This window comes from Novispirillum itersonii subsp. itersonii ATCC 12639 (genome assembly GCF_000381985.1).
Lineage (GTDB): Bacteria > Pseudomonadota > Alphaproteobacteria > Rhodospirillales > Rhodospirillaceae > Novispirillum > Novispirillum itersonii.
This window is the reverse complement of the sequence record NZ_KB907344.1, coordinates 1-55,910: the sequence shown is the minus strand read 5'-3', so window position 1 is coordinate 55,910 and position 55,910 is coordinate 1. Positions and strand designations below refer to the sequence as shown.

The window sequence follows — 55,910 nt, the reverse complement described above, 5'->3', positions numbered from 1 at the left end:
TGCCATGCCCGGTCAAAGCGTCGGGCCGTGTCTGCCCGGTGGTTGCTGCGGGCGGCAAAGACCGGCGGGGGGCGGTCAGGCTCCGGATTCAGGGCGTCTGCGGCCCAGCCGGGCTCTGCAAACAGCATGCGGTATGACCAGTCTACCTGCTCGGCGTTGCAGGCGTGGGTATCCCCGGCATTGATGGTCACGACGCTGCCGGGGCCGACCAGTTCCCGTTCCCGCCGGTTGAGATAGCTGGAAATGCCGCTGTCGATGATCCCGGCGGACAGTTCATCATGTGAATGGGGGCGAAAGCAGACCGGCGCCCCCCGCACCTGCCGGAGTTCAAGGGCGGGTAGAATGGTGCTGCGCTGCAGATGGGTTTCAGGCATGACCGGCTCCAGATCCGGGGGGGAGTGTGTCATGGCAGGGCCTGCCCCTGCAAGGCGGCGGACAGTCCGCGGATGACCTCCGGCAGAAGGGGCAGGACGCTGGCAGCCAGAATGCCAGCCATCAGCCGGTTGAAGGCCCGCTGCCGCCGGGGCTCTGCCAGCAGACGGCGGATCAGATGCCCCAGCGCCGCCCAGCTGCCGACACCGAGAAAACACATGGCAAAAGACAGCAGGCAGAACAGCAGAAGTGCCGGGACCGGACCGGCAAAAGAATCACGGCCGGACACGAACAGCCCGATCCCGGACATCGCCCACAGCCAGGCCTTGGGGTTAAGGATCTGCACCAGCGCCCCGTCGGTCAGACGTGGAGGGTGGCTGTCGGCTGTTGCCGTGCCGGTTTCGCCGACCGGGGCGGTCGCAAGCCCCCAGGCCATCCACAGCAGAAACAGTGCCCCGGCAAGGGACATGACGTGATGGGCCAGCGGCAGCAGACGGGCTGCTTCGGCCAGCGCCAGACCGGCCACGGCGACCACCAGCACGTAGCCAACCGTTGCCCCGGTGACATGGGGCAGGGTCCGCCACAGGCCGAACCGGGCACCGGAGGCGGTGGCAATGACATTGACCGGGCCCGGGGTGATGGACCCGACCAGAGCGAAGGTCAGCATCGACGCAATGACGGACAACATGGCTCTGCCCCTGTCTGACGATGGAATGGGGGCGGAACTGTAGGCAATGGGTCCGGTGCTGTATTGAATGAAAGCGCGGGCGTTATGGGGCCGGCACGGCAGTAAAGTCCGGCGCTGACAGATCGTTCTGTTCGTCGGGGGTATAAGGCATGGTCCGGGCCCCCATCTCCACCACCCAGTCAACAAAGGCACGGACTTTTGGCTGATCGGCGATGGATTCCGGGGCGACCACGTAATACGCGTAATCCGCCGGGCGGCTGATGTTGAACAGCGCCACCAGCCGCCCGTCGCGCAGATGGTCCCCGATCAGCCCGGTGCGGCCGAGGGCGACGCCCAGCCCGTCAACGCAGGCTTTCACCAGCATTCCGCCTTCGTCGAAATGCAGGCCGCGTTCGGTATCCACATCGCCCAGCCCGAACAGCCCGAGCCAGTTTTTCCAGCGGGTCCATGTCTCGGTATCGCGCATGCCCCGGCCATGCAGCAGGGTATGGTGGCGCAGATCGCCCCAGTCACTCAGGCGCGGGCCATTGCTCAGCAGGGTCGGGGCTGCCACCGGCAGCACGTGTTCGGTCATCACCCGGTGGGTGCGCAGGCCGGGGTAAACCCCCTGACCGTAACGGATGCCGACATCAATCTCATCGGCAATGAAGTCCACCCGCCGCACGGTGGCAGTGACGCGGATGTCGATCTCGGGGTAGCGACGGCGGAAATGCCCCAGCCGGGGCACCAGCCATTGCCGCCCGAAGCTGGGGATGGTGGTGATATGCAGCGGGCCGCGCAGCTCGCTGCCGCACAGCCGGTCACTGGCCCGGGCCAGCTGGTCAAACCCTTTGGTCAGCTCCGGCAGGTAAGACCGCCCCTGTGCCGTCAGGCGCAACCCCCGGGGCAGGCGGTCGAACAGGATTACCCCAAGAAACTCTTCCAGCCCTTTGACCTGATGGCTGATAGCCGTTGAGGTGACATGCAGTTCCTCTCCGGCACGGGCGAAGCTGCCAAGGCGGGCCGCAGCTTCAAAGGCGCGCAGGGCATTCAGGGGGGGAAGGCGACGGATCATCGGGCGTATTCCTCTCTCGCCGGGCCCATCGTCTCAGCGGGGGCGGGGTCGGCGCGGTGGCCCACTTTAAGGGGTGTGCCCGGACAGGGAAAGCCACTTCGGAACGCATCCGGGATCGACCCCAAGTTTTTCTTGGGGTCGCCATCAGAAAGCTTCGTTTGCTGAAGTCAGGGTGAGGGGAGAGTATGGGTTAAATGATCAGTGATGCAATGGAGTTCTAATCATGAAGAATAATGTATGTTTTGTCTGCGAAGATGTTTTAATGGATGAAAAAATATCAAAAAAGAAAGTATATATTATAAATTTTTACAAAAAAATTATGAGTTTTTTTTGGGGAAGTGGCTATTTTTCCCACTGTAAAACCTATGATGATCTCATTCAGATGGATGATCATTTGCTGCGGGATATTGGTCTGCATCGGGAAACCCTGCGGGACAGTCTCCGTCAGCGGGAGTGATCAGGCATGAGGAAACCGTGGCCGGAGTGCGGCTGTCTTTTGGGCCATCCGGGCCGGTACCGGGTGGCCCGATGCTTTCTGGGGCCGCGCCGGGTGGTCAGCCTGCGCCGGGGCCGGAGCAAAAGCGGTTTTGCGCCGGGTGTAACGGGCAACCGTATAGTCGCTGAGGATCACTTCCTGAGTGACAAAGGCATGGGCGCAATCCTGACAGCGTCGGTAGCGGTACCCGGTTGCGCCATCCCGTCGGTAAACGGCTGATCCGCCGCCGCAGATCGGGCAGGACAGGGCATCTTTGATCATGTCAGTCATCAGGCTGGGTCCCGTGTTGCCGGTGTTCTCCGGCACTGTAGCGTGGCCTGTCTGCGGTGAGCGAGGCTGGAGGATTACCGTCAAGCCGGAGGGCGGCAGGGTGTCGGAAATTCTTCTAATATTTTGTTTTTATTGATTTTTTTGATAATTCCAGATCTGGAAAGTACTTTCCAGATCTGGAATTGGCTGTGTTTCGTTTTTGTGAGGATCGCTCTAGAAAAAGTGAGACGATGCAGGGGGTAAAGCTCTGCGGATCGCAGTTTTTTCTTAAGAGCGGGGGCTTTTTATTGTGTCTGTATCGATCTATGACCTGAATGCTGCGATTGCCGATCACCGCGCTGATCCGCATGCGCATCCTGAGCTCCTGCAGCTGCGGCAGGCTGTGACCTCTGCCGGGCTGACCTTCGACCCGGCGGACGGAACCCAGCTGCACACCGCCCTTGAGCAGACGGTTGATGTTGCGGTCGATGCTGCTGTGGTGACCCATATGATCGACCCTGCGGCGCATGCTGAACTGAAGCAGGTGCGGCAGGTCGTCTCTGCGACCGGTATGGTGTTTGATGCCGGTCAGTCCACCCAGCTGCATTCCGCCATTGATCTGATGATCGACACCAACCTGATTGCCGGGGTTGCTGTTCATAAGGCAGACCCGTTTGCTCACCCTGAGCAGAAACAGGTCCGTACCGTCATCACCGATGCCGGTATGGTCTATGATCCGGCAGATCCTGCACAGCTGTCGGCGGCGATCACCCATAAGGTGGTCTCCCATGCGCCGCCGGACGCCAGCGAGACCGTCAAGGGTGTGACCCGCTTTGCCACGGTTGAAGAGGCCCGCAGCGGAGAACTGAACACGGTTGCGGTGCATCCTGCCGGCCTCAATGCGGCTCTGGCTGTCAAGGCCCCGTTGCTGTCCCCGGCACTGACCGGGACCCCGACGGCCCCGACTCCGGCGGTGGGGGATGCCTCATCCCGGATTGCGACCACCGCTTTCATCAAGGGGGCGATGCAGGGGCTCGAGGGGCAGATCGCCGGTCTTGTCCCGGTCAGCGCCTTTACCGGCACCAACCAGTCTCTGACCCAGAACGGGTATCAGAAGCTGCCCGGTGGTCTGATTTTGCAGTGGGGCCAGCTCTGGGAAGATACGCTCGTCTTGCCGCCGGGCAGCGCGGTGACCCGCAGCCTTGTGTTCCCGATCGGGTTTTCGTCCGCGTGTTTGCAGGTCATCTGCTGTTCCACCCTTGATCATGTGATGGTTGCCGCCACCAACCTGACCAAGACCGGCTTTACGGCCTCCTTCTCGACCGACACCACGATGAACATGAACCTCAGCACGCGCTATCTGGCGATCGGGTTCTGACGCTGCCGCGCTGCGGTCCTCTCTGACACAGCCGTTACACCGAATTCCGGGGCATTCCGCCCCAGAACAGGCGTTTGCATGCCTGCATTTTGCATAAACAGGAGATATTTCATGTCCGTGACCTGTTCTTCCCCCGACCTGATCGCGCTTCAGGCCAATGTTGATGTCGCCCTGCAGGCGGCGGTGACTGGCCATGAGGCCAATCCGTTCGCCCACCCGGAACAGAAGCAGGTGCGTCAGGTGATCACCTCCACCGGTGCGGTCTATGATCCGGCCACCGGCCCGCAGCTGCGGACCGCGATTGACGCCATTGTCGGTTGCGCCGTCTCTGCCCATCAGGCTGACGGTTCTGCCCACCCGGAGCTGCCGCAGGTCCGCAAGGTGATCACTGATGCCGGTCTGACCTATAACCCTGCGGATACCGGGCAGCTGTCGCAGGCGATTTCGGCGATTGTCGAAGCGGTGGAGCCGCCGGATGCGACTGAAACCGTCAAGGGTGTCGTCCGTCTGGCGAACAATGCCGAAGCGCAGGCCGGGGCACTGTATACCGTGGCTGTGCATCCGGCAGGCCTGAAGGCCACCGTCGATGCCCTGATCAACGGGGCTCCGGCATCGCTGAATACGCTGGGCGAGCTGGCTGCGGCGATTGGCTATGATGCCAATTATGCTGTGACGGTTGCCGGTCAGATGGCCCTGAAGGCCCCGCTGGCGTCCCCTGTTCTGACCGGGACCCCGACTGCCCCGACCCCGGCGGCGGGCGATAACTCCGGCACCCTTGCCACCACCGCTTTCGTGAAGGGATCGGTGGATACCGCGGTGTCCGGTCTGGTGAACGGTGCGCCGACGGCCCTGAACACGCTGGGCGAACTGGCGGCGGCGCTTGGCAACGATGCCAACTATGCCGTGACGGTTGCCGGTCAGATGGCCCTGAAGGCCCCGCTGGCATCGCCGGAACTGACCGGGACCCCGACCGCCCCGACCCCGGTGGCGGGCGATAACTCCACCAAGATTGCCACCACCGCTTTCGTGAAGGGGTCCGTCGATACGGCGGTCTCCGGCCTGATCAACGGTGCCCCGGGGGCGCTGGATACCCTGAACGAGCTGGCGGCGGCGCTGGGCAATGATGCCAACTTTGCGGCCAGCGTCGCCAATATGCTGGCCCAGAAGGCCCCGCTGGCGTCCCCGGCGCTGACCGGGACCCCGACCGCCCCGACCCCGGCGGCGGGCGATAACTCCTCCGCTCTGGCCACCACGGCCTTTGTGAAGGGCGCTGTGGATGGTCTGGGGCAGACCGTGATGATGCCGGTCGGGATGGAATGCTGGTACCCCGGCACCACCGCCCCGGCAGGCTGGCTGGTCGAAAACGGGGCGCTGGTGTCGCGCGCCGACTACCCCATGCTGTGGGCCTTTGTGCAGGCGTCGGGCATGATGGTGTCCGATGCCAGCTGGCAGAGCGGGACCGCTAACCGGTCGAAGTTCTCCAGCGGTGATGGGACCACCACGTTCCGTCTGCCGGATCTGATCACGGATGGCCTGTTCATCCGGGCGCAGTCTCCGGGGGATGGCAATTTTGGGCGGCGTCAGGAAGATGATCTGAAGAGCCATACTCACGCTTACCACACCCAGATTGGCAGCTATGGTGCCGGTGGGGGTGTGCAGGAGCTGTTCAACAATCTTGGGACCGTGCAGACCGTTATGTCGACCGGCGGCAATGAAACCCGTCCGAAAAACGCCGGGCGTCTGCCGATCATCAAGGCGCACTGATCCCTGTTCCTGTCCCAATCCCTGTGCCGCACCCCGCCGGATCCGTCCGGCGGGGTGTTGTGCGTCCATGCTTTTGCTGTGGGTATGGGCATTTGTGCCCTTCCGCCGGAGGCGCAGGTTGCCTAGATTATCCGGGACAACAGACTGACCGCGCGGGCCGGGGCATCACACCGCCGCCGCCAACCAGAGGGACCGGGAATGAGCCTTGCCATCGCCATCCAGATGGATCCGATCGAAACGGTGAATATCAATGGGGACTCCACCTTCGCCCTGGCGGAGGAAGCGCAGGCCCGGGGGCATCGTCTGTGGCACTATCTGCCCAAGCATCTGACCTTCAACGAGGGTGTGTTGACCGCCCGCGCCCGCGCCCTGACCGTGCGGCGCGAGCAGGGCAACCACTACACCCTCGGGGAGTGGGAAACCCTGCCGCTGGCCGATGTCGATGTGGTGCTGCTGCGGCAGGACCCGCCGTTTGACATGGCCTATATCACCAACACCCACCTGCTGGAGACCGTCCACCCGCAGACGCTGGTGGTCAACGACCCGGCTGAGGTGCGCAATGCCCCGGAAAAGCTGTTTGTCACCCGCTTCAAGGGGTTGATGCCGCCGACCCTGATCTCGTCGGATATGGATGCGATCAAGGCCTTCCGCGAACAGCATCAGGATATCATCGTCAAGCCGCTGTATGGGAACGGCGGGCTGGGGGTGTTCCACCTGAAGCCGGGCGATGAGAATCTGGGCGCCCTGCTGGAGCTGTTCGAGCAACGTTCCCGCGAGCCGGTGATGGTGCAACGCTATCTGCCGGAGGTGCGGCAGGGGGACAAGCGCATCATTCTGGTTGATGGCGAGCCGGTCGGGGCGATCAACCGCATTCCGGCGGACGGTGAGGCGCGGTCGAACATGCATGTCGGCGGCAAGCCGGTGCAGTCCAGCCTGACCGACCGGGAAAAGGAAATCTGCGCCATTATCGGGCCGGAGCTGAAAAAGCGGGGCCTGCTGTTCGTCGGCATCGACGTTATCGGCGGCTGGCTGACCGAAATCAATGTCACCAGCCCGACCGGCATTCAGGAAATCGGCCGCTTCGACGGGGTCAATCTGGCGGCAAAAATCTGGGATGCCATCGAGGACAAGGTGGCGGCCAAGGCCGGATAAGATCCGTCTTTCTGAGAGTGTGGAGCTTTACGCCCGAAGGCCTGGCCTTCGGGCGTTTTTTATTTGTAATATCAATGAATTGGTTTGATTTTATGGCTGTCGTGACTTTCCCCTGAGGTTGTGTGTGTGTTATGTTTCGTGCGAAGCTGGGGTGGGATTTTGGGAAAGGATGATGGGAATGCGATTGGTCAGGATAGCGGTCGTTCTGGGGGGGATGATGGCCCTTGGGGGGTGCCAGACCCTGAAGGATGTCAACTATGTGCAGGCCAGCAAAGCCGCCGATGCAGGGCACCCTGAGGACGCGTTTGAGAGTTTTAAATCCCTCGCCGAAGCGGACGGATATGATGGGCAGGCGTCCTCCCAATACCGGGTGGGGCAGATGTATCTGAACGGGGAGGGCACGGCGCGGAAACCGGAGGCGGCCCTGCGGATGTTCGAGCGTGCTGCGGCCAGCCCAGATCGTTCGTGGCGGCGGATGGCCAACTACCAGATCGGCATGATGTATCTGGAAGGGGTGAAGGACGGTGTTGACCGCAACCGCGGTGAGGCTGCCATCTATTTCCAGCGGTCAGCCCGTGACGGGTACGATCTGGCCCAAAAACGGCTTGAAAAACTGGCGGCTTATCCTGAAGTGGTCGTTATCCTGCATCCCGAAGAGTTTCTAAACTCGGGGAACAATCCCGCGCCGGGTAAATATGAGCAGGCGGTGGCGTATCTGAAGGCAGGCGACGATGCCAGCGCTTTCCCGATCCTCCTCTGGTATGCCCGCGAGGGGCATGGTCCATCGCAGGCGATGGTGGGGGTGATTTATGCCCAAGGGAAGGTGGTGCCCCAGAATTTGAAGTACTTTATGGCCTGGACATTGCTCGCTGCGTTTAGCGACGATGTTGAGTCCCAACTTTTCATGGCGGAAAGCTATCTGGCTGGAAAATACGTCCCGTTTGATGAAGAGCAAGCCAGATTATTGTTCTGGAGGGCCTCGGAAAATGGTCGGCCGGATGGGAGGGCAATGTTGGGCTATCTGATGATTTTTCCGAAGGAGAAAGGGCGTCAGCCTGATATTCAGGCCGGCCTTGACTTTATCCGCCAGTCGGTTGCTAAGGGATCCCCAAAAGGCATGAGGATGCTGGGGGACGCATACACTCAAGGGGGGTGGGGTCTCGCGAAAGACCCTGTTCAGGGGCGCGCCTATTATGAAAAGGCGGCGGCCAAGGGAGATGTCGAGGCGCGGGAGGCTCTGGCCCGGAATGGAGCATCGCCAGCCAAGGGAGCGACTGTCGCTGCAGCGCCAGGGTCTTCCTCTGTAACTGGGGCCGCAGAGCCTCCGGTCGCTGCCGGAGGATCTGTTCCGGCGAAGCCTACGGCGGTAGAGCTGTTTGCCCGGCTGTCTCCGTCAGTGTTCCGGCTGTTGGCTCTTGAGGCGAAGGGGAGTGGCGCGGCATCAGGATCGGCGGTTGCGGTGACTGAACGGTTGGCTGCCACCAACTGCCATGTTCTGGAGGGGCTGGATGTATACGGAGCAAAGCTCGATGGTGATATCGTGATGTTCCAGCGAAGCCACAGCAACCGTGCCAAGGATATCTGCATTATTCAGGCGTCAAAGTCTCTGAAGCCGGTCGCACAGTACCGTCAGTATTCGGCCCTGAAGGTGGGGGAGCGTGTCTATGCGATCGGATCCCCGGCCTCTCTGGAAAATACGATCTCGGAGGGTATCATCTCCGGGCTGCGGACGATGGGGGGAGTTCGTTATGTGCAGATTTCGGCCCCCATTGCACCGGGGTCGTCTGGAGGCGGGTTGTTTGATGAGGAGGGACGGTTGATCGGGATCACCACAAAGGGCATCGAACGGGGGGATCTGAATTTTGCCGTTGCCGTCGATGAAGTGTTTGATGGCCTGAAGCCGACCAGGTAGGGCAAAAAATGAACCGGGGAAAGCGTGGGTGGCCTGTCCGCTTTCCCCGGCTCGGGACGTCTCCGGTGAAGTAGGTTTCGGTTCACCGGAGCGGAGTGTCTGCGCTGATAGCTCTTAGACCGTGCGGGGCGCGGTCAGGCTTTCCGGGCTCAGCACCCGGGCAAGGGCACTTTCGGTCATCAGGCCACGGTCCAGAACCAGCTCGGCGACGGTTTTGCCGGTGCGCAGTGCTTCCCGCGCCACCCACGTCGCATTCTCATAACCGATATGCGGGTTCAGGGCGGTGGCCAGCCCGGCAGAGGTCCGGACCCGTTCAGCCAGCAGCGGACGGTTGGCGGCAATGCCCCGCACGCAGTTGACCGACAGGGTGCGGCAGCCTGCCGCCAGATGTTCGATGCTCTTAAACAGGGAATGGGCAATGATCGGCTCAAAGGCATTCAGCTGCAACTGACCGGCTTCCGATGCCATGGTGACGGTCATGTCGTTGCCAATGACCTCGAAGGCGATCTGATTGACCACTTCCGGGATAATCGGGTTGACCTTGCCGGGCATGATCGACGATCCGGCGGCCCGTTCGGGCAGGAAGATCTCGCCAAACCCGGCCTGCGGGCCGGAGGACAGCAGCCGCAGGTCGTTACAGACTTTCGAGAGTTTGCAGGCAACCCGCTTCAGAACGCCGGACAGCTGCACAAAGGCGCCGGTGTCCTGAGTTGCCTCGATCAGGTTGTCGGCGGGGATCAGCGGCACCCCGGACAGGGCGGCCAGAATCTCCGTCACCAGCCGGGAATAGCGGATGTCGGTATTGATGCCGGTGCCGATGGCGGTGGCCCCCAGATTGATCTCACGGATCAGGGCGGTGGCTTCGCGCAGGCGGTCCACGTCTTCGCCGATCATCACGGCGTAGGTGCGGAATTCCTGCCCCAGCGTCATCGGGACGGCATCCTGAAGCTGGGTGCGGCCCATCTTCAGAATATCAGCAAACTCAGCGGCTTTATCGGCAAAGTCCTGCTGCAGGATGCGCATTGCCGCCAGCAGATCTTCAATCGCAAAGGTCAGCGCCAGCTTCAGCGTCGTCGGATAGACGTCGTTGGTGCTCTGCGCCATGTTGACGTGGTTCAGCGGGTGCAGTTCGGCATAGGCCCCGCGCGGGTGGCCCAGCAGTTCCAGCGCCCGGTTGGCAATCACTTCATTGGCATTCATGTTGGTGGAGGTGCCGGCCCCACCCTGAATGACATCGACCACAAACTGGTCGTGCAGGGCCCCGCCTTCGATGTCGCGGCAGGCCTGTACGATGGCATCGGCGCGGCGGTCGTCCAGATCGCCGAGCTGACGGTTGGCTTCCGCCGCCGCCCGCTTTACCTGAGCCAGAGCAAGAATGAGATGAGGATACGAGCCGATGGATCGCCCGGTGATCGGGTAGTTCTCGCGGGCGCGCAGGGTATGGATACCCCAGTACGCGTCGGCGGGAACATCCCGGTCACCGAGCAAGTCGTGCTCTCTACGGAAGGTAGAGGTCATGATTGGGAGTCCGTTGTTTTTGTTAAATTTTCCGCATTTTTATTAAGTGTGTACGGAGAGTCTCTGAGCATCGGACGCCCTTATAATCGGTCAAAATCACTGGTTTTGACAATTTGGCGAAGCGGCGCGCTTTGGCGCTTTTTTGTGCTTTTACAGCGCCGGTTCGCGCCATTTTTTGCGCAAGAATCTGCGATGCCCTCTGGACGGCATCCCGCAGGCAGGCTATGAGGCAGAACAGGGGCAACAGGGCCGGGCCGATGTGCCATGCAGGATGCATTTTCAGAGAATCTGCGGCTGCTGTGCAGCTACATGACGTCGATCACCGATGTGGCGCGGCGGCTGGGGATCAACCGCAGCCAGCTGAACAAATATCTGGCCGGGTCGTCCTTCCCCCGCCCGGCGATCCTGCGCAAGATTGCCGACTTTTTCGGGATGGATGTGCATGAACTGCTGCTGCCGCCGGAGGATTTTGCCCCCCTGCTGCGCAGCCGCCGGGCCAGCGGCGGGGAGAGTCTGGGCATTCTCGGCAGTACCATCGCTACCATGGTCCGGGGCAGCGACCCACGCCTGCGGGCGGTCGACGGGGCCTTTTTTGAATATTACTACTCGCTGTCCAGTCCCGGAAAAATCATCAGAACACTGATGATTTTTGAAACGCGCGACGGCGTGACCTATTACCGGCGGCTGGAACGGCTGGGGAAGGTGCGGGGGCGGTCGGCCCGGCACTTCCGCTTTGACGGGGTGGCGCTGATGTTCGGGGACCGGGTTTTTCTGGCCGATTACGAACGCACGGCGGGGATCGAGCTGACGCATACCGTTCTGTACCCCGACTATAATGATGTGATCTCTGAAATGGTCGGGATCAAGCTGGGGGTGTCGGGCAACCGGCAACGGACCCCCTGCGCTTTCCGGGTCTGTCTGCAACGGGTGCGGCGGGGGCGGTCGGTGCTGCACAATCTGCGCCGCTGCGGCCTGTTCGCCGAGGAGTCCCCTGAAATTCCGGCTGCCGTGCGGGAGATGATTGATAACCGCATCTCCGGCCCCCATCATTTTACCGCACTGTTGGAACGCTGACAGCGGGACGCCCGTGCGGTACAGTCCCGGCCATTTCCCGGTCTGGCCGGGGCGACCGGAAGAAAGGATCGGGTTTGTCGGTAATTGACTGGGTGTTTGTCAAAGGGCTGATTGTCGGCTTTCTGATCGCGGCCCCGGTGGGGCCGGTCGGGCTGCTGTGCATCCGCCGGGCGCTGGCCGATGGCCGTACCGCTGCCTTTGTGGCCGGTCTTGGGGCGGCGGTGGCCGATACCTTTTACGGCATGGTTGCCGGGCTGGGGCTGTCGCTGGTTTCCGACGCGCTGATGACGTGGAAGACCGAGCTGTCGGTGGTCGGTGGCCTGTTCCTGCTGGTGCTGGGTATCAAGGCGTGGCGCAGCCCGCCGCCGCAGCTTGGGGCCGTGCCGACAACCCATATCGGCCTGCTGAAGGACTTTACCACCACCCTGCTGATCACCCTGACCAACCCGGCGACAATCATCGCCTTCATGGCGGTTTTCGCGTCCCTTGGGGCCGTGCATGTGCAGGATGCGCCGCTGGATGCCGGGCTGTTGATTCTGGGGGTTTTTCTTGGCTCTGCCCTGTGGTGGCTGACCCTGTCGGCCCTGACCGGGGCGGTGCGGCACCGCTTCAGTCCGGTCTGGCTGGGGCACCTCAATCAGGGGTCCGGCGGGTTGCTGATCCTCAGCGGTCTGGGGGTGCTGGGCAGCCTGCTGTGGTCGGGGTTTTAGCAGCCGGTCTGCGGGAGTGCTGCTAAATTATCCTGTTGATCTTAAACGGAAAAATTACAAAATAGAGACATGGGAACACCCTTCTGACGGAGGATCGGACCATGGACCTCGGACGACAGCTGGACGGATACCGGCTCGTTACGGCGAGCATTCTCTATCATCTGCCGGATCATCCGCGCGTGTTGCAGGAGTTTATCTGGCAGCACTACGACAAAGCCCCGAAATACCCTGAGCTTCAGCGCTTTCTGGCCTTCTGGGAGGCCCGGATTGAAGGCCGCCTGCATTCGGTGCGGGTGGGAGCGGCGGATCTGCTGACCCCCGGCCGCTGGCAGGCCGTGCAGGCACAGTGGACCCTGCACTGACTGCCGGGTCTTCAGGCCAGCGGGGGCAGGCGTCGCAGGACCGGCTGGGCTTTGACGATGGCGGTGCTGGTTTCCGCCTTATCGGCGATGCTGTCTAAAATCCGGTCGAGATGACTGATATCCCGCAGCATCAGACGGGCGATGAAACAGTCATCGCCCGTTACTTTATCGCATTCGGTGATTTCGGGGATCTCTTCGATCAGCCTCTGCACCAGATGCAGCCGCCCCGGCAGCGGACGGATCCGCACGATTGCCTGCAGGGTGTACCCCAGTTGGGCGGGATCAATCTCCACCGTAAAGGCGCGGATCAGTCCCTGTTCTTCCAGCCGTCGCAGACGGTCGGAAACGCTGGGCGAGGAGAGGCCGACCTGTGCCGCCAGCTCTTTCAGCGGCAGCCGGGCATTGGCGGTCAGCAGGGTCAGCAGGCGGCGGTCGATGTCATCCGGCATGATGCGATCCTGAAAAGGTTATTTTGCCCTGTAGCCTGATTAAGTGAGGTATATCGTACCGTATGCCTTTTTATATCCCGCTACAAGGGGTGTTGTCCGGCCTAGACTCAGCAGGCCGGGGCTGATCCCGGCCTTCAGTGCAGGAGGGCAGGGGGATGACCCGGTCAGAACAGGCAACGGCGGGCGGGGTCGCCCGGATGACAGCGGCGATGGTGCTGTCAGGGACTATCGGGGTGTTTGTGGTGTGGTCGGGCCTGCCGGTGACGGCGGTGGTCTTCTGGCGCTGTGTGTTCGGGGCGCTGACCCTGCTGCTGATCTGCGCCGCGCTGGGGCTGCTGCGACCCGGCCCCGGCGGCTGGCGGGCATTGGCGCGGACCGCAGCGGTGGCCGCGCTGGGCGGGGTGGCTCTGGTGCTGAACTGGGTGCTGCTGTTTGCCGCTTACCCACGGGCATCCATCGCGGTGGCGACGGCGGTCTACAATACCCAGCCGTTCATGCTGGTCGGACTGGGCATGCTGCTGTTCGGCGACCGCCCGGGCCGGGTACGGCTGTGGTGGCTGGCTGTGGCTTTTGGCGGGGTGCTGCTGATCGTCTCAGCCAAGGGCGGCGCTGCCGGTGGGGATTACCTGACCGGGATCGCGCTGGCGTTAGGGGCTGCCTTTTTCTATGCCGTGGCCGCACTGGTCGCCCGGCACCTGAAGGGGGAGCCGCCGCACCGGGTGGCACTGATACAGGTTTTGGTCGGGGGTGTGATGCTGGCCCCGTTTGCGTCCGGCGGGGCGTTGCCATCCGGCGCGGCGGCGTGGGGCAGTGTGGTGACGCTGGGGGTGGTGCATACCGGCGTGATGTATGTGCTGCTGTATGCGGCCCTTCAGCGCCTGCCGACCGCCGTGATCGGGGCGTTGTCCTATGTCTACCCGGTGGTGGCGGTGCTGGCGGATCTGGTGGTGTTTTCCACCCGTCCGCAGCCGGAGCAGATCATCGGCGGGGTGGCGATTGTGGTGGCGGCTGCCGGGTCCACCTTTGGCTGGGTGCCGTGGCGGCGGGCGGTCCGGCCCGCCGCGTGATGATGTCAGCCCCCGGCAGCGGTCAGGCTTTGCCCGAGACGCAGGAACACGCTGTCCCAGTCCCCGGGGGCCGGTTGCCGCAACAGGCGCATGGACGGATACCACGGGCTGTCATCCCGGTCAGTCAGCCAGCGCCAGTCCGGCATGGCGGGCAGCAGTACCCACACCGGCACCCCCAGCGTTCCGGCCAGATGGGCCATTGCGGTGTCCACCGTGATCACAAGATCCAGCCCCCGCAGGAGCGATGCCGTCTCCGTGAAGCCGCCGGTCTCATAATCAGCCCCGGTGTCTTCAATGCGGATATCGTCGGGGATGTCCTGTAACTGCTCCGCGCCGAAGCCTTTCTGCAGGCTGACCAGCGACACTCCGGGCAGGCGGGCCAGCGGCAGGAAGCGCGACAGCGGCACCGAGCGGTTTCTGTCATTGTGATGGCGCGGGTTGCCTTGCCAGACAATACCGATCCGCCGGACCGGGGGATCCCCGGCCTCCGGGCGGGGGGACGTCCGGTCCGCGGGCGGGGGCACCGGCAGCGACAGGGGGGCGGGGATGCTGGCTTCCACCGTCCCCAGACGGCCGGGCAGGCTGAGCAGCGGGCATTGCACATCGGCTGCCGGACGGGCGGTGTCGGTGGCAATGACCTGCACGTCCGGCCCGTTCAGGGCAGACAGCAGGGGCAACAGCGCGGGCTGAACCTCCAGCACCACCTGCCAGCCCTGCGCCGTCAGCACCGGGACGTAGCGGGCAAACTGCAGGGTATCGCCCAGCCCCTGTTCGGCCCACGCCAGCAGGGTGCGGCCCTGTGCGGCGTCACCGGTCCATGCCGGAAGATCCTGATGGCGGGGGGCACCGCCGGACCAGCCGCGGGAGGTCCACCGCCAGTCATATTCCGCCCATCCGGCCTTGAAATCGCCCAGCAGCAGCAGGGCCATACTCAGGTTGAAGCGGGCTTCGGCCATCTCCGGGCGCAGCGCGGTGGCCGCCCGGTAGGCCCTGACCGCCTCCGGCACGCGGCCAAGGTCCATCAGGGTGAAACCCCGGTTGGAATAGGCCTCGGCACAGTCCGGCTGCAGGCTCAGGGCGGTGGCGAAGGCGGTCAGGGCCTCGTCCGGGCGTCCCAGCTCGGCCAGGGCGGCCCCCCGGTTGCAGTGGGTCTGCACATCCTCCGGTGACACCTCCAGCAGGGCATCATAGGCGGCAAGGGCGTCAGCGGTGCGGCCCTGCGCTTTCAGAACCCGGGCGCGGTTGCGGTGCGCATCGGCAAAACCCGGTTGCAGGCGCAGGGCATCTTCATAGGCGGTCAGGGCCTGATCGGGCCGGTTGAGGTCAAACAGGGCGTTGCCCCGGTTGGAATGGGCCTCAGCCAGATCCGGGCGCAGCCGCAGGGCGGTGTCGCAGGCTTCCACGGCCTCCTGCGGGCGCTTCCGGGCCATCAGGATCAGGGCGTGGTTCGTGTGGGCCACGGCATTATCCGGCTGCAGGCGCAGGGCGGTCACGATCGCGTCTTCCGCCTCTGCCAGCCGCCCGAGGTCGAGCAGCAGCAGGCTGCGGTTGATGTGGGCATCGGCGTGGCCGGGGCTGATCTCCACCGCCGTTTCATAGGCGGCAAGGGCGGCATCATGCTGCCCCAGGGCGGACAGGGTGTTGCCCAGATTGGAAAAGGCCATCGCATTGCCCGGCTGCAGCCGGATCGCCGCCCGGTAGGCGGCGGCGGCCTCTTCCAGCCGGTTCAGCTGCTTCAGCACATTGCCACGGTTGGAGTGATAAGCCGGGACATCGGGCGACAGCGACAGCGACATGTCCATCAGCTTCAGCGCGTGATCCTGCTGCCCGCACTGGTAATGCAGCAGGCCGAGAAAGTGCAGGGCATCCGGGTGCAGCGGATTGACGGCGATCACCCGGCGGTAGCATTCTTCGGCGGCCTGCAGGTTCCCGGCCTGATGCTGGCTGAGGCCGATGGAGAACAGGGTCTCGATCTCGTTCTGCGGGCCGGGTATGCTCACGGTGGCGGCTCCTTCTCGGGTGGCGCGGGCAGATGGGGGGCCATTCTGCCTGCGAATGCGGCCTAAGTCCTTAAAAAGAAGCGGCGCGGCGGCTTGTCACCGAAAAGTAACTTGCATAATGATAGTTGCAGGGGTAGCTTTCTTCTCCATGCAGCATACCCGCTTTGATACCCAGCCCTGTCCTGCCGCCCGCGCCCTTGATTGCGTCGGGGACTGGTGGAGCATCCTGATTATGCGCGACGCCTTCCGGGGGATGACCCGTTTCGACGCGTTTCAGAAGAGTCTGGGCATTGCCCCCAACATCCTCAGCCGCCGTCTGGCCCACCTGTGTGAACAGGGTGTGCTGGAAAAGCGCCCGTATCAGACCCGTCCGCTTCGGTACAGTTATCATCTGACTGAAAAGGGGCAGGGGTTTTTTCCGGTGCTGATGGCTCTGGCTGACTGGGGAAACCGCTATCTGCCGATTGACCGTCCGGTCTGGCAGATCACCGACCGGGCCAGCGGCACGCCGCTGGCGGTGCAGGTGGTGCGGGCGGATACGCTGGCGGTCCTGACGCCGGAAACGGTGGCGCTGGCCACCCGCTTTCCCGATGGCCGGACCGTCTCCCACCCATCCCCCGGACAGCCTGAGGAAACCTGTTGATGAATGCTCCGCGTCTTGTAGTCACCGGCATGGGGATCGTCTCCCCGCTCGGGTGCGGTATTGATCCGGTGTGGCAGCGCCTGCTGGCCGGCCGGTCGGGAATCCGTCCCCTGCCGGACGACATGGTGGCCGATCTGGCCGCCACGGTCGGCGGGATGGTGCCGACACTGGCGGAGGATGCCGAGGCCGGGTTTGACCCCGACCGCTCCATCAGCCCCAAAGATCAGAAGAAGATGGACCGCTTCATCCATTTTGCGATGGCTGCGGCGGATGAGGCGCTGGCACAGGCCGGCTGGGCCCCGGAAACCGATGAGCAGCGTGAGCGGACCGCCACCGTCATCGCCTCCGGGATCGGTGGTTTTCCGGCGATGATTGATGCGGTGCGGACCTGTGATGACAAGGGGCCGCGCCGGGTGTCGCCGTTCACCGTGCCGTCTTTTCTGGTGAACCTCGCCGCCGGTCAGGTCTCGATCAAGCACGGGTTCCGGGGTCCGCTCGGGGCGCCGGTGACCGCCTGCGCCGCCGGGGTGCAGGCCATCGGCGATGCCGCCCGCATGATCCGCGCCGGGGAAGCTGACATTGCCCTGTGCGGCGGGGCGGAAGCCTGCCTGAGCCGGGTGACGCTGGCCGGTTTTGCCGCCGCCCGCGCCCTGTCCACCGGCTATGGTGCCACGCCGGAGCAGGCCTCCCGCCCGTTTGACGAAGGCCGCGACGGTTTCGTGATGGGGGAAGGGGCCGGTCTTCTGGTGATCGAAACCCTTGAGCATGCCCTGAAGCGCGGCGCGACCCCGATCGCCGAGCTGGTCGGCTACGGCACCAGTGCCGATGCCTATCATATGACAGCCGGGCCGGAAGACGGCAGCGGGGCCCGCCGGGCGATGGAAGCGGCCCTGCAGCAGGCCGGGATCACCCCGGATCAGGTGCAGCACCTGAATGCGCATGCCACCTCCACCCCGGTCGGGGATAAGGGCGAGCTGGCGGCGATCAGCGGTCTGTTTGGCCGGACCGGCAGTGTTGCCGTTGCCTCCACCAAGTCAGCCACCGGCCATCTGCTGGGCGCTGCCGGGGGGATTGAGGCGATCTTCACCGTTCTGGCCCTGCGGGACCAGACCGCGCCGATGACCCTGAACCTGACCACGCCGGATCCGGCGGCGGAAGGGCTGGATCTGGTGCAGGGTGCGGCCCGCCCGATGGCGATTGAGTATGCGCTGTCCAACGGTTTCGGCTTTGGCGGGGTCAACGCCAGCGTGCTGTTCCGTCGCTGGACCGGGGCGTAAGGCTGAAAGCCGCACCGGCCCGGAATGGCCCCGTCCGGCTTTTGCCGGTATGGTTTGCCAGTCCGGCTTTTGCCGGTATGGTCTGTGACTCAGGTCAGCAGGCGGATGGTCACCCGATCATCCGCCTGTTTTCTTTTCTGGCTGCCGGTGTGTCCCCGCCATGTCTGGGGTTAACTGCGGCAGATGGAGACCCCGCCATCGGCCATCAGGGCGGTGCCGGTGACAAAGCTGGCATCATCGGACAGCAGGAACAGCGCCGCCCGGGCGATTTCCTCCGGTTCGGCAATCCGCTTCAGCGCGTGCAGACCTTCAACGTATTGCCGGATTTCCGGGGTGCTGGCGACCGCCCGCCCCATCGGGGTATCGGTGCCACCGGGCATCAGCACATTGGCGCGGATACCCTGCGGCCCGCCTTCCGCCGCGATCACCTGTGTCAGCCCCAGCAGCCCGGCCTTGCTGGCCGCATAAGCCGCCATGCCGGGAAAACCGACCGTATGGCCGACAAAGGTGGACGTGAACACCAGAGACCCGCCACCCCGCGCCAGCAGGGCCGGAATCTGAGCCTGGGCGGCATGGAAGGCCCCGGTCAGGTTGGTGGCGATCACCTGCCCCCATTCCGACGGCGGCAGGTCCTGCACCGGGGCGGCATCCCCGGTGATACCGGCATTGTTGAAGGCCCCGTCGAGGCCGCCGAACACATCCACGGCCTGATCCACAGCCTGCCGGGCGGTTTCGGCCCGGGCGACATCGCCGCTGACGGCAACCGCATCGCCCCCGGCGGCTTTGAGTTCGGCGGTCAGGGCCTCCAGCCGGTCGGCGGAGCGGGCGACAAGGACCAGTCTGGCCCCGGCACGGCTGAACAGCCGGGCGGCTGCGGCCCCGATGCCGGAACTGGCACCGCTGACGATAATCACTTTGTCGGCAAGGGGACGGGAAGACAGCATGAGGTCTCTCCTGAGAGGGGTAGGTCGGGGCTTACCCTCTCAGGCGGCGGGCGGTGTCTCCACCCGCTTCTTGCGGTTTCATCCTGCGGCCTTAAACGGCCTGCAGGTCACGGATAAAGGTATCCACCCGCTGCCGGAGATCGCCGGACTGGTGGATCAGGGTCTGGGATGACGCATCCACGGCAGCAGTCGCCGTTTCATTCTCGTCGATCAGGCCACGGAACGAGCTGATGGTATCGCGGGTGACCCGGGTGCTGTCCGCCGCCCGCCCGGAAGAGGCGGTGATGGCGGCAATCGCGGCGGTCTGTTCGCCGATGCTCTCGGCAATGCGGCCCATGGTGCCGTTGATGCCGTCAATATCGGCGGCAATCGCCATCAGGACCTGCGCTGCTTCCTGCGAGGAGGCCTGCACATCGGTGATCTGGCGGCGGATTTCGTCAGTGGTGCGGGCGGTCTGGTTGGCCAGTGTCTTCACCTCGTTGGCAACCACGGCAAAGCCTTTACCGGCATCCCCGGCGCGGGCGGCCTCGATGGTGGCGTTCAGGGCCAGCAGGTTGGTCTGGCTGGCGATGTCGGTGATCAGGCCGATGGCATCCCCGATTCTTCCGGCGGCTTCATTCAGGGCGGTGACCGTGCTGTCGGCCCGGCTGGCCTGATCAGCGGCGCGGCGGGCAGTCTCCTGCGAATCCTGCACCAGAGTTTCGATGGCGGCAACGGCGGCATGCAGGGCTTCGGCGGACCCGGCGACGACATCGACGGAGTCGGCGGCGGTGCTGGCGGCCCGTACCACGCCGTTGATGTCACCGGTGGCCCGGTGTGCGGCATCGTTCAGGGCCTGCGACGCATCCCCCATCTGGGTGGCGGCGGCCCCGAAGGTGGCGACGGCTTCGGTGATATCGTGGTCAAAGGCAGCGGTCAGGGATTTGACCAGCGCGGTCCGGCGGCTTTCTTCCTGCTCGGCCAGCCGGGCCTGCCGGGCCAGCGCCTCGGCCTCGGCATGGGCTGCCTGTGCATCGGCCAGTGCGGCTTCCGTTCTGGCGTACAGCCGGGGCAGCCGCAGGCTCAGGGTTCCCAGCACCAGAGCTTCGATCACCAGAATGACCGCGTGCAGCACCACCCGACCAAAGTTGGGGCCGTCCGGCCAGATCAGCGCCGGCAGAACCGCATTCAGCAGCAGGTGGTGGACGGCCACCGCCGCCGCCCCGGCCAGAATGGCCCGCCAGTCCACCAGTGCCACGCACAGGGCCAGTGCGGCGAAGAAATACATGTGGATATCCACCTGCCACGGATGCCCGGAGAACTGATACAGCAGGATCGCCGGAAAGCTGACCAGTGCCACCCCGGCGGTCGGGGCGGTGGCCGCTGCGGTCGGGGCCCACAGGATTCCGCCCCCCATGACGGCGGTGACCATCACCGCCAGCAGCGTCGGCAGCAGCACCGGCCCGCCGATGGCATATCCGGCCAATGGAATCACCAGACAGTTGATGACGGCGAACAGGGCCAGAAAACGGCTGAACTGGTGGCGGATGGCGTGCAGCATGCAGATATCCCATCGGGCGGAGATCAAGGCGGGGTGGTGCGGCCCCAAAAAGCAGGGCCAGAAGCAGGATGAGAGGACGGTTTAAAGGCAACCGCGGGCAAACATGGCGTCAATCACCAGCAGGGCCCCGGCGGCGCGCAGGGCGGCGGCCTGTTCCCCGGTGGCGGAGGTAAACACGATCCGCCCTCCGGCTGCGGTGTCGGTCAGGCTGATGCCGGTGGCCGCCACCGCGCTGAAGACGGCCCCGGCAGACTGACCGGGGGGAATCACGATCGCGACCGTCCGCCCGTCGCGGGGGGACAGGGCGGTGAAGATGCCCCCCACCGCCACGGCCAGCGTCAGGGCGGCGGCGGGCAGAAGGGCCATCAGGCCGGACAGGGGCGACGGAGAAGACGTCATGGCAGCGAAGACAGTTTCCTGCGGGATATGGGGGATGTGCGGGACCGGAGACCGGACCTGACGGCCCGGACATGCGTATGGCGGGGCCCGCCCTTCCCCTGCCGCCGCCTGTCTCAGACCTGTCTCAGGGCAAACGGGCCGACGCGGTGGCCGGTGCCGTTATTATGCGCTCTGACACTGTGAATATGACCGTAGCGGATACGCAGATCAGTCCGCAGGGTCAAGGGCCCCTTCAGTATAAGAAAGGGGTACGCCAATGGAGGCGGAGGGGGCGGGATTATATTTATGATAATGAAAACATAATATTAGGGTAGGGGGGAGAGCCGGAGGGGGGGGATGCCATATTTGTCATATCTGATATGCTATTATGGCATGGGCTGGCTGTCGCGGCCAGCCCGGCTGTTCAGCCTGCGGTTATGAGGATGCCCCGGCCCGGTCCGGCCAGCCCGGCTGTCAGCGCCGGTTCAGGCTTTGCATCGCCTGATCCAGCCCTTCCAGAGTCAGGGGGAACATCCGGTCCTCCATCAGGTCCTGCATCATGGCGATGGACTGGGTGTGGCCCCAGTAGCGGCGGTCAACCGGGTTCAGCCATGCCGCATGCGGCCACTGGGCCAGCAGCCGCTGCATCCACACCCGGCCCGGCTCGGGGTTCCAGTGTTCCACGCTGCCGCCGGGGACGGCGATCTCGTACGGGCTCATCGAGGCGTCGCCGACAAAGATCAGCTTGTAGTCGGCGGGGTAGGTGCGCAGCACCTCTTCAGTCGGGATCCGGTCGGTCTGGCGGCGGCTGTTGTCCTTCCACACAAACTCATAGGGGCAGTTGTGGAAGTAGTAGTATTCCAGATGCTTAAATTCGCTGCGGGCGGCGGAAAACAGCTCCTCACACAGTTTGATGTGATCGTCCATCGAGCCGCCGATGTCGAGAAACAGCAGGACTTTGACGGTGTTGTGCCGTTCCGGCACCATCTGGATGTCCAGCATTCCGGCGTGATGGGCGGTGGAGCGGATGGTGCCGTCCAGATCCAGCTCGGTCGCGGCCCCCTGCCGGGCAAAGCGGCGCAGGCGACGCAGGGCAACCTTGATGGTGCGGGTGCCGAGTTCCACGTCATCGGCCAGATTGCGGAAGTCGCGTTGATCCCACACCTTGACGGCGCGGCGGTGGCGGGATCTGTCCTGACCGATCCGCACCCCTTCCGGGTTGTAGCCATAGGCCCCGAACGGTGATGTTCCGGCGGTGCCGATCCATTTGTTGCCCCCCTGATGGCGGCCCTTCTGTTCTTCCAGCCGTTTCTTCAGGGTTTCCATCAGTGTGTCCCAGCCGCCAAGGGACTGGATCTGCTGCTTTTCCTCCTCCGTCAGCATCCGTTCGGCCAGCTTGCGCAGCCACTCTTCCGGAATGTCGGCGGTGGTGGACAGGTCGTCGGCAGAGACGCTTTCCACCCCTTTGAACACGGTGCTGAACACCTGATCGAAGCGGTCGAGGAACCGTTCGTCCTTCACCAGCGTGGCTCGGGCCAGATAGTAAAAGTCGGTGACGGAATAATTGGCACAGCCCGCCTGCACCGCCCCCAGAAGGGTCAGGTATTCATTCAGGCTGACCGGGACGCGCGCGGTCCGCAGTTCGAAAAACAGCTTATTGAACATGGAAATCCGCCCTGCCGGAATGATACTCTGTGCGGCGCACCGTGCCGGAGCAGGAGAGCCAGACCATGACCCCCACCGCCGAAATGACCGAGGCCCTGACCCTGCTGAAAGGGGCGGGCACCTGGCACGAGTTCCGTCGCAGTCTGGAGGAACGCGGGCTGGACAAAGCCCTGCACCCCGATGACATGCTGGATCTGATGGTCGCGTGGAACAGCCGCCGCGCCGCTGACCTGACCGACTCCGCCCTGACGCAGGAGCTGGAGTTCTGGGCGGACGGCGGCACCTTCGACCAGCATCTGGAAGGCTGGCAGGCGGTCTCGCCCGCCGCGCTGGTGGCCGAGGCGGAGCGCCGCCGCTGGTTCACCCGCCGGATGGCCAGCGGGGCGGTGGTGAACCCGCCGGTCGGCAAACCGCTGATGATCCGCAGCCTTGATGTCATGGTGGCACCCCCTGCCTGACCGCAGGCCGCCGGGTCAGCGCCCGTTGCGGCGGTTCATAAAGGCCAGCCGTTCCAGCAGATGCACATCCTGCTCGTTCTTCAGCAGGGCCCCATGCAGCGGCGGAATGATGCTGCGGGTGTCGCTGGCGCGCAGGGTGTCTGCGGTCAGGTCATCGGCCATCAGCAGGCGGATCCAGTCCAGCAGTTCGCTGGTGGACGGCTTTTTCTTCAGGCCCTGCACCTCGCGCAGCTCGTAGAACGACGACAGCGCATCCCGCACCAGATCGTTGCGGATGCCGGGGTAATGGACCTCGACAATCTTCTGCATCGTGTCGGCATCGGGGAAGCGGATGTAGTGGAAGAAGCAGCGGCGCAGGAAGGCGTCGGGCAGTTCTTTTTCGTTGTTGGAGGTGATGATCACCACCGGGCGGATATCGGCCCGCACGGTCTGGCCGGTTTCATGGACATAGAATTCCATGCGGTCCAGTTCCTGCAGAAGATCGTTGGGGAACTCGATGTCCGCCTTGTCGATTTCGTCGATCAGCAGCACCGCCCGCCCGGTCTGAAACGCTTCCCACAGCTTGCCAGGGCGGATGTAGTTGGCAATATCCTGCACCCGTGGATCACCCAGCTGGGAATCACGCAGGCGGCTGACCGCATCATATTCATACAGGCCATGCTGGGCCTTGGTGGTGGATTTGACATGCCACTGGATCAGCGGCACCCCCAGCGAGTGGGCCACTTCCTGCGCCAGCACGGTCTTGCCGGTGCCGGGCTCCCCCTTGATCAGCAGCGGGCGTTGCAGGGTGATGGCGGCATTGACGGCAACCATCAGGTCTTCGGTGGCGACGTAGGAGTCGGTGCCGGTGAAGCTCATGCAGGGGGTCCTCTGTCGAAGGGCTACAGTAAAGGGGACTATAATGTCTCCAGACTGTACGGGGCTGCCGGGGGTGGTTCAAGCACAACGGAACGGTCTGCCGGTGGTGGTCGCAATTACCGGATGAAAAGTATGGGAATGTTCCCCTTCATATGTTCCGGCTAATCCCCTATCGTCTGGGCGGGGACTGTCAGGGTTGTGAGGCCGGTTGAATTGCGCTTGAGCGTTACAGGGGGGCATCCGGGTGGCCAGTTGGGTGGCCAATCGGGTGGCCAGTTGGGCGGATGGTGGGCCAGACTGCTGGTGCTGGCAGTGCTGCTGGCCGGTCTGCCGGCCCCCGCCCATGCCGCAGGGGCGTCACCCGATGGCATCCCCTATTGCGTCGATCCGGACTGGGCCCCCTATGAGTGGATCAGCGGGCAGGGTCGCCATGAAGGGATTGCGGCGGATCTGCTGCGTCTGGTGGCGGAACGGGCCGGACTGACCCTGCGCCTGACGCCGACAGCGGACTGGAACGAGAGCCTGCAGGCGGCCCGCGAAGGGCACTGCATGATGCTGAGTTTCCTCAACACCACGGCGCAGCGCCGTCAGTGGCTGACCTTTACCGATCCGCTGTATATCGATCCCAACGTGGTCATCACCCATCAGGATCATGCTGCGGTGACCGATCTGGCGGCACTGGACGGGCAGCGGGTGGCCCTGCCGAAAGGCACGTCGATTGAAGAGCGCCTGCGGCGCGAGTATCCGAAGCTGGTGATTGTGATCACCGAGACAGAGGCCGAAGCCTTCGGGCTGGTGTCAACCGGCAAGGCTGACATGGCCATCCGGTCGATGACAGTGGCGGTTGATACCATCCGTAAAAAGGGGTGGTTCAACCTGAAAGTCGCGGGTCAGGTGCCGGGGTATGAAAACCTGCTGCGCATCGGGGTCCGGAATGAGGTTGCGGAAGAGCTGGTGCCCCGCCTGAACAGCGGCATTGCTTCGGTGACGCCGGAAGAGCGGGTGGCAGTGGCCAACCGCCATGTGGCGATTGAGGTGACCACCGGGATTGACCCGGATCTGGTGTGGAACGGGGCCGGGGTACTGGGTGGGATTTTGGCAGCCAGTCTGTTCTGGGTGCTGAAGCTGAAGAGCCTGAACCGCCGTCTGCATGTGCTGTCGCACACCGATGGCCTGACCGGGCTGGAAAACCGCAGCAGCCTGAACGCCTATCTGGCGGTGGTGATGGCCCGTCTGACCCGGCAGGGTGGAGTGGTGGCGCTGATTTTGATTGATGTGGACCACTTCAAGCAGGTCAATGACAGCCGGGGCCATCAGGCCGGGGACCGGGTGCTGACGGAGCTGTCCGCCCGCCTGAAGCAGGCCGCCGGGGACGGGGTGACGGTCGGGCGCTGGGGCGGTGAGGAGTTTCTGGCGATCTGCCCGGATCTGTCGGAGACAGATGCAAAAGCTCTGGCCGAGCGGATGAGGAAGGCTGTGGCCGAGGTGCCTTTTGCCGATGGGCACCACTATACCTTCAGTGCCGGTGTCAGTCTGCTGAGCGCCGTTCCGCAGGGGATGCCGGATCTGGATGCGGCTCTGGCCCGGGCCGATCAGGCCCTGTATGCCGCCAAGAGTGCCGGGCGCAACTGCATGAACTATCTGTAGGCTGCCGCTCTGTGCTGCCGCAAGGCTTGAGCTGAGTGCGGAAACAGCAACGGCAGCCGCGATGGGCTGCCGTTGCTGTTGCTGTCAGGTGCCGGTTGAGATCAGCCGCGGGCGGCCTGCTGGCCGGAGCTGAAATCAAGGAACGCATCGACGTCGAGGACGATCAGCAGTTCGCCTTCCAGACGCACCACCCCGGCGGAAATACCGCGCCAGCGCGGATCCAGCGTCGAGGGGTTCTGTTCAATCGTGCGCATCGGCAGGGTCAGCACGTTGCCGACGCTGTCAACGCGCAGGGAGTACAGTTCCTGCCCCTGCTCGACGGTGACGCACATCACGTTGCCTTCGGTCTCTGCCTGTTTCGGCAGGCCGAGACGGGTGCGGACGTCGATAACGGTCACGATGCGGCCGCGCAGGTTGATCGACCCGGCCACTTCCGGCGGGGCCAGCGGGATGCGGGCAATCTTTTCGGGGATCAGGATGTCCTGCACCCGTTCCACCGGAATGCCGAACAGCTGCCGCTCGACATAGACAGTGACGAAAACCTGTTCATCCTGAGCACCCACCGCGCGGGCGTTAACCGCGACAACATGCCCTTGGTTGGCGGGAGTCAAATCACCCATCTGTCACATACTCCGGATTTATCCCCTTGTGGCGTCATAATGACCGGAAAAGCCCCGCCGTTCCAGTCCTTTCCGGTAGGAAAAAGGGATGATGTCCGCCTTGCGCCGGGCGTTTTATCCGGCCAGCCGGTCGGTCAGCAGAACCCAGACGGACAGGAAGACCAGTGCCGCCAGTGTATAGGGGCCGTTCCAGCGCCGCCCGACGACGCCGGCGGTGGTGCCTGACAGGGTGGCGGTCACCATCGGGGCGGCGGAAAACGGCGAGGAGGCGGCGGTCAGCGACCAGGCCCCGGTCAGGGCCACGGCCAGCGCTACCGGGTGAACGCCCATCACCTCCGGCGGTGGCAGGATGCCGGTCAGCAGGGTGACGGACAGTACCGGATTCATGCCGATCTGACCGCAGGCCACCACCAGCCAGGCCGACACCACGATCAGCACGGACGGGGGCACCGGCAGGCCCCGCAGGGTTGCCGCCACCACCTCTGCCGGGATCAGGGCGGAGATACAGGCCCCGATAAAGGCGGCGGAGGAGAGAAGGGCGATCTCGTTCCGGTATCCGGGGAAAAACCGGATGCCGTGCTGACGCATCCGCACCGAGGTCTGGCGCAGGGCCTGCGGCAGGGGATGCAAGGGGGACAGGGCCTGTGTCAGGATCCAGCCGCAGCCGATCAGCGGGGTAGCGGTCATCACCGCCACCACCAGCCGGGACCCCGAGACCGCAGACCACAGCCCGCCGACACTGAAAATCAGGATCACGAGACCGACGACCGGCAGCAGGACGGTCCAGGGCTCGCCGGAGCCCGGCCAGTGCTGCTGACGCTGCCCCGGCGGCGGTCGCAGGGCCATGTCGGCCAGCCAGCCGATGACCATGAACCCGGCGGCAGTCCCCAGCGCCCACGGGGCCAGATGTTCCCACGTCACCGATGGCAGGGCGGTCAGCACCACCGCCAGCGAGACCGTCAGGGGCGACCACGGCAGAATCAGGCTGAAGCCCCGGTGCACCGCGCTCATCATCCGCCGCAGCCGCAGTTGCCCCCGGGGGCTGTCATCGTCGCCGACCCCGGAGCGGACAATGGCCCCCAGCAGCGGGATAACGCCGAAATTGAGGATGATCCCGAACAGGTGGGAGCCCGACGCCAGCGCCACATAGCGCCGCCCCGGCGGCTGGGCCGCCAGCCACTGGCCGCAGCGGCGCACCAGCGGGCTGGTTTCCGCCGCATCACGCAGAAAGCCGAGCGAGGCGTAGAGGGCGGCGACAAAGGCGGCCCCGGCGGTTGCCCGGCGCAGCACGGTCTCCGCCGCATCGGGAATCAGCAGGGCGGTGACCCCGGCCAGCGCAACGCTGAGCAGGACAAAGCTCTGCGCTTTCAGGCTCATGTCCGGCAGGCTGGTCACGGCGTAGACAAACAGCCCGGTGGCGGCCAGACCGGTCAGAACGGGGGATGGGGCCGCATCCCCGGCCAGCACGCCGACCAGCAGGGCGGTCAGGGCAAGGGCGGCAAGATGATGGCGGACGGGGTGCCGGAGAGGGGGCTTGGGAGACTGTGGTGCGGCGGACATAGCTGGGGTCAGTCGGCGGCGGTCTGCACCAGCGGGCCACGGCGGTTTTGCAGATATTCCTGCATTTTCTGGGCCCGCCAGTTTTCAGCATAGGTTTTTGCCGACTGCCGCTGCTGCTCCTGCTGGGCGCGGGTGGCTTCCATTTTCTGGCGCTGCTGCTCCAGCGAGGCAAGCTGGGCCGGGGTGAACAGCGGTTTGACCGACAGAATGGGCTGACGGGAGGCGGGCATCATCGTGCGCGGCATCAGCGGCTGACCGCTCAGGGGCTGGGCAACGGGCAGCGGGCGGTTGCCGCTGGCCAGTTCCGCCGTGGTCAGGGTGGTGTCGGTATCCCGGTTCAGGCGGGTCCATTCCTTCGCCAGCACCCCGCTGTAGCGCACCGCATGCACTTCGGTCGCGGAGTGGTAGCGGGTGGCAGCCCGGGTCCAGGCCCCGGTTTCCTCATACAGATTGGTCAGGAACTCGACCGCATAGCCGACGTTGCTGGCCGGGTCGAAGGCGTCTTCCAGCGACTCGAAAGCGTCGCCGTGATACATCAGGTTGATCTGCATACAGCCGACATCGATGTTTTTGACGCCTTTGGCCTGCAGCCCGCGCACTTCTGCAATGGCCTCTGCTTTGGTGCGGAAATATCTGCCGCGCCCTTCGGCCATCACCGTCCACGGCCAGGCAACTTTTGCCTCTCGCGCGTCATCCCAGCGCCCGGATTCGACGTGTGACAGGGCGGTCAGCAGGTTGCGGGGTAATCCGGCCTGCCGTTCCTGCCGTTCCGTCTCGCGGCGGCAGAGGATTCCGTCGGGGCCAAGACCGCCCTCGGGCGTCGCGGGGGCATTGGCGGCGGCAGACAGCGCCTTCTGTGGTCTGGCCGCCTGTGCGGGGGCGGCAGCGGCAGGCGCGGCGGCGCGGGCGGGCAGATCAAAGAACCGGGGCTGTGACACGGTGGGGGAAATCGCGGCAGGCTGACGGATGACCGTCCCCGGCTGCTGGGCCTGAGCCACAGGGATGCCGCCCGGCAGGCCACACAGCCCGAGCAGCACAGCACCACATCCGGCGGCGTGACGCAGCAGGACCGGGGCAGTGACGCGGGGCGGGGCGGGGCGGGGCGACATCAGGATCCCTCAGGTGGCGCGGAAAGAAGGAGTCAGCAGATTATTAGCAAACCCTGTGCCAGCGGGCGAGAGGGATAAAGTGAACAAAAATGATGCATGATTAAAAAATGTGCTTGCATCGAGGGGGCTGATCATCGTAATTTTGCATTGCAGCAACACACCGACCTTCGGGTCCGTTGCCTGCCTTTTTGGACGTTTCCTCCCTAAACTTGGGCCCCGGCATCTGCCGGGGCTTTTTTCTTGCCCATAAAGGCAACGCCCCGCTGTGGGGCGGGGCGTCCGGTGAGGGATGCGCAGTCAGATCACCGCCACTGCGACAGATCGGCAATCCCTTTCTGCTGGAAGCAGGCTTTCATGGCGGCATAGCTGGGGTCGGTCATCCAGTCGCTGCGGCATTGCACCTTGCGGTGGGCGATCACCTCCGCCCGGCAGTCGGCTGCCGCTTTCGGCACTTTAGAGCTGCCGGTGAATGACCCGTTTTCGTTGGTGCAGGGCAGGGTCATCTGTTCCAGCTTAGGCACCCGGCTGCCGCTGCCGGAGGCAACCGGGGTCGCGCCGGTGTTGGGGGTGGCCGAGGGGGCCCCGCCATTCGGGGGAATATGGATGGTCTGGGCTGCCGGGGTTGTGGTGACGGTCTTCTGCTGGGCCAGCGTCTGCGCCTGCGCCAGCATCGCCGCTGTCACCGCCCCCTGCGTTGTCGGCACGGCCCCGCCGGAGGCCATACCCGCCGCCAGTGCGGCAAAGTCCTGCGGCGAGGTGGCGCCCACGGCGGCCCCCAGCCCCTGCGCCATATACTGCTGGGCCATGGCCGCCATTGCCTGATCCGGCGAGGTCGCCCCGGTCATCACCCCGACCACCTGCGACAGGTTCATGGCGTTAACGCCGCCCATCCCCCCGCCGAGCGCCCCGGTCATCTGCCCCATCGACGAGGCCAGAAGCCCCCCGGCGGCGGCCTGAAACAGGGTGCCGATCAGGTCGGTGTCCTGCGCGCTCTGCTGGGCCTGCATGGCATCAGCCCGTGCTTGGGACTGGGCGGCACTGGCCGTCAGCGCGGCGGTATAGCGGGCGCGGATGTCGGCAATCCGCGCCGGATCCGCCGGGCTGAACAGAATCGGCTTCTGCGGATAGACCGTTTCCGTTGCGAAGATGCCGTAGTCTTTGGTGCCCCGGCTTTTGCTGCTCCGGGTGCCGGAGAACATGTAGATGCCTGACTGGATGGAGAACCCCTGACCGTTGTAGCTCTGCATCTGCTCCTGCGTCGGCGGCAGGGAGACATACTCAAACTGCCCCTCGTAAACGGTGTCGGGGCCATCCTCAAACCGCCCGACGCTGTAGCTGATGACCTGATGCTGGGTGAAGGGATTGATCGCCGTCTTCACTGAACCGGCATAAAACTGGCTTTCGGTCCGCCATATTTCGGCCTGCGCCCAGTTGCGCTGGGCGTCGGTGGTGGAGTGGTAGACCTGTCCCGGGTGATGCGGAAAGATCACCTCATAGGTTGAGCTGGGGGCAAAGCGCCCGTTGCTGAACAGGCCGCGGGTGATGACCCCGGTGGCGGTCTCGCGGAAGGTGCCGATACCGTCTTCACAGTTACCTTCAATGCAGGTGCCGCCGTTGGGCATGGCAAATGACGGTGATGGCAGCATCAGGGCCAGCGGCATTGCCGCAGCCAGCAGGCGGAGACGGATCGGCATGCTTTTGGTATCCCGGGGCCGGAAGGTGGACGATGCCCTGACGATACCGCGCCCTGAAGACAACCGGAAGAGGGCGGAGGAGGGGTTTATGGTGTCAGCCGTACGCTGACGGCCTTGGTGACGGTCTGCATCCCTCCTGCTTCGGGGATGTTTTCCTGCGCCGTCTGCCACAGCACGGTGATGGTGCGGCCGGTGTAGCGGTCAGGGCTGGCGACCAGCCGGTCCAGCGCCGCATCGGTTTCAAGGATCATGTAACTGATTTCTTTCTTGCCGCTTTTCAGCAGCAGATAGCTGTAATCGCCGCTTTCAATGCCCATGAACACCCCGGTCGTTTCCGTCACCGGCCCGGCGGTGCCGGATTGTGTATTGGTGCCGGTTTTGCCGCTGCCCCCGGTGGCCCCCAGAGCCTCCAGCGCCATCGAGGAGGCTTCCATCACCTCCTGCTCGCGGTCGGTAAAATCCTGAATGTCGGTCGGCACCGCCCGCCGGTCTTCATCCAGCCAGCGGATCATCTGGCCATCCTGAAAGTAGTAACGGTTTTCGCGACCGGAAGAATCGGTGCCGTTGACGGTCTGGGTGGTGATCACTTCATAGACGAACATCAGCTTTGGCAGCTCAGCGCCGGGGCTGTAGTAAAAATCCTGCACCATCTGGCCGTGGTCGCTGGGGTAGACGATGCGGATTTTCCGGGCCATGCCGCCGCTGATCCAGGCTGTGCCTTCCGGCTCCACCGGGGCGCCGGGCAGATCGACGGTAAAGCGCTTCTGGGTCATGGTTTTCAGGGCGCCGTTGATCTCGCTGTACAGGGCGCGGTGTTCCGCTGTCGGGTCAGGGGCCGCGCCGGACGGGCTGGCGTGCAGCAGGGTCAGGACGGCGGTAAGGCACAGCAGCAGGGCAGGAAGGCGCATGGCAGGGCTCCGGGCCGGTCTTATTCAATGGTGATCAGGGCTTCGGTGACGTGTTCGGCGGATTTTGCCTCCCACGGGCGCTGATAGGTAAACAGCAGGCGGGCCTGTCCTTTCGCCTGCGGCTCGAAGCGGAACACCTGCGCCCCCCCGGCACCGGGCGGCGGCGGATTTCCGGCCGGGGCGGAATAGTTTTCGCCCGCCGGGCGCAGCAGACCCGGCACCCCCTGACTGGACGCGGTATCGAGGGTCCAGGCGTAGCCGGTGCTGGGGTTGGAGCGCAGACGGATTTCCAGCGTTTCGCCAAGGGTGGCCCGTTGCTCGATCCGCTCGGCGGCTGCGGCCCCGGCGGACAGCAGGGCGGCCAGCCCGCAGGCGAGCAGGGAAGAGACAAGCAGGGAAGAAACAAGGCGGGAGCGGCGGACGGCAGGGTGATGCATGGCAGATCCTGACAGGGTGGGGGCGGTGTGGGAGAAAACGGCGGGGGATGCCGGTGATCAGGCAGGCTGACGCCGCAGGCGACGCCACAGCAGCACGGCGGCCGGCAGGCTGAGGCCCACGGCGACGGCGGCCAGCGGATGGCGGGTAATCCAGGCGGTGCCGATGGTGCCAAGGGTCAGCACCAGCGTCAGCCCCCCGGCCAGAAGACTGAGGATCGCGCCGCTCAGCCAGCCCAGTGGCGGCAGGACATAGGCCAGTGCCTCCAGCGGGGAAAACAGCAGCCGGAAGCCGATAAAGATCAGCAGGGCCCCGGCCAGCCGCAGCCCCCAGGTCAGCAGGGTGTTCTCCCGCTGGGCGGCATGGATCACCGCATCGGGGGGCAGCAGACCATACCGCACCAGATCAACCGTGCCGGTCGGGGTGGCATAGGGGGCAAAGCTGCTGCCTGCCTGCCGGGCGACGACCGAGACATCCGCCGCCGGGGTCTGGGTGAAGCGGATCCGCAGATCGCCGGTTTCCGGGCGGGCGGGATTGGCCCCGATGAAGACCTCATGGCCGTTGACGTGGATCGGGATGCCGTCGATATCGGCGGGCAGATCCCGCACGGTGACCGGCTGTTCGTCGGTCAGGGCGTCAATCTGGGCCGGGGTCAGCCGGAAGGCCCCCAGCAGAACCCGGTCTGCGGTTTCGGTATGGGACGGAAACGGCATCCAGTCCGGGTTGGCGTGACCGTCGGGTTTCCGGAACGAGGCGGAATCGATCAGATCTTCCGACCAGTCTTTTTCATACCGGGTGTTGGTGATGGTTTCGCTGCCGCCGCCCAGTTTGTCGCGGGTTTCGGTGGTGGTCACTTCCCGCCACTGATACATCTCGGTCCGGCGGATCAGCCGCAGGGCGCTGACGGTGACGGGAAAATCAGGGTCTTCCAGACGTCCGGCGGGGCTTGCCCGGCCTGAAACGTGGATCAGCCGTCCTTCCGTGCGGGAATCAATGCGGTCTGCCGCAACCGGGATCACCTCGCGGGCGGCGGAGGCCAGCGCCGTCTGACGGTCTGCGGCGCGGTCTTCGTTCCACGACAGCAGCGCCATCGCCAGCGGCACCATCAGCAGACCGGCCACCGCCCCTTTCAGGGACGACAGGATCCGGTCTCCCCAGCCGGTTTCGGTGACCTCGGTGACGGTGTCCTGATCGTCGCTCATGCGTGTGTTCCCCCGGTCCTGTACTGTCGCCAGGCGGGTCTGACAGTATCGCAGTGCTGTGGCGAAGTCTATTTTCTCTGTATGGTTAATCACTCCTGCGGGTGTAGTTCTATTGGTTTAGTCTGAAAGGTAGAATATGGGGTGATCTTATTGTCCGTGGTGGGGGGGAAGCGTCGGTGTGTAGATTTATTCCAGAATAAAAACAGATCTTTGATACAGCGGTGGTGACTATTCTATACTCGTCGTGTTTTGACGGGATGGGGGCAGGGAATGCTTCGGGGCTTGCAGGCAATGGCGGTGGGGGTTCTGCTCGGGCTGATGCTCCCGGGGGGCGCGGTCTGGGCTGCGGGGGCCAAGACACCGGCCCCTCAGAAGACACCCCGGCAGGCGCCGGAGATGGAGCCGGAGGTCAGGACCTTCATCCTCGGCAACACGCTGTTCACCCTGTATCACGAGGTCGGGCATGCCCTGATACACGAGCTGCAGCTGCCGGTGCTGGGCCGCGAGGAAGACGCGGTCGACAATCTGGCATCCCTGCTGATGGTGCCGGAAGAAGATGATCCGGAAATGCTGGAGATGGTGATGGCGGCGGCGCAGGGCTGGCTGATGTCGGCGGCAGCCGGGGATGACGAGGAAGAGCTGGCCTTCTGGGATGAACACGGGCTGGACATGCAGCGGTTCTATTCCGTCGTCTGTATGCTCTACGGCAGTGATCCCGACCGCTTCAGCGCGTTTGCCGACGATGCCGAGCTGCCGGATTACCGCCGGGACAGCTGCCCGCAGGAATTTGATCAGGTCAGCACCAGCTGGGCAACCCTGCTGGACCCGCATCTGCTGGAAGACGGCGGGCGGAAGAGCCGGGTCAAAGTGGTGTATGAGCCCCCGGCCCCGGCCTACCGCACGCTGTCGGCGATGCTGAAGCAGTCGCGGATGGTGGAGCGGCTGGCCGATGACATCCGCACCAGCTTTGTTCTGCCACGGGAACTGACCCTGCGGGTGGCCGCCTGCGACGAGGCCAATGCCTATTATGACCCGGAAGACTCCTCCGTAACGCTTTGTTATGAGCTGCTGGAAGAGTACGAGACCCTGATCCGCGCCGATCTTGAGGCGGCGGAGTAACGCGGTTTACGGGGTTCCGTTCTCGCGGATGGCATCCGGGACGGAATCGGGGGCGGAATCGGGGGCGAGAGTCCGGGCGGCCTGCCGCCGGGCCAGCAGGGTCCGCAGCCATTGATGCCCGCTGACCAGCGTGATCCCGGCGATAACCAGACCGGCACCCAGCAGGAACCCGGTATCCACCGGCTCATTCAGCAGCCACGCCCCAAGGCCGACCCCGAACAGCGGGGTCATGAAGGACAGCACCCCAAGGCGTGAGGCCAGATACTTCCGCAGCAGCCAGAACCAGATCATGAAAGCGGTGAACGAGACCATCAGCGCCTGAAAGGCCAGACTGGCAAGGGCCAGCGGGCTGGGGGTGAAGCTCAGCTGATCCAGGGCTGCCGCGCTGACCAGCAGGATCACAAAGGCAACCGCCAGCTGATAGAACAGGGTCTGCCGTGCCGGAGCCTGCGCAAGGCGGGTGATGCGGATCACCACCGTGGTGCCGCCCCACGCCACACCGGCCAGAACCGCCAGCAGATCCCCCAGCAGCGAGGTATCGCCACCGCCGCCGGGGTGGCCGAGGAAGGCGGTGGCAATCCCGCCGAACGCCAGCAGGATCCCGGCCCACTGCACCGGGGCCAGACGTTCCGCCGGGACCAGAAAGTGCAGGGCCAGCGCGGTGAAGACCGGCGCGGTGTAGAGAAAGACCACCGCATGCGAGGACGAGGTGTGGCGCAGCGCCTCGCCCAGAATCAGAAACTCCAGCCCGAACAGGGCTCCGGCAATCAGCCCGGGGGCCAGCGTGCCGTCGCCCCGGCGCGGCAGCTCGCGCTTCCACAGCATCAGGGCCCCGACCAGCGCGGCGGCAATCCCGGATCGCAGCGCGATCTGCAGCACCGGGGAAATATCGTGCAGGGTGGCTTTCAGCGCCACCTGTTGCAGGCCAAGGGCGGCGCAGACGATCAGCATCAGGCCAAAGGCCTGACCGTCAAGGGGCTTGCGGGAGTCCATCAGACAGGTATCCGGATCGGGGGAGGTCGGTCCGGTCAGCATGCGGATTGTCTGTTGGAAGATATATAGCTAAGATCAGACAAAGCGGTTCTCAAACCGGCCAGCCGCAGGCCGGGCCGTTCAGCAGGGGACCGGCATGAGCTTTCTGCCCCGTCACTTTCCGCAGCCGCCGTTCGCCACCGCGCTGCCGTATCCGCTGTATTTCCGCACCGCCTGTATGCCCGCTGATGCGGCCTACCCCAGCCACCGCCACCCGTGGGGGGAATTCGTTTATTCCTACAGCGGGGTGATGGAGGTACGGGTCGGCGACCGTCAGTATCTGGTGCCGTCACAGTACGGGCTGTGGCTGCCGCCGGATGTGGAGCATCAGGGCCTGAACCGCTATGAGGCCTGTCATTCGTCGCTCTATGTCAGCGGCGCGGCCTGTGCCCGCCTGCCTGCGGTACCGTGCGCGCTGGAGGTCAGTCCGCTGGTGCGGGCCCTGCTGGAACACCTGCGCCAGACCCCGCCGCAGGTGCCGGACCGGCCGGAGGATACCCGGCTGCTGGAGGTGCTGGTGGACCAGCTGACGCTGGCCCGCCCGGCGGGCAGTTATCTGCCGACGTCAACCGACAGTCTTCTGGCCCCGGTTCTGGCCGCGCTGGAGGCGGACCCCGGCGACAACCGCCCGGTGGCGGCACTGGCCCGGCAGGCCGGGACCACCGAACGCACCCTGACCCGGCGCTGTCTGCGCGATCTGGGCATGCCCCTGTCGGAATGGCGGCAGCGCCTGCGGGTGGTCAGCGCCATGACCCGGCTGGAACGTGGCCGCAAGGTGGAAACCATCGCCCGCGAACTGGGGTATGGCAGCCCGTCGGCGTTTATTGCCATGTTCCGCCGTCTGACCGGGGTCAGCCCTGATGAATACCGCCGCCGGAACGGCGGGGGCTGAAAACGGCTGGATTATCCGCAGGTCACCCGGTCCCGGCCAGTTTCCTTGGCGGTGTACAGGGCGGCATCGGCGCGGCTGTTCAGGCTGTCGAAACTGTCGCCGGGCCGGGCGGCGGTTACCCCGATACTGATGGTGAAGGGGACCGGCTGGCCGTCTTCTGACAAGACCGGATTGCGGTGGCGGACCCGCTGGCACAGCCGGTCCGCCACCGTCATCGCGTGCGTGATGTCGGTCGCGGGCAGCAGCAGGGCAAATTCCTCACCGCCCATCCGGGCAACGCTGCCGGTATCGCCCGCTTCGGCGGCCATATCGGCGGCAAGGGCCTGAACCCGGTCGCCGGTGGGGTGGCCCCAGCGGTCGTTGATGGATTTGAAGTGGTCGATATCCACCAGCAGCAGGGAAAACGGCAGCGCCTGCCGGTCGGTCAGCGCCGTACCGGTGGCCAGCAGAGAGCGGCGGTTGAACACCCCGGTCAGGGGGTCTGTGATTGCCAGCTGCCGCAGGGCTTCCCGCTGGCGCAGGGCGATCCGGTGAGCCCGGAAGGCGACGGCGGCCAGCGCCAGCAGCAGGGCAAAGGCGGTACCAAGCTGCCAACAGCGTTTGCGCCAGTCGGCGAGGGCGTCATTCAGGTCAAAGCCGACAAAGATCAGCAGGGGCACATTTTCGATCTTGCTGACCCCGAAGATCCGCTCCCGCCCGTCGATGCGCGAGGTGGCAAGCACGGTCTGGCTGGCGCGGCCTGTCCCGAACTGTTGCAGCTTATCGGTCCGGGGCGGCAACTGTCTGCCGATGGCCCCGGCGATAAACGGGGCCCGGGCCAGAATCGTCATATCGTCGTCGGTCAGGGTCAGGACGTCGTTGGGGCCGACCGGGATGGTGCTGATCCAGTCCTGTGCATAGGACAGCGGAATCGAGGCGACACTGCCCCCGGTCAGGGTACCATCCGCGCCGGGATGATGCCGTGCCACCAGCAGCAGCGGTTCGCCGGACAGGGCCTGTCCGGCTGGCACATAGTGCAGATAAACGCGGTCTTCCAGAGGCAGGCGACGGTCGGCACAGGGCGGCAGGTGGTTGCGGTACGCTGCCATGGTCGGGTCGGACATAGCGCGGAACACGCAGTCCGGCCCGTAGAGGGACAGGGTGCTGACCCCGGGCAGGCTGTCGGCCTTGGCCCGCAGCCAGCTGTTCAGGCGGGCGGTTTCCTGCGGTCCGGTGGTCCGGCGGGTCAGTTCCTCCGGGGGGAGCATGTCGTTCAGGCCTTTCAGCACCGTATCGACCGAGACGATGGTGGTGCCAAACCACTGGGCCAGAAACTGGCTGCGCTGGTCGGCCAGAGCGGCCCGTTCAGCGATGACGGCATCCCGGCTGCGGATCAGGTCCAGCGTCAGCCCGGCCCCGGCAGCAGCCAGCATCGCAAACAGCAGGCCGAATGCGCCGGTGATGGCCCGGAAGCGGGACTGGGCTGGCTGAGGCGGAAGATGGGGCAACGCGGGCCTTCCTGAAGCTTGGGTCTGCCGCACTGCGGACAAAACCGGAAGCGACTCCTGTGAACGGTGCTGTAACAGCGTCTATATACCGGAACACGGTCTCCGGTACACGGCACTCTCACCATGCCGCCCGATCACCGGGGGTTGAGATTTGCGGCAGGGGCGGTGCCGGATCCGGCGTGGCGGTGTAGCGTAAGGCTCTCTTTGCAGAAGGATCCAGCACAGATGAGCAAGACGCACCGCGTTTCTTCCCCCATTCCCCGGCAGACCGACCCGGCCCCGATGCCTGTCTCCGGGGGCCTTGCCGACGGTGAACTGTCTGACCGCGATCTGGAGGCGGTGGCCGCCGGGACATCCACCCAATGCCAGCGCGATCAGACCGGGTCTTCGATCAACGTCAAACGCCGCTGATCTCCGGTGCGGTACGGGCTGTGGTACGGGCCGTGTTACAGGCGGGGGGTGCTGACGGCGGGGAAACGGGCTTTCAGCCGCTTCATCAGTTCGTCGCGCACCTGCCGGTACCCGTCCAGCCGCATCTCCCGCGATCCTTCCAGAATCGACGGGTCGAAGGTACGCCAGAACTCCACCTCACAGGCGAAGGTGCGGGTCATTTCCACGGCCCTGTGCTGCGCTTCCGGGGACAGTGAGATCACCAGATCGAAGTTGTCGTCGTCCAGTTCCTCGAACGTCCGGGGGCGGTGGCGGGAAATGTCGATGCCGATCTCGTCCATCACTTCGATGGCAAAGCCATCGGGCTCGCCCTTGCGGACGCCGACGGAGTCAACGTAGATGCGGGTCCCGTGCAGCCATTTCAGGATTCCCGCCGCCATGACGGAGCGGATGGAATTCATGGTGCAGGCGAACAGGACGGCGGACGGCAGGCCGTTGCTCACCCCGGTTACCCGCGCAGGTGCAGGACGCAGACAAGGGTAAACAGGCGGCGGGCGGTGTCTTCATCCACCTCGATGCCATGGTCGTTCAGGCGTTCCGACAGCATGGCCGCGCCTTCGTTGTGCAGGCCGCGCCGCCCCATGTCGATCGCTTCAATCTTTGACGGCGTCGCCGAGCGGATGGCGGTGTAATAGCTTTCGCAGACCATGAAGTATTCCCGCACGATGGAGCGGAACCCCTTCAGGGACAGGAAGGTGGTGGTCAGCGGCTGGTCTTCGCGGTTGTTGACCTGCACGATCAGTTTGTCGCCATCCAGCGACAGATGCAGCGAATAGGGGCCTTTGACCCCGTCCTGCCGGACCCGGAAATAGTTTTCTTCCAGCAGGTCATAAATGGCGACGCCGCGCTCGTGCTCCACCTCGGGACGCCGCCGGACCAGAGTCCGTTCATCCAGATGGACCGCGCAAATGCTGTGTTCGGCTGCGTGCATTGTCCCCCCGCACTGTCTGCCGCCCGGCCGGGTCACGCTGTGACGCCGCCGCAACGGTGGTTTGCTTCCCCCCGGGGTCTGCTGACCCGGTCCCCCGGTCTTCCGGCGGGCCTGCGCTGTTTTAGGCGGGCGCAGGGCTTTTGTCGGTGTCCGGCACGCGCCGCGCCGGAAGAAAGCCCCGGCGGCAGGGTTGCCGCCACCGGGGCCGGAAAGATTACTTCAGCCGCAGCGCGACCGACAGGCCGTGGGCCTGCAGGCCTTCCGCCCCGGCCAGTGTGACGGCGGCGGGGCCGATCAGGGCCAGCGCCTCCGGCGTACAGCCGAGCAGTGAGGTCCGCTTCATGAAATCCAGCACCCCGAGGCCGGAGGAGAACCGGGCGGACCGGGCGGTCGGCAGCACGTGATTGGGGCCGCCGACGTAATCGCCGACCGCTTCCGGGGTGTGACGGCCAAGGAAGATGGCACCGGCATGGCGGATGCGGGCGGCCAGCGCTTCCGGGTCATCCACGGCCAGCTCAAGGTGTTCGGCGGCGATGCGGTCAGCCAGCGCCGGAGCATCGCGCAGCAGGTCTTCCACCACGATCAGGGCACCATGGGCCTGCCAGCTTTCGCGGGCGATCCCGGCCCGGGGCAGGGTCTTCAGGTGTTCTTCCACCGCAGCGGCGACAGCGGCGGCAAAGGCGGCGTCATCGGTGATCAGAATCGACTGGGCGGCGGTGTCGTGTTCGGCCTGACTCAGCAGATCCATGGCGATCCATGCCGGGTCGTTGGCGGCATCGGCAATCACCAGAATTTCTGACGGACCGGCGATCATGTCGATGCCGACGGTGCCGAACACCTGCCGCTTGGCAGCGGCGACGAAGGCATTGCCGGGGCCGACGATCTTGTCAACCGGGCGGATGGTCTCGGTGCCATAGGCCAGCGCCCCGACGGCCTGCGCGCCGCCGATGCGGTAGATTTCATCGACCCCGGCTTCCCGCGCCGCCGCCATCACCAGCGGATTGAGGATGCCATCGGGGGTCGGGACCACCATCACCAGACGGCTGACGCCCGCGACCTTGGCCGGAATCGCGTTCATCAGCACCGATGACGGATAGGCCGCGGTGCCGCCCGGAACATACAGACCGGCGGCATCCACCGCCGACCAGCGCGAGCCGAGGCGGACCCCGGCGTCGTCGGTGTAATGGAAGTCTTCCGGCATCTGGCGGCGGTGATAGGCACGGATCCGTTCCGCCGCCTGCCGCAGGGCTTCCAGCAGGGCGGGCTCGACACTGTCCGCGGCCGTGTTGATCTCCTCCGCCGTCAGGCGGATCTGACCGGCGGTCAGCGACTGGCGGTCGAAGCGGTTGGTGTATTCGGTGACGGCGGCATCACCCCGGCGGCGCACGTCGGCCAGAATGGCGGCGACGGTGGCGTTGACGTCGGGGTCATTTTCCCGCTTCTGGTTCAGCAGGTCGATAAAGGCGGCGTCAAAGCCGGGGTCGGTGGCCCGCAGGGTGACGGGGCCACGCAGGGGGGAGGCGGTCATTTCCCGGTTCCCTTCTCAATCACGGTACGGAATGTGTCGATCCAGCCGTTCAGCTCTGCCGGTCGTACCTTCAGGGCGGCGCGGTTGACGATCAGGCGGGATGACACTTCGGCGATGGTTTCCACTTCCACCAGACCGTTGGCCTTCAGGGTCGATCCGGTGGAGACCAGATCAACAATGCGGCTGCACAGCCCCAGCGTCGGGGCCAGCTCCATCGCGCCGTTCAGCTTGACGCATTCGGCCTGCACGCCCCGGGCGGCAAAGTGCTGCCGGGTGACCTCGGGGTATTTGGTGGCGATGCGCACATGGCTCCACTGGCTGGGGTCGCCGTGGGTCAGCGAGCCCCTGTCGGCCCCCTGCGCCAGTTCCGCCACCGACAGGCGGCAGCGGCCGATGCCAAGATCCAGCGGGGCATAGAGTTCGGGGTATTCGAACTCCATCAGCACATCGTTGCCGCAGACACCCAGCTGGGCCGCCCCGAAGGCGACAAAGGTGGCGACGTCAAACGACCGGACCCGGATGATGCGGATATGCGGATGGTTGGTGGCGAAGGTGAGCTGCCGGGAATCCGGATCGTCAAAGGCCGCTTCCGGCTCGATACCGGCGGCACGGATCAGGGGCATACATTCCTTCAGGATGCGGCCTTTCGGCAGCGCAATCACCAACGGGTCCGGGGTGGTGGTCATCGTAGGGGTAACGCCATCCAGATTATTAACGGACCCCGATGTTTACATGCTTCGACCCCTGCTCGCCAGAGGGAAAACCCGGTTTTGCGGCACTGCGGGGCACCGCCGTACCGGCACGGGCCGGGCGGCAGCGGGATTCCCCGGCCTGAAAAAGACAGGCCCGGCAAAAAGCCGGGCCGTTGCGCCGTGACGGGGTGTTTATTTCGCCATCAGGTATGACACGCCGAAGAACCCGGCCCCCAGGGCGATCAGGCCGACCAGCGCGGCCAGCAGCACCCCCTGCACCAGCCCCATCAGCGGGCTTTTTGACGCTTTGCGGTCCAGTCCGGCAATGGCGGCATTCAGCTTGTCGATCCGCGACTGCATGTGTGGCCGCATCGCCTTCTGCTTGTCCGGCGGAAGCCGGTTATACATTTCGTGCAGCCGCCGGATTTCGCGGAGGTTTTCTTCCTTGGTGCGCCCCTTCGGGTTGCTCATCGATACTCTGCCCTTCAAGCTCCGGCGGATCCTGTTCTCCGGCCGGGCGCTCCTTCCCCCATGTGCGGGCCGTATGGCCCGGCTGTGTTATCCGCTCCTGTCAGCGGCCCGGCATCCGCCGGAGGTCAGGGACATGACGGGCCACCGCTGTCCCTTCAACAGCTGCGGCCGGTGTCTCATCCACTCCGGTTTTTCCGCCGGTTTCCTCACATCCCCAGCAGGACCGTACCACAGGGCAACCGGTGGGCAAAGAGTCAACGGCGCCCTGCCACCCTATGGACAAAATGCACCGGACGCGGGGGGATCCCCCCTGAGGATACAGCAGAGAAGTGTTTGTACGCCCTGCGATGGCCCGCCGCCGCGATGTTCCCGCAGCGGCACCGCCCGCTAGCCGGGGGCGGCGCTGTCCGCCGCCGGGTCGGGCTCTTCTGCCGTGGTGTCCATCAGGCTGTGCAGCCGGGCATCCAGCTCGCGCAGCGAGATCGGCTTGCGCATCACCAGATCGACGTCGGCGCCCAGTCCTTCCAGATCCGCCGATCCGCGCTGCGGCTGGCCGGTCATGACAATCACGAACACCTGCGGATAGTCGTCGGCGATCCGCTCGGCCAGCTCAATCCCCGACCCTTCCGGCATGTGGATGTCAGTGACGACGATATCCACCGGCGGGATCTGCGGCCCTGCCCTGTCTGCCCCCCTGCCGATCTCGGTGCCCGCGACAGTGCCCGGCCTGTCGCCGTTGGCCTGCTCCAGCAGGGCGATCGCCGGGTGGCCGCCGTGGGCGGTGCTGACCAGCCAGCCGGAATGGCGGAGGCCATCGGCGATTTCGGTCCGGGCCAGCGGCTCGTCATCGACCACCAGAATATGGCCGTGCGGGTGGTCGCTGTCCCCGCCGGGGGCATCCGCCGTGTGGTGCAGATCGTCAGAGGTGCTGTCGTGACAGGGGGCGGGGGGAATTTCCAGCACCATGCAGGCCCCGCCAAGCTCGGGGCTGGTCAGGGCGTGCAGGTCACCCTCCATGGCCCGCAGGATGTCGCGGCTGATGGCCAGACCCAGTCCGGTGCCTTTTCCGGCGGCTTTGGTGGTGTAGAACGGCTCGAACACCTGTTCCCGGACAGACGGCGGGATGCCGGGGCCACTGTCGGCGACGCTGATGGTCAGGCCGTTGGCGGTCCGTCCGGCAAAGGCAGGCAGCGGGGCATTAACCCTGACCTGCACCCGGCGCGGGGCCCCGTCCGGGCGGTCAGAGACCGCATGCAGCGCGTTGGTCAGCAGGTTGACCAGCGCCTGCTCCACCTGCCGGGGCCGCCCGTGCCCCAGAACCGGCAGGTCGTGGCGGTCCACCTCCAGCGGGATGCCGCTGCGGCGGTATTCTTCAGCAACGGTGGCGACGGCGGCATCGACGCTGTGCCACAGATCAAAGGTGACGGTGGGCACCGGCAGGTCGGCGGTGCGTTCCCGCCGGGCGAACACCTGCATGAAGTCGATGGTATCAAACAGCCCGGCGGCGGTGGAGGAGATGATTTTCAGCCGTTCGGTCAGCTCGGCGGGGTCCAGCCGCCCCTGATCCAGCCGCAGCAGGCAGCCTTCGGCTGACAGGCGGATCACGTTCAGCGGCTGGTTGATTTCGTGGGCCAGACTGGCCGACATCTTGCCGAGCAGGGCCAGATTGGCCGAATGCTGGACCTCGGCCTCCAGCGCTTTGCGTTCGGTCAGGTCGTGGACCAGATGCACGATATAGCGGTCGCCGGTATGGGCCTCGTCGATGGTGGCGCTGGTGACAAGGGCGGGAAAGGCGACGCCATCCGGGCGGTGGGCGGTGACTTCCCGCTGTTCCGGCTGGCCGGGGTGGGCCGGGGCGGTCAGGCGGGGCAGGATGCCCAGCTCTTCCAGCCGCCGCCCGACCGCGACGCCGTCACCGATCAGAAACACCCGGCGGGCCATGGCATTCAGATAGACCAGCCGCCCGACGATATCTGTCGCCAGAATGGCCGAGCTGGCCTGATCGAGAATTCCGGCCTGAAAGCGGATGCGGTCTTCCGAGCGTTTGCGGGCGGAAATATCGCGGATCACCTGCACATAGCCGGGCACATAGCCGGGGTGGTCCTGCCCGCTGTCCGCATCAGGGTCGCGGGCGGTCACCGGTGACAGCACCCATTCCCCCCAGAACCGGCTGCCGTCGGCCCGCATCAGCCAGCCCTGCCCGGAGCTGCGTTCCGGGATCAGCCTGACCCCGGTGCTGAGGCTGGGCGGCACCAGATCCCCGCCCAGCAGATCAAGCCCGCGCACCACTTCGGCCACCGGGCGGCCCAGAACGGCGGCGCGGGAGTAGCCGAGCAGGCGGTCGGCCCCGTCGTTCCAGTTGGTGATGATGCCGTTGGCATCCATGGCGAAGATGGCGTGATCGGGGACACTGTCCAGCACCTGCCGGTAACGGTCTTCGGCCTGCGTCAGCGCAGACTGGCGTTGCAGCAGGGCGCGGCGCATCAGCCATGCCCCGGTCCCGGCGGAAAACAGCAGCACGCTGAGGATGGCGATGCCAAGGGTCAGCCCGTGGCGCAGGCGTTTGGCGCGGTCCTGCTCCAGCCGCACGGAATCGAAGGCGAAGTCTTCCAGCTCCAGCGGGCCATGCACCAGATTCAGGCGGCGCAGGGTCTCATGCACCGCCTGCCAGCGGGCCGGATTGATATCCCCCACCTTGACCAGCGGCCAGCCGGTCAGGGCCTTGACCTTGTCGATCTGGCTGCGGTTGATGGTGACGGCGCTGGCCCGCCCGAAGGCATTGGGGAACTCGTCAACCATCCGCCCGGCCACCTCGTCAGAGTGGCTGAGGGCATAGGTCCAGCCCTTGACGCTGGCCCGCATGATCCGTTCCACCAGCGCCGGGTCGCGGTCGAGCAGGGCGCGGGTGGTGAACAGGGTATCGCCGGGAAATTCGACACCATAATCGCGGGGGCGGACCTCGCGGTACGGGATGCCCCGCTCGGCCAGCGTCCACGGGGTGGACAGCACCGACCCCAGCAGGGCATCGGCGGTCTGGAAGCCGGTGAAGGCGCCGCGGTCGGTGACGGTCAGTTCATGCGGCAGAATCAGCATCGACAGGCCAAGGGCCAGCGCCTCGTGCCACTGGGCCGACAGGTCGGGTTCGTGAAAGCGCATTTCCCGCAGGCTGCGCAGGGATGTCTCCGGCAGGGCCGGGTTCAGATACAGGGCGAACGGGCTCCATTGCAGGAAGCTGTTGAGGATCACCAGATCCGCGCCCTGATCGCGGGCCACCAGAATATCAGAGGATCCGACCCCGAACTGGGCGCGCCCGCTGGCGACCGCTGTGGTGGTCGAGACGCTGCGCCCGTCGGGGGTGATGCCGGGGCGCAGTTCCACCTGCAGGCCTTCATCGGCGTAATAGCCCTGCCACAGCGCGGCATAATATCCGGCGAACTGGAACTGCGGGACGCCGCGCAGCTGGATCACCACTTTCGGCTGGGTGGTGCTGTCTTCCGTCGCGGCATGCGCCCGCAGCGGTGCGGCCAGTGTGGCCAGCAACAGGCAGGACAGGGCGGCGCGGATCAGGCGGGATATCAGCAGCATGGCGGCAGTGTAGAGGGTTTTTGCGGGGCTGGGAACCGGCGGGGAGACAGGCTGACCCCGGATGCACAAAAGCCCCGGCCTGTAGAAGCCGGGGCTTTTGAGGAAATGGCGCGAGTGACGGGGCTCGAACCCGCGACCTTCGGCGTGACAGGCCGACGCTCTAACCAACTGAGCTACACCCGCGTGGTGTGGGCGGGTTTTTAACGGCCTTACCGCTTTGACGCAAGAGGAAAAATGCAGAAAGGTCAAAAAAACGTCACGGCGGCGGCGAATGCCAAATCCCGGTGAAGAAAACGCACCGGGATTGAGCGGAAGGGTTTTCCGGGCCGGAAAAAGCAAAACGCCGGTCACGGGGACCGGCGTTTTTGATTTCTCGGATGATGGCGCGAGTGACGGGGCTCGAACCCGCGACCTTCGGCGTGACAGGCCGACGCTCTAACCAACTGAGCTACACCCGCATCCGAGGAGGCGGTTTATAGTCGCCCCGTCCGGGTCTGGCAAGCACAAAATGCAGATGCGGGAAAAGAAAATCCGGGGCCGGAAAAATCTTCAGAATCAGAGAGATGAGGGCCGGAAAAAGCAAAACGCCGGTCACGGGGACCGGCGTTTTTGATTTCTCGGATGATGGCGCGAGTGACGGGGCTCGAACCCGCGACCTTCGGCGTGACAGGCCGACGCTCTAACCAACTGAGCTACACCCGCATCCGAGGAGGCGGTTTATAGTCGCCTCATCCGGGGCTGGCAAGCACAAAATGCAAGGGGGCGGAAAATTGTTGCGGGCCGGGGGATCAGCCGCCGGTCTTCAGCGCCGCGATCACCAGATCAGCCACCGGCCCGGCCGAGGCCGGATTCTGGCCGGTGATCAGCCGCCCGTCCTGCACGGCAAAGGGGGCAAAGTCCGGGCCGCATTCATAGTGCGCCCCCAGATCCCGCAGGCGGCTTTCCAGCAGGAACGGCACCGCCCGGTCCAGTCCGACGGCCCGTTCTTCGCTGTCGGTGAAACCGGCAACCCGGCGCCCGGCGACCACCGGGGTGCCATCGGCCCGGCGGGCGGCGACCAGACCGGCGGGGCCGTGGCAGACGGCGGCGACGATCTTGCCGGCGGCATCAAAGTCCGCCACCAGACGGGCCAGACTGTCGCTGAGCGGATAGTCAAACATGGTGCCGTGCCCGCCGGGCAGGAACAGCCCGTCGTAGTCTGTCAGGGAAAGGGTGTCGAAGCGCGGTGTGGTGGCAACGGCAGCCTGCGCCGCACTGTCGGTCAGGTAGCGTTCGACAGAGGCGTCATTTTCGCCCGCCGGGGCCAGACTGCGCGGATCAACCGGGACCGGACCGCCGGCGACCGAAGCAAGGGTCACGTCCAGACCGGCATCACGGAACAGGTAGTATGGGGTGGTCAGCTCTTCCAGCCACAGGCCGGTTGGCTCGGCAGAAGGGCCCATCGTAGCGGCGGAGGTGGTGACAATCAGCAGGCGGGGGGTGGTCATGGCGGGGTCTCCTGTCGGGGTATCGGGGTGTGCAGGCACTGTGACAGGGATCTTCCATAACGGCATCAAAGGCGATATCGGAGATACTATAAAATATTTTATGGGGTGATGCCGATGTCCCTGACCCAGCTCCGGACCTTTGTCGAGGTGTATCGCTGCCGGTCTTTGAGTGAGGCGGCGCGGGCGCTGGGGCTGACCCAGCCTGCGGTCTCGCAGCATGTGGCATCGCTGGAAGCACAGCTCGGGCGGCGGCTGTTCGAGCGGTCGGTGCGGGGGGTTGCCCCGACGGCGGTTGCCGATGATCTGGCCGCCGGGTTGGGGCGGTCCCTCGATCAGGCGGTGGCGGCGCTGGCCGAGGCGCGGGCGCGGTCTGCCCGTCTGTCGGGGGTGGTGCATATCGCGGCCCCGGCGGATCTGATGGCGGAAGGGATTGCCCCGCTGCTGTCGCCCCTGATCGCAGCCGGGCTGGATCTGCGGCTGCATGTCGGCGGGCGGGATGATCTGTATGGCTGGCTGCGGGATGGACAGGCGGATCTGGCCGTGACGGCGTCGCGGCCAACGGACCCCCGGCTGGACTGTCAGGAGGTCGGCGGAGAGATGCTGCTGGCGGTGGCGGCACCGGGGCTGGCGGAGCGGGCGGCAGTGGGGGCTGGGCCGGGGGCGCTGCCACACGTCGCTTATGATCTTGATCGTCCGCTGGTACGGGCATGGCTGGATGCGAACGGCCTGCCGCCGCTGTCAGTGCTGCCGGTGGCGACGGCACCGGATCTGCGGGTCCTGCGGGCGTTGATCCGCTGCGGCGTCGGCTGGTCCGTGCTGCCGGACTACCTGTGCCGGGACGATCTGGCTGCGGGGCAGATGGTGGAGCTTCCGGCCCCGGTGCGGCGCCCGCGCAATGCTTTCTTTCTGGTGTGGCCGCAGGCTGCCCTGCGCCATCCGCGTCTTGCCTTTGCCCGGCAGGAGCTGCTGCGCATTTTGCCGGGCCGGTTCGCGGCCTGAGGGCGAAAACAAAAAACCCTCCACGGTCAGACCGGGAGGGGCGGGGGAAATGGTGCTGCCGAATGGATTCGAACCATCGACCTCTCCCTTACCAAGGGAGTGCTCTACCGACTGAGCTACGGCAGCAAACCGTTTCGTTCTGCGGCGTGGCGTCCGTTGCCGGGGTGCCTCGCTGCGAGGGCGGCTTTATGGCACAGGGGATCGGATCTGAAAAGAGAAAAATGCAGTTAGCCTGAAAAAAGTTGCCGACAGCCGCCTGACCCGATCCTGCCCTTCGGCAGGTCCCGCCGGTTTTTGAGTTTTTTGGTGCCGAATGGATTCGAACCATCGACCTCTCCCTTACCAAGGGAGTGCTCTACCGACTGAGCTACGGCAGCATCCGTGTGGTGTTTTTCGGTCAGGTAAGTGACTGAATTTTCACCGCAAAACCCGGTGTCAGGCCGTTAGGGCCGTCGCGGGGTGGCGGGTTTATGGCACAGGGTTCCGGGGGATGCAAGGGTTTCTTTTCGGGGCATGAAAAACTTCTGCAAAAAGGCGTGTGCTCGCCGTTGACGGCGGGGCTGTGGCTTGCGACAGTGCGCCCTATGAGCGACGACACCACTCTTCCGCCGTCCGCCGCCAAAGGCGCGGGCAACACCCGTCTCAGCCCCGCCGGTCAGGCGCGGGTGCAGGACCGTCATGCGGCTATGGCCGCTGCCCTGCGGGCCAATCTGCTGCGCCGCAAGCAGCAGCTGCGGGGCCGTCAGGATGAGGCTGCCGAGGCCGCCGGTGTAACGGATGGTCTTCCGGTGGACGTTCCTGTTACAGGGGGGCGTGACGGGGACGGGGAGACCGGCTGACGGTCCGCCGTCAGGTTTCGTCTCTTTCCTCAGGTCCGTCAGACCCCCGGTGCAGGTCCCCTGCCGCCGCCGCAACCGTTTTTAAGACCCCGAACCGTAAACTCTGGAGACACCGATGTCCGTCATGCCTGACAGCTGGATCCGCGAAATGGCCCGGACCAAGGGAATGATCGAGCCCTTTACCGACCGGCTGGAACGGGACGGCGTGATCTCTTACGGGGTGTCGTCCTATGGCTACGATGCCCGGGTGGCCGACGAATTCAAGATCTTCACCAATGTTGATTCGGCGGTGGTTGATCCGAAGGAATTTTCGGACAAAAGCTTCGTCAACCGCCAGACCGATGTCTGTGTGATCCCCCCCAACAGCTTCGCGCTGGCCCGTACGGTGGAATACTTCCGGATTCCGCGGGATACGCTGGTGATCTGTCTGGGCAAGTCCACCTATGCCCGCTGCGGCATCATCGTCAATGTCACCCCGCTGGAGCCGGAATGGGAAGGCCATGTGACGCTGGAGTTTTCCAACACCACGCCGCTGCCCGCCAAGATCTATGCCAACGAAGGGGCCTGTCAGTTCATCTTCCTGAAGGCTGACCGGGAATGTGACGTCTCTTACGGTGACCGGTCCGGCAAATACATGGGTCAGCGCGGCGTCACCCTGCCGCGCCTGTAACCGGCCTGTTTCCCCCGGCGGCGTCCCACACGCGCCGCCGGTTTTTCCCCTGCTTTCTGCGCCTTCCCCCAAACAAGAACACACATCGGGATATCCTGCTCCATGGACCGGATTCGTATTGTCGGTGGCCACCCCCTGCGCGGCACCATTGCCATCGGCGGGGCCAAGAATGCCGCCCTGCCGCTGATGACGGCAGCCCTGCTGACCGAAGAAACCCTGCGGCTGACCAACCTGCCGCATCTGGCCGACATCATCACCATGGCCAACCTGCTGGCCCAGCATGGTGTCGAGCTGAACCTGAACGGTGAGGCCACCGCCGCCAGTGGCCGGGTGCTGGACCTGAACGCCGCCAACATCACCAATCTGACCGCCCCGTATGATGTGGTGCGCAAGATGCGCGCCAGTGTGCTGGTGCTGGGCCCGCTGCTGGCGCGTTACGGCTCCTGCCGGGTGTCTCTGCCCGGCGGCTGTGCGATCGGCACCCGCCCGGTGGATCTGCACCTGAAGGCGATGGAAGCCCTGGGGGCGGAAATCACCCTTGAGGAAGGCTACATCAACGCCAAAATCAAGGACGGGCTGAATGGCCGCCTGAAGGGCGGGACCATCATTTTCCCGATGGTGACGGTCGGCGGGACGGAAAATGCCCTGATGGCGGCGGCGCTGGCCGATGGGGTGACCACCATCGTCAACGCGGCGCAGGAGCCGGAAATCAGCGATCTGGCCCAGTGCCTGATCGCGATGGGCGCGCAGATCACCGGCATCGGCACCAACTGCCTGAAGGTGACCGGGGTGGAGCGGCTGCACGGGGCGGAATATTCCGTGGTGCCTGACCGCATCGAGACCGGCACCTACGCGATTGCCGCCGCGATCACCCGTGGCGATGTGGAGCTGACCGGCGTCCGCCCCGATACCATGACCGCCGTGCTGAAGACCCTGACCGAAACCGGGGTTGAGGTCATCGAAGGGGAAAACACCATCCGCATCAAGGCTGACGGCGCCGAGATCCGGGGGATTGACGTGATGACGGAGCCGCACCCCGGCTTCCCCACCGACATGCAGGCGCAGTTCATGGCGCTGATGGCCACCGCCAACGGGGCGTCGATGATCACCGAGACCATCTTTGAAAACCGCTTCATGCATGTGCCGGAGCTGACCCGGATGGGGGCACGGATCAACGTACACGGATCGTCGGCGATCGTGCGTGGCATGCCGCGCCTGTCCGGGGCCCCGGTGATGGCAACCGACCTGCGGGCTTCGGTCTCGCTGGTGCTGGCCGGTCTGGCCGCGCATGGGGAAACCATCGTCAACCGCATCTACCACCTCGACCGTGGCTATGAGCGGCTGGAAGAGAAACTGGCGGCCTGCGGCGCGCATATCGAGCGGCTGCGCGGCTGATCGGGCTTTTTCCGGTCTGTGGGGATACAAAAAAAGCCGGACCATCCTGCGGGGTGGTCCGGCTTTTTGCCGTCTGAGCGGGCAATCGTGGGGGCAGATCAGCCGGGCACGCCGAGATGGCGCAGAATCAGGCTGCGGACCTCGCCGATCTTGCCGAAAATGTCATCGCCCCGGCGGCGCAGGTCAACCAGTGCGGCAGGCACCACCGGGCCGTAGGATTCCGGCTCGCCGCTGTTGCGCACGGTTTCGCCGTACAGTTCTTCCAGCTGGGTGGCCGGATCTTCGATTTCGTCGGCCTGTCCGCTCTGCAGGGCCTTGTACATCAGCAGGACCGACATGGCGGCGGTGCCCTGACTGGTCAGCTTGGACAGGTCGCGGGCGGCAACCATCCGTGCCTCGGCAGGCAGGTCGGCGGTGATGGCGTGCATCCGGCCAGACCCGATCAGCGTGCGGGCATCTTCCAGCAGCGTCAGCAGCGTCGTAAACAGGGTGTCGACGAAAGCGGTCTCGGTGGCTGACGGGGACATGGCAGGCATTCCTGATCGGTTAGGCGGCACTGCTGGCGGTCCCGACAGTGTGCGGTGCATTATACCGGCAGGACCCCGGCGACGGAAGGGTGATCTCCCTGCGGCCGCCCCATTCGGGATGACGGCAGGGAGTGGAAATGATATTGGGAATGAATCGCATATTTGAATTTGCGGACTTTCTGAAAGGATCTGCCCGTGCTGAAGACATCCTCTGACGGTAACGGTTTGCCCGCTGTCAGCCGCCGCAATGTGTTGCGGGGGCTGCTGGGGGCCGGGGCGGTGGCGGGCCTGACGCCGGTGCTGGCCGGATGCGTCGGGCAGACCCCGCAGCAGACCGCCGGGCAGGCGGTGCCACCGCTGCCGGAGCTGACAGCCCCCCTGCGGCGGGATCATCCGCTGGTCGGGCGCCTGTGGCTGACGGCAGAGCGGCGGGAGATTACGCCGCAGGATCTGGCCCGGCGCCTGCTGGCGGCGCGCTGGTGCCTGTTGGGGGAAACCCATGATAATCCCGATCATCACCGTTTGCAGGCGTGGTGTCTGGCCGCCCTGCACGATGGCTGCCGCCGGGCAGGGCGGCCCCTGCCGGGGGTGGCGTGGGAGATGATCGACGAGTCGCAGGCCCCGGCGCTGGCGGCAGCGCTGGAGGCCGCTGCCGCCGGGCGTCTGGATGCGGCCGGATTTGGACCGGCGCTGGGGTGGGATCAGACCGGCTGGCCGGACTGGGCGATGTATCAGCCGGTTGCCGGGGTTGCGCTGGCTGCCGGGCTGCCGATGGTGGCGGGCGGCCTGTCCAAGGCGGTGACCCGCCGGATTGCCCGGGAGGGGGCGGCAGCGGTCTGGACCCCGGAACAGATCCGGGCGCTGGCCCTGACCGATCCGTTGCCTCCGGCGGCGGTGGACGGGCAGACGGCGGAGCTGAAAACCGGGCATTGCGGGCTGATGCCCGAGGCAATGCTGGCCCCGATGCTGTCAATCCAGACCGCGAAGGATGCGGTGATGGCGCAGGCGATGGCCGAGGCGTCCCGCCGTGCGGGTGGGGGTGCCGGGGTGCTGATCGCCGGGTCCGGCCATGCCCGGCGGGATCTGGGGGTGCCGCTGCATCTGCCCCGGCAGGGCCTGACCGGGGCGGCGCTGGTGGTGACGGGGATCGAGGTGCAGGCCGGCGGGACCGATCCGGCAGGGTACGAGCTGGCGGATCCGGCCCGGGCCGATGTGGTGTGGTTTACCGGGGCGGCGGAGCGGGAGGACCCCTGCGCGGCGCTGAAGGCCCGGACGGGCGGCGGTTAAGGCCGCCCCCCCAAAAGCAAACGGCCACCAGCGGGGGCTGGTGGCCGGTGCGGATCCCGGAAAGGGGCGGACCCTTTACTTCAGGGAATGCAGGTAAGCGATGACGTCAAGACGCTGCTGCTTATCCTTGATCCCGGCGAAGGCCATCTTCGACCCGGCGATGAATTCCTTCGGGTTGGTCAGCCAGTGATCCAGATTTTCGTCGGTCCACTCGCCGCCGTGACCGGCGACGGCGTCGGAATACTTGAAGCCGCTCAGATGAGCAATCTTGGCACCGGCAACACCGAACAGGTTCGGGCCGACCTTATTGGCGCCACCCTGTTCGAAGGTGTGGCACGAGGCGCAGGCCTTGGCGACCTTCTTGCCCAGCTCGGCATCGCCCGGGCGCAGCTCGGCGCTGGCCTGCGTGGCGGCGGCTTTCGGCGCGGCGGCCAGCTTCGGACGGGCTTCCGGCGGAATATCAGCCGGGGCCGCAGCCTTGTACACGGCGGAGCCATACACGTTGACCACCACCACCAGAACGGCAGCCACGATCACCGCCGCGGCCAGCTTGAAGAGCGTCTGCATCCCAACCTCTCTCGACTCATCCCGTGCCCGGCCAGCACCCGCTTCTCTTCAGGGTACCGGCAGGGACACTGGAATTACACAGAAACAGCGGTGTCGCGCTAGGGTCATTCTGCGCTGAAGCCACATTTTTTATCCGAATATGCGGTGGCGGGGGACCGTGCCTTTAAAAAATCCCTTTACCTTGCCGCAGGATACCCCGACAACCGTAGGCGCGCCGTGGTCTTCCCGACCGGGGAGGATCCGGTGCCGACCACCTGCTGACCCGCCCCTGACACACCGTTTAACGGATGGAAGTAGCCGCATGAAGCGTCATGGTGCCCGTGCCCAGACCCGTGGAATTCCGGGGGGACTGGCCGACTCGATTCTTTCCGGCGATCTGCACGATCCCTTTGCCGTGCTGGGCCCGCACTTTGACCGGGACGCGCAGGAAACGGTGATCCGGGTGTTCCGCCCCGGTGCCGATGCGGTGGCGGTGATTGATCCGGCCAGCGGGGCCCTGCTGGGGGCGCTGGACCGTGGCCCCGGCGACGGTCTGTTCATCGGCACTTTTCCCCGCCTCAGGCCGCCCTATGACTACCGCCTGCGGGTGCTGTACGGCGAAACGGCGGTGGAGCAGGAAGACGCCTACCGCTTCGGCCCGTGGCTGGGCGAACTCGACTGCCATCTGCTGGGCGAGGGCACCCACCTGACGCCGTGGACCCGGCTGGGGGCTCATCCGGTGACGGTCGAGGGGGTTGACGGCACGGTGTTTGCCGTCTGGGCCCCCAACGCCCGCCGGGTGTCGGTGGTCGGGGACTTTAACGGCTGGGATGGCCGGGTGCACCCGATGCGCCTGCACCCCGGCTGCGGCATCTGGGAAGTGTTTGTCCCCGGTGTCGGCCCCGGTGCCCTGTATAAGTACGAGCTGAAGGCCCGTGACGGCCAGGTGCTGCCGCTGAAGAGCGACCCTTACGCCCTTTATGCGGAAAAGCGCCCGGCGACGGCCTCGATCGTGCATGGCCTCCGGCCGTTTGACTGGCAGGACGGCGCGTGGATGGATGTCCGCCGCCGCGACGGCCACCGTCTGGACGGCGCGGTCAGCATTTATGAACTGCATGCCGGGTCGTGGAAACGGGTGCCGGAAGAGGGTAACCGCTTTCTGACCTGGGCGGAGCTGGCGGACCAGCTGGTGCCCTACGTGCGGGATCTCGGCTTCACCCATATCGAGCTGCTGCCGGTGCATGAGCATCCGTTCGACGGGTCGTGGGGTTATCAGCCGGGCAGCCTGTTTGCCCCGACCAGCCGCTATGGCACGCCGGAGGAGTTCAAGGCCTTTATCGATGCCTGCCACCGGGCCGGGCTGGGGGTGATCATTGACTGGGTGCCGGGGCATTTCCCCACCGATGCCCATGCGCTCGGCTGGTTTGACGGCACCCATCTGTACGAGCACTCTGACCCGCGTCAGGGCCGCCATATGGACTGGGGGACCCTGATCTACAATTTCGGCCGCACCGAGGTGCAGCATTACCTGATTGCCAACGCCCTGTACTGGTGCCGGGAATTCCATATCGACGGGCTGCGCGTCGATGCGGTGGCATCGATGCTGTATCTGGACTATTCCCGCAAAGCCGGGGAATGGGTGCCGAACCGCCATGGCGGCAACGAGAACCTTGAGGCCATCGCTTTTCTGCGGCGCCTGAACGAGGTGGTGTTTGCCCACGGCGACGGCGCAACCACGATGGCGGAGGAATCCACCGCCTGGCCGATGGTCAGCCGCCCGACCAGCGTCGGCGGGCTGGGCTTTGGCTATAAGTGGAACATGGGGTGGATGCACGACACCCTTGATTACTTCAAGAAAGATCCGGTGCATCGCCGCTGGCACCATAACCAGCTGACCTTCGGGCTGATGTATGCCTTTTCGGAAAACTTTGTGCTGCCGCTGAGCCACGATGAGGTGGTGCATGGCAAGAGCAGCCTGTTTGGCCGGATGAACGGTGACCGCTGGCAGAAGTTTGCCAATCTGCGGGCGATGTACGCGATGATGTGGGCGCATCCGGGCAAAAAGCTGCTGTTCATGGGCGGCGAATTTGCGCAGGTGCGGGAATGGAACCACGATGCCAGTCTGGACTGGCATCTGCTGGAAGACCCGCTGCACCGGGGCGTGCATGGCTGCCTGCGGGCCCTGAATGCGGTCTACCGCCAGCATTCGGCCCTGCATCAGCAGGATTTCGGGCCGCAGGGGTTTGACTGGGTTGACTGTCAGGATGCGGATAATTCCGTTCTCAGCTGGCTGCGCTGGTCGGCGGACGGGACCCCGCTGCTGACGGTGTGTAACCTGACGCCGGTTGTGCGCCGCCAGTACCGGATCGGCGTGCCGTCCGGCGGGCGGTGGTCTGAGGTGCTGAACACCGATTCCCACTGGTTTGGCGGCAGCGGGCAGGGCAATGACGGGGGGGTGACGGCGGATGCGGTCTCCTGCCACGGCCGCCCGGCCAGTCTGGCCCTGACGCTGCCGCCGCTGGCGGTGCTGTACCTGACGCCGGAGGGGTGAGGCCCGGCGCGACCATTCGCGCGTGAGGCAAGCGGGCGGACGCCCGCGCCCGCCGCTGCCGGGCTGACTGGGCCATTGAGGCCCCGTGCCCGCGTGGGCACGTAAGCCAAGGGCGCGGACGCGCCCGCCCGCCGCCTGAGGGACTAAAGAAAAAGCGGAAGCCCGGCTGTGCCGGGCTGACTGGGCCATTGAGGCCCCGTGCCCGCGTGGGCACGTAAGCCAAGGGCGCGGACGCGCCC

General features: G+C 65.3%; 52 protein-coding genes and 5 tRNA genes (1 of these 57 running past the window's edge). 22 read left to right on the top strand and 35 right to left on the bottom strand.

Annotated features, from left to right (window positions below; all coding sequences use genetic code 11):
- From G365_RS21420 to G365_RS0112630, 3 genes are all read right to left on the bottom strand, one after another.
- Positions 1–407, bottom strand: the start of a protein-coding gene (locus G365_RS21420; protein ID WP_019645893.1) for an AraC family transcriptional regulator. The gene continues 469 nt to the left of window position 1, outside the view; 407 of the gene's 876 nt are visible here — the first part of the coding sequence; its start codon is at positions 405–407; the stop codon falls past the left edge of the window.
- Positions 404–1,060 carry a LysE family translocator gene (locus G365_RS21415; protein WP_019645892.1) on the bottom strand — a complete coding sequence of 219 codons (657 nt, stop codon included), beginning with the start codon at positions 1,058–1,060 and terminating at the stop codon, positions 404–406. Before G365_RS21415 ends, G365_RS21420 begins: the two co-directional genes overlap by 4 nt.
- Before the next feature lie 82 nt (positions 1,061–1,142).
- The gene (locus tag G365_RS0112630; protein ID WP_019645891.1) at positions 1,143–2,114 is read right to left on the bottom strand and encodes a transcriptional regulator GcvA; all 972 of its coding nucleotides are present in this window, start codon (positions 2,112–2,114) and stop codon (positions 1,143–1,145) included.
- 223 nt (positions 2,115–2,337) lie between these two features.
- Here G365_RS0112630 and G365_RS0112625 point away from each other — a divergent pair, with 223 nt between their 5' ends.
- Complete coding sequence (locus G365_RS0112625) at positions 2,338–2,571, top strand: DUF1127 domain-containing protein (protein ID WP_019645890.1); 234 nt, start codon at positions 2,338–2,340, stop codon at positions 2,569–2,571.
- Here the strand turns inward: G365_RS0112625 and G365_RS0112620 are convergent, their stop codons facing one another.
- Complete coding sequence (locus G365_RS0112620; protein WP_155976252.1) at positions 2,572–2,880, bottom strand: hypothetical protein; 309 nt, start codon at positions 2,878–2,880, stop codon at positions 2,572–2,574. It lies immediately after the preceding gene.
- A gap of 289 nt (positions 2,881–3,169) precedes the next feature.
- Here G365_RS0112620 and G365_RS0112615 point away from each other — a divergent pair, with 289 nt between their 5' ends.
- The 4 genes from G365_RS0112615 to G365_RS23015 all read left to right on the top strand — a co-directional run bounded on the left by G365_RS0112615 (position 3,170) and on the right by G365_RS23015 (position 9,065).
- Complete coding sequence (locus G365_RS0112615) at positions 3,170–4,237, top strand: gp53-like domain-containing protein (protein WP_019645888.1); 1,068 nt, start codon at positions 3,170–3,172, stop codon at positions 4,235–4,237.
- A 111-nt stretch (positions 4,238–4,348) separates the two neighbouring features.
- On the top strand, positions 4,349–6,001 hold the full coding sequence (locus G365_RS23020) for a phage tail protein (RefSeq protein WP_019645887.1): 1,653 nt from the start codon (positions 4,349–4,351) through the stop codon (positions 5,999–6,001).
- A 198-nt stretch (positions 6,002–6,199) separates the two neighbouring features.
- The gene (gene gshB, locus G365_RS0112605) at positions 6,200–7,153 is read left to right on the top strand and encodes a glutathione synthase (RefSeq protein ID WP_019645886.1); all 954 of its coding nucleotides are present in this window, start codon (positions 6,200–6,202) and stop codon (positions 7,151–7,153) included.
- Between the two features lie 178 nt (positions 7,154–7,331).
- On the top strand, positions 7,332–9,065 hold the full coding sequence (locus G365_RS23015) for a trypsin-like peptidase domain-containing protein (RefSeq protein ID WP_019645885.1): 1,734 nt from the start codon (positions 7,332–7,334) through the stop codon (positions 9,063–9,065).
- Positions 9,066–9,179: 114 nt separating this feature from the next.
- Here G365_RS23015 and G365_RS0112595 read toward each other — a convergent pair whose 3' ends face one another.
- Complete coding sequence (locus G365_RS0112595) at positions 9,180–10,583, bottom strand: aspartate ammonia-lyase (RefSeq protein ID WP_026345334.1); 1,404 nt, start codon at positions 10,581–10,583, stop codon at positions 9,180–9,182.
- 264 nt (positions 10,584–10,847) lie between these two features.
- On the opposite strand from G365_RS0112595, the gene G365_RS21400 reads away from it, so the two are divergent.
- The 3 genes from G365_RS21400 (at position 10,848) to G365_RS0112580 (ending at position 12,729) form a co-directional block, all read left to right on the top strand.
- Complete coding sequence (locus G365_RS21400; RefSeq protein ID WP_019645883.1) at positions 10,848–11,657, top strand: helix-turn-helix domain-containing protein; 810 nt, start codon at positions 10,848–10,850, stop codon at positions 11,655–11,657.
- 74 nt (positions 11,658–11,731) lie between these two features.
- Positions 11,732–12,367, top strand: coding sequence for a LysE family translocator (locus G365_RS0112585; RefSeq protein ID WP_019645882.1), 636 nt, complete (start codon positions 11,732–11,734; stop codon positions 12,365–12,367).
- A 101-nt stretch (positions 12,368–12,468) separates the two neighbouring features.
- Positions 12,469–12,729, top strand: a complete 261-nt coding sequence (locus tag G365_RS0112580; protein WP_019645881.1) for an usg protein — start codon at positions 12,469–12,471, stop codon at positions 12,727–12,729.
- Between the two features lie 11 nt (positions 12,730–12,740).
- On the opposite strand, the gene G365_RS0112575 is transcribed toward G365_RS0112580, so the two are convergent.
- Positions 12,741–13,178, bottom strand: coding sequence for an Lrp/AsnC family transcriptional regulator (locus G365_RS0112575; RefSeq protein ID WP_019645880.1), 438 nt, complete (start codon positions 13,176–13,178; stop codon positions 12,741–12,743).
- A gap of 155 nt (positions 13,179–13,333) precedes the next feature.
- Here G365_RS0112575 and G365_RS0112570 point away from each other — a divergent pair, with 155 nt between their 5' ends.
- Entirely contained in the window at positions 13,334–14,245 is a 912-nt protein-coding gene (locus tag G365_RS0112570; RefSeq protein ID WP_019645879.1) for a DMT family transporter, read from the top strand.
- A gap of 5 nt (positions 14,246–14,250) precedes the next feature.
- Here G365_RS0112570 and G365_RS24485 read toward each other — a convergent pair whose 3' ends face one another.
- The gene (locus tag G365_RS24485) at positions 14,251–16,245 is read right to left on the bottom strand and encodes a tetratricopeptide repeat protein (RefSeq protein WP_019645878.1); all 1,995 of its coding nucleotides are present in this window, start codon (positions 16,243–16,245) and stop codon (positions 14,251–14,253) included.
- Between the two features lie 148 nt (positions 16,246–16,393).
- On the opposite strand from G365_RS24485, the gene G365_RS21390 reads away from it, so the two are divergent.
- A complete protein-coding gene (locus tag G365_RS21390) occupies positions 16,394–16,888 on the top strand; it encodes a winged helix-turn-helix transcriptional regulator (RefSeq protein WP_019645877.1) in 495 nt (164 codons plus the stop codon).
- Positions 16,888–18,165 (top strand): beta-ketoacyl-ACP synthase II, encoded by a 1,278-nt coding sequence (gene fabF / locus G365_RS0112555; protein WP_019645876.1) that lies wholly within the window; start codon positions 16,888–16,890, stop codon positions 18,163–18,165. The genes G365_RS21390 and fabF overlap by 1 nt, the downstream gene beginning before the upstream one ends.
- A 170-nt stretch (positions 18,166–18,335) precedes the next feature.
- On the opposite strand, the gene G365_RS0112550 is transcribed toward fabF, so the two are convergent.
- The 4 genes from G365_RS0112550 to G365_RS0112530 form a co-directional block, all read right to left on the bottom strand.
- On the bottom strand, positions 18,336–19,109 hold the full coding sequence (locus G365_RS0112550; RefSeq protein WP_019645875.1) for an SDR family oxidoreductase: 774 nt from the start codon (positions 19,107–19,109) through the stop codon (positions 18,336–18,338).
- Between the two features lie 91 nt (positions 19,110–19,200).
- Positions 19,201–20,649 (bottom strand): methyl-accepting chemotaxis protein, encoded by a 1,449-nt coding sequence (locus G365_RS0112545; protein WP_019645874.1) that lies wholly within the window; start codon positions 20,647–20,649, stop codon positions 19,201–19,203.
- 81 nt (positions 20,650–20,730) lie between these two features.
- Complete coding sequence (locus tag G365_RS0112540; RefSeq protein ID WP_019645873.1) at positions 20,731–21,048, bottom strand: hypothetical protein; 318 nt, start codon at positions 21,046–21,048, stop codon at positions 20,731–20,733.
- 453 nt (positions 21,049–21,501) lie between these two features.
- Positions 21,502–22,692, bottom strand: coding sequence for a vWA domain-containing protein (locus G365_RS0112530; RefSeq protein ID WP_019645871.1), 1,191 nt, complete (start codon positions 22,690–22,692; stop codon positions 21,502–21,504).
- Between the two features lie 65 nt (positions 22,693–22,757).
- On the opposite strand from G365_RS0112530, the gene G365_RS23010 reads away from it, so the two are divergent.
- The gene (locus G365_RS23010; protein ID WP_019645870.1) at positions 22,758–23,150 is read left to right on the top strand and encodes a hypothetical protein; all 393 of its coding nucleotides are present in this window, start codon (positions 22,758–22,760) and stop codon (positions 23,148–23,150) included.
- 15 nt (positions 23,151–23,165) lie between these two features.
- Here the strand turns inward: G365_RS23010 and G365_RS0112520 are convergent, their stop codons facing one another.
- Positions 23,166–24,008: an AAA family ATPase gene (locus G365_RS0112520; protein ID WP_019645869.1), complete on the bottom strand. Its 843-nt coding sequence runs from the start codon at positions 24,006–24,008 to the stop codon at positions 23,166–23,168.
- 252 nt (positions 24,009–24,260) lie between these two features.
- Between G365_RS0112520 and G365_RS0112515 the strand changes: the two genes are divergently transcribed.
- Positions 24,261–25,655, top strand: coding sequence for a diguanylate cyclase domain-containing protein (locus tag G365_RS0112515; RefSeq protein ID WP_169545140.1), 1,395 nt, complete (start codon positions 24,261–24,263; stop codon positions 25,653–25,655).
- A gap of 101 nt (positions 25,656–25,756) precedes the next feature.
- Here G365_RS0112515 and G365_RS0112510 read toward each other — a convergent pair whose 3' ends face one another.
- From G365_RS0112510 to G365_RS0112480, 7 genes are all read right to left on the bottom strand, one after another.
- Entirely contained in the window at positions 25,757–26,275 is a 519-nt protein-coding gene (locus G365_RS0112510; protein ID WP_019645867.1) for a chemotaxis protein CheW, read from the bottom strand.
- 114 nt (positions 26,276–26,389) lie between these two features.
- On the bottom strand, positions 26,390–27,835 hold the full coding sequence (locus G365_RS21380; protein WP_019645866.1) for a hypothetical protein: 1,446 nt from the start codon (positions 27,833–27,835) through the stop codon (positions 26,390–26,392).
- An 8-nt stretch (positions 27,836–27,843) separates the two neighbouring features.
- The gene (locus tag G365_RS21375; protein WP_019645865.1) at positions 27,844–28,944 is read right to left on the bottom strand and encodes a transglycosylase SLT domain-containing protein; all 1,101 of its coding nucleotides are present in this window, start codon (positions 28,942–28,944) and stop codon (positions 27,844–27,846) included.
- A 302-nt stretch (positions 28,945–29,246) separates the two neighbouring features.
- A complete protein-coding gene (locus G365_RS0112495; RefSeq protein ID WP_026345330.1) occupies positions 29,247–30,638 on the bottom strand; it encodes a hypothetical protein in 1,392 nt (463 codons plus the stop codon).
- 86 nt (positions 30,639–30,724) lie between these two features.
- Positions 30,725–31,546, bottom strand: a complete 822-nt coding sequence (locus tag G365_RS0112490) for a hypothetical protein (protein ID WP_019645864.1) — start codon at positions 31,544–31,546, stop codon at positions 30,725–30,727.
- Between the two features lie 20 nt (positions 31,547–31,566).
- Positions 31,567–31,983, bottom strand: a complete 417-nt coding sequence (locus G365_RS23005) for a protease inhibitor I42 family protein (protein WP_019645863.1) — start codon at positions 31,981–31,983, stop codon at positions 31,567–31,569.
- A gap of 57 nt (positions 31,984–32,040) precedes the next feature.
- On the bottom strand, positions 32,041–33,183 hold the full coding sequence (locus G365_RS0112480; protein WP_019645862.1) for a TMEM43 family protein: 1,143 nt from the start codon (positions 33,181–33,183) through the stop codon (positions 32,041–32,043).
- Positions 33,184–33,453: 270 nt separating this feature from the next.
- Here G365_RS0112480 and G365_RS21365 point away from each other — a divergent pair, with 270 nt between their 5' ends.
- Positions 33,454–34,302: a DUF4344 domain-containing metallopeptidase gene (locus G365_RS21365; RefSeq protein ID WP_081628539.1), complete on the top strand. Its 849-nt coding sequence runs from the start codon at positions 33,454–33,456 to the stop codon at positions 34,300–34,302.
- A 6-nt stretch (positions 34,303–34,308) separates the two neighbouring features.
- Here G365_RS21365 and G365_RS21360 read toward each other — a convergent pair whose 3' ends face one another.
- Positions 34,309–35,337, bottom strand: coding sequence for a DMT family transporter (locus G365_RS21360; protein WP_019645860.1), 1,029 nt, complete (start codon positions 35,335–35,337; stop codon positions 34,309–34,311).
- A 94-nt stretch (positions 35,338–35,431) separates the two neighbouring features.
- On the opposite strand from G365_RS21360, the gene G365_RS0112465 reads away from it, so the two are divergent.
- Complete coding sequence (locus G365_RS0112465) at positions 35,432–36,226, top strand: AraC family transcriptional regulator (RefSeq protein WP_019645859.1); 795 nt, start codon at positions 35,432–35,434, stop codon at positions 36,224–36,226.
- An 11-nt stretch (positions 36,227–36,237) separates the two neighbouring features.
- On the opposite strand, the gene G365_RS0112460 is transcribed toward G365_RS0112465, so the two are convergent.
- A complete protein-coding gene (locus G365_RS0112460; protein ID WP_019645858.1) occupies positions 36,238–37,713 on the bottom strand; it encodes a diguanylate cyclase in 1,476 nt (491 codons plus the stop codon).
- A gap of 225 nt (positions 37,714–37,938) precedes the next feature.
- On the opposite strand from G365_RS0112460, the gene G365_RS0112455 reads away from it, so the two are divergent.
- The gene (locus tag G365_RS0112455; RefSeq protein ID WP_019645857.1) at positions 37,939–38,124 is read left to right on the top strand and encodes a hypothetical protein; all 186 of its coding nucleotides are present in this window, start codon (positions 37,939–37,941) and stop codon (positions 38,122–38,124) included.
- Between the two features lie 35 nt (positions 38,125–38,159).
- Here the strand turns inward: G365_RS0112455 and G365_RS0112450 are convergent, their stop codons facing one another.
- The 10 genes from G365_RS0112450 to G365_RS0112400 all read right to left on the bottom strand — a co-directional run bounded on the left by G365_RS0112450 (position 38,160) and on the right by G365_RS0112400 (position 46,857).
- Positions 38,160–38,606 (bottom strand): arsenate reductase ArsC, encoded by a 447-nt coding sequence (locus G365_RS0112450; RefSeq protein ID WP_019645856.1) that lies wholly within the window; start codon positions 38,604–38,606, stop codon positions 38,160–38,162.
- 5 nt (positions 38,607–38,611) lie between these two features.
- Entirely contained in the window at positions 38,612–39,094 is a 483-nt protein-coding gene (locus tag G365_RS0112445; RefSeq protein WP_019645855.1) for a UPF0262 family protein, read from the bottom strand.
- A 214-nt stretch (positions 39,095–39,308) separates the two neighbouring features.
- A complete protein-coding gene (gene hisD, locus G365_RS0112440; protein ID WP_019645854.1) occupies positions 39,309–40,622 on the bottom strand; it encodes a histidinol dehydrogenase in 1,314 nt (437 codons plus the stop codon).
- Positions 40,619–41,308, bottom strand: coding sequence for an ATP phosphoribosyltransferase (hisG, locus tag G365_RS0112435; RefSeq protein ID WP_019645853.1), 690 nt, complete (start codon positions 41,306–41,308; stop codon positions 40,619–40,621). The genes hisD and hisG overlap by 4 nt, the downstream gene beginning before the upstream one ends.
- Positions 41,309–41,506: 198 nt before the next feature.
- The gene (locus G365_RS0112430; protein ID WP_019645852.1) at positions 41,507–41,785 is read right to left on the bottom strand and encodes a hypothetical protein; all 279 of its coding nucleotides are present in this window, start codon (positions 41,783–41,785) and stop codon (positions 41,507–41,509) included.
- Between the two features lie 387 nt (positions 41,786–42,172).
- Positions 42,173–45,370, bottom strand: coding sequence for an ABC transporter substrate-binding protein (locus G365_RS0112425; protein ID WP_019645851.1), 3,198 nt, complete (start codon positions 45,368–45,370; stop codon positions 42,173–42,175).
- Between the two features lie 106 nt (positions 45,371–45,476).
- A tRNA-Asp gene (locus G365_RS0112420) sits at positions 45,477–45,553 on the bottom strand.
- A 198-nt stretch (positions 45,554–45,751) separates the two neighbouring features.
- Positions 45,752–45,828 (bottom strand) — tRNA-Asp (locus tag G365_RS0112415).
- 167 nt (positions 45,829–45,995) lie between these two features.
- A tRNA-Asp gene (locus tag G365_RS0112405) sits at positions 45,996–46,072 on the bottom strand.
- 86 nt (positions 46,073–46,158) lie between these two features.
- On the bottom strand, positions 46,159–46,857 hold the full coding sequence (locus tag G365_RS0112400) for a type 1 glutamine amidotransferase domain-containing protein (protein ID WP_019645850.1): 699 nt from the start codon (positions 46,855–46,857) through the stop codon (positions 46,159–46,161).
- 114 nt (positions 46,858–46,971) lie between these two features.
- Between G365_RS0112400 and G365_RS0112395 the strand changes: the two genes are divergently transcribed.
- Positions 46,972–47,856, top strand: a complete 885-nt coding sequence (locus G365_RS0112395; protein ID WP_019645849.1) for a LysR family transcriptional regulator — start codon at positions 46,972–46,974, stop codon at positions 47,854–47,856.
- Between the two features lie 50 nt (positions 47,857–47,906).
- Here G365_RS0112395 and G365_RS0112390 read toward each other — a convergent pair.
- Both G365_RS0112390 and G365_RS0112385 read right to left on the bottom strand, forming a co-directional pair.
- Positions 47,907–47,982, bottom strand: a tRNA-Thr gene (locus G365_RS0112390).
- 178 nt (positions 47,983–48,160) lie between these two features.
- Positions 48,161–48,230, bottom strand: a tRNA-Thr gene (locus G365_RS0112385).
- A 210-nt stretch (positions 48,231–48,440) separates the two neighbouring features.
- Between G365_RS0112385 and G365_RS0112380 the strand changes: the two genes are divergently transcribed.
- The 3 genes from G365_RS0112380 (at position 48,441) to murA (ending at position 50,760) form a co-directional block, all read left to right on the top strand.
- A complete protein-coding gene (locus G365_RS0112380) occupies positions 48,441–48,695 on the top strand; it encodes a hypothetical protein (RefSeq protein WP_019645848.1) in 255 nt (84 codons plus the stop codon).
- 115 nt (positions 48,696–48,810) lie between these two features.
- Entirely contained in the window at positions 48,811–49,365 is a 555-nt protein-coding gene (gene dcd, locus G365_RS0112375) for a dCTP deaminase (protein ID WP_019645847.1), read from the top strand.
- Positions 49,366–49,467: 102 nt separating this feature from the next.
- Entirely contained in the window at positions 49,468–50,760 is a 1,293-nt protein-coding gene (gene murA, locus G365_RS0112370) for a UDP-N-acetylglucosamine 1-carboxyvinyltransferase (protein WP_019645846.1), read from the top strand.
- A 98-nt stretch (positions 50,761–50,858) separates the two neighbouring features.
- On the opposite strand, the gene G365_RS0112365 is transcribed toward murA, so the two are convergent.
- Positions 50,859–51,287, bottom strand: coding sequence for a hypothetical protein (locus tag G365_RS0112365; protein WP_019645845.1), 429 nt, complete (start codon positions 51,285–51,287; stop codon positions 50,859–50,861).
- 195 nt (positions 51,288–51,482) lie between these two features.
- On the opposite strand from G365_RS0112365, the gene G365_RS21355 reads away from it, so the two are divergent.
- Positions 51,483–52,574: a ChaN family lipoprotein gene (locus tag G365_RS21355; protein ID WP_019645844.1), complete on the top strand. Its 1,092-nt coding sequence runs from the start codon at positions 51,483–51,485 to the stop codon at positions 52,572–52,574.
- Between the two features lie 75 nt (positions 52,575–52,649).
- Here G365_RS21355 and G365_RS0112355 read toward each other — a convergent pair whose 3' ends face one another.
- Positions 52,650–53,141, bottom strand: a complete 492-nt coding sequence (locus G365_RS0112355) for a c-type cytochrome (RefSeq protein ID WP_019645843.1) — start codon at positions 53,139–53,141, stop codon at positions 52,650–52,652.
- 301 nt (positions 53,142–53,442) lie between these two features.
- Between G365_RS0112355 and glgB the strand changes: the two genes are divergently transcribed.
- Positions 53,443–55,671, top strand: a complete 2,229-nt coding sequence (glgB, locus tag G365_RS0112350) for a 1,4-alpha-glucan branching protein GlgB (RefSeq protein WP_019645842.1) — start codon at positions 53,443–53,445, stop codon at positions 55,669–55,671.
- Positions 55,672–55,910: the final 239 nt, after the last annotated feature.

Coding starts and splice junctions, on each gene's coding strand:
- G365_RS21400 (WP_019645883.1), top strand. CDS start 10,848: ATGCAGGATGCATTTTCAGAGAATCTGCGGCTGCTGTGCAGCTACATG.
- glgB (WP_019645842.1), top strand. CDS start 53,443: ATGAAGCGTCATGGTGCCCGTGCCCAGACCCGTGGAATTCCGGGGGGA.
- G365_RS23015 (WP_019645885.1), top strand. CDS start 7,332: ATGCGATTGGTCAGGATAGCGGTCGTTCTGGGGGGGATGATGGCCCTT.
- G365_RS0112580 (WP_019645881.1), top strand. CDS start 12,469: ATGGACCTCGGACGACAGCTGGACGGATACCGGCTCGTTACGGCGAGC.
- G365_RS0112520 (WP_019645869.1), bottom strand. CDS start 24,008: ATGAGCTTCACCGGCACCGACTCCTACGTCGCCACCGAAGACCTGATG.
- G365_RS0112630 (WP_019645891.1), bottom strand. CDS start 2,114: ATGATCCGTCGCCTTCCCCCCCTGAATGCCCTGCGCGCCTTTGAAGCT.
- G365_RS0112495 (WP_026345330.1), bottom strand. CDS start 30,638: ATGCCGATCCGTCTCCGCCTGCTGGCTGCGGCAATGCCGCTGGCCCTG.
- G365_RS0112355 (WP_019645843.1), bottom strand. CDS start 53,141: ATGCAGACGCTCTTCAAGCTGGCCGCGGCGGTGATCGTGGCTGCCGTT.
- G365_RS21365 (WP_081628539.1), top strand. CDS start 33,454: ATGCTTCGGGGCTTGCAGGCAATGGCGGTGGGGGTTCTGCTCGGGCTG.
- G365_RS0112510 (WP_019645867.1), bottom strand. CDS start 26,275: ATGGGTGATTTGACTCCCGCCAACCAAGGGCATGTTGTCGCGGTTAAC.
- G365_RS0112575 (WP_019645880.1), bottom strand. CDS start 13,178: ATGCCGGATGACATCGACCGCCGCCTGCTGACCCTGCTGACCGCCAAT.
- G365_RS0112540 (WP_019645873.1), bottom strand. CDS start 21,048: ATGACGTCTTCTCCGTCGCCCCTGTCCGGCCTGATGGCCCTTCTGCCC.
- G365_RS0112545 (WP_019645874.1), bottom strand. CDS start 20,649: ATGCTGCACGCCATCCGCCACCAGTTCAGCCGTTTTCTGGCCCTGTTC.
- G365_RS0112480 (WP_019645862.1), bottom strand. CDS start 33,183: ATGAGCGACGATCAGGACACCGTCACCGAGGTCACCGAAACCGGCTGG.
- G365_RS0112430 (WP_019645852.1), bottom strand. CDS start 41,785: ATGAGCAACCCGAAGGGGCGCACCAAGGAAGAAAACCTCCGCGAAATC.
- G365_RS0112400 (WP_019645850.1), bottom strand. CDS start 46,857: ATGACCACCCCCCGCCTGCTGATTGTCACCACCTCCGCCGCTACGATG.
- hisD (WP_019645854.1), bottom strand. CDS start 40,622: ATGACCGCCTCCCCCCTGCGTGGCCCCGTCACCCTGCGGGCCACCGAC.
- G365_RS0112490 (WP_019645864.1), bottom strand. CDS start 31,546: ATGCGCCTTCCTGCCCTGCTGCTGTGCCTTACCGCCGTCCTGACCCTG.
- fabF (WP_019645876.1), top strand. CDS start 16,888: ATGAATGCTCCGCGTCTTGTAGTCACCGGCATGGGGATCGTCTCCCCG.
- gshB (WP_019645886.1), top strand. CDS start 6,200: ATGAGCCTTGCCATCGCCATCCAGATGGATCCGATCGAAACGGTGAAT.
- G365_RS0112365 (WP_019645845.1), bottom strand. CDS start 51,287: ATGTCCCCGTCAGCCACCGAGACCGCTTTCGTCGACACCCTGTTTACG.
- G365_RS0112455 (WP_019645857.1), top strand. CDS start 37,939: ATGAGCAAGACGCACCGCGTTTCTTCCCCCATTCCCCGGCAGACCGAC.
- G365_RS21390 (WP_019645877.1), top strand. CDS start 16,394: ATGCAGCATACCCGCTTTGATACCCAGCCCTGTCCTGCCGCCCGCGCC.
- G365_RS0112595 (WP_026345334.1), bottom strand. CDS start 10,583: ATGACCTCTACCTTCCGTAGAGAGCACGACTTGCTCGGTGACCGGGAT.
- G365_RS21375 (WP_019645865.1), bottom strand. CDS start 28,944: ATGTCGCCCCGCCCCGCCCCGCCCCGCGTCACTGCCCCGGTCCTGCTG.
- G365_RS0112620 (WP_155976252.1), bottom strand. CDS start 2,880: ATGACTGACATGATCAAAGATGCCCTGTCCTGCCCGATCTGCGGCGGC.
- G365_RS0112380 (WP_019645848.1), top strand. CDS start 48,441: ATGAGCGACGACACCACTCTTCCGCCGTCCGCCGCCAAAGGCGCGGGC.
- G365_RS23010 (WP_019645870.1), top strand. CDS start 22,758: ATGACCCCCACCGCCGAAATGACCGAGGCCCTGACCCTGCTGAAAGGG.
- G365_RS0112425 (WP_019645851.1), bottom strand. CDS start 45,370: ATGCTGCTGATATCCCGCCTGATCCGCGCCGCCCTGTCCTGCCTGTTG.
- G365_RS21380 (WP_019645866.1), bottom strand. CDS start 27,835: ATGTCCGCCGCACCACAGTCTCCCAAGCCCCCTCTCCGGCACCCCGTC.
- G365_RS0112570 (WP_019645879.1), top strand. CDS start 13,334: ATGACCCGGTCAGAACAGGCAACGGCGGGCGGGGTCGCCCGGATGACA.
- G365_RS23020 (WP_019645887.1), top strand. CDS start 4,349: ATGTCCGTGACCTGTTCTTCCCCCGACCTGATCGCGCTTCAGGCCAAT.
- G365_RS21360 (WP_019645860.1), bottom strand. CDS start 35,337: ATGCTGACCGGACCGACCTCCCCCGATCCGGATACCTGTCTGATGGAC.
- G365_RS0112530 (WP_019645871.1), bottom strand. CDS start 22,692: ATGTTCAATAAGCTGTTTTTCGAACTGCGGACCGCGCGCGTCCCGGTC.
- G365_RS0112395 (WP_019645849.1), top strand. CDS start 46,972: ATGTCCCTGACCCAGCTCCGGACCTTTGTCGAGGTGTATCGCTGCCGG.
- G365_RS0112625 (WP_019645890.1), top strand. CDS start 2,338: ATGAAGAATAATGTATGTTTTGTCTGCGAAGATGTTTTAATGGATGAA.
- murA (WP_019645846.1), top strand. CDS start 49,468: ATGGACCGGATTCGTATTGTCGGTGGCCACCCCCTGCGCGGCACCATT.
- G365_RS21415 (WP_019645892.1), bottom strand. CDS start 1,060: ATGTTGTCCGTCATTGCGTCGATGCTGACCTTCGCTCTGGTCGGGTCC.
- dcd (WP_019645847.1), top strand. CDS start 48,811: ATGTCCGTCATGCCTGACAGCTGGATCCGCGAAATGGCCCGGACCAAG.
- G365_RS23005 (WP_019645863.1), bottom strand. CDS start 31,983: ATGCATCACCCTGCCGTCCGCCGCTCCCGCCTTGTTTCTTCCCTGCTT.
- G365_RS0112445 (WP_019645855.1), bottom strand. CDS start 39,094: ATGCACGCAGCCGAACACAGCATTTGCGCGGTCCATCTGGATGAACGG.
- G365_RS0112465 (WP_019645859.1), top strand. CDS start 35,432: ATGAGCTTTCTGCCCCGTCACTTTCCGCAGCCGCCGTTCGCCACCGCG.
- hisG (WP_019645853.1), bottom strand. CDS start 41,308: ATGACCACCACCCCGGACCCGTTGGTGATTGCGCTGCCGAAAGGCCGC.
- G365_RS0112550 (WP_019645875.1), bottom strand. CDS start 19,109: ATGCTGTCTTCCCGTCCCCTTGCCGACAAAGTGATTATCGTCAGCGGT.